The following is a 57,671-nucleotide window of genomic DNA, read 5'->3' as shown; positions in this document are numbered from 1 at the left end:
TCGCAGGATGTTCAAACTCAGCGTTTCCTGATCGACCAGGCCCAAGATCCGAGCCGCATTCCAGGAGAACTGGTGAAATTGCAGGGGATGGTCGATTATTGCCACACCGAAAATTGCCTGCAGCAGTTTATCATCCATTATTTCGGTGATACGGCAGCAGAACCATGCGGCCATTGTGGGAATTGTTTGGATGACCGGGAAAGTCTGGATGTCACAAAAGACGTCCAAATGGTTCTGTCTTGCGTCATCCGCATGGGGCAGAAATTCGGTAAGGCGATGACAGCACAAGTGCTGACAGGGTCGCGCAATAAAAAGGTCTTGGATTTCGGATTCGATAAACTGTCGACATACGGAATTTTAAAGCACCAAAATGCCAAAGAAGTGTCGAATTTAATCGAATTCATGATATCCCAGGAACTTTTGGCGGTCGAGCAAGGCTCATTCCCGACCATCTATGTACCGGATGGGGGGCGGGATGTATTGCTGGGCAAGCGACAGGTTCTGCGAAAAGGAGCAGTTGTGACGAAGCGCATTGCTTCAAATGATCCTTTATTTGAAGAATTGCGCGTGGTTCGGAAAAGTTTGGCTGATGAAGCGGGAGTTCCACCTTTTGTTATTTTTTCCGACAAGGCATTGCAGGATATGGTGGCGAGAAGACCGAAAAATGATGCCGAATTTTTAGAAGTCAACGGAGTGGGCGCCAATAAGCTTGAAAAATATGGTGAAGCATTTTTACAGGCGATCCATTCTTTTGATGCGATAAATAACTGAATAAATATAAGTGCAAAAACTCCGTATAAAACGGGGTTTTTTTATTTATAAATTATCAGACTTGTATAATTATGCACTTAAATATAATGACTTCAGATAATTTCGATCGGATAAAATGGAAGCGTTTTCAACGGAATCATGGGGTTTTAGTCGCAGATATTCTATTTTTTTACTTGGGGGAATTGTATATATATTCAGACTTATGATATACTATCAAAACATTATGACACATGAGTGTAATGAAGGAGGCGGTTTGATGAGCAAGAAAGAGTATCCAATCCCACAAGGGCTGTATCATCCAGATCAAGAGCACGAAGCGTGCGGGATAGGGATGATCGCCAATATTAATGGGGAAAAGTCACATGCAATCGTTCAAAATGCCATAAATATATTGTGTAACCTGGAACATCGCGGCGGTCAATCATCCGATACAAGCACAGGCGACGGCGCTGGAATTTTAACTCAGATTCCCCATCGTTTCTTCTTGAAGCAATGTGAGAAAGAAGGCATTACATTGCCTGAAGAAGGAAAGTATGGAATCGGTATGCTCTTCATGCCACAGGATTATGACCTGCGAATGAAGACAAAAGAAATGATCCATCAGATCGTTCAGGAAGAAGGACAAATTTGTCTTGGATGGCGTCCAGTTCCAGTGAACGATTCATTCGTTGGTAAAGTCGCTTCAAAAACTAAGCCTGTTATCCGACAAGTATTTATCGGTGCTGCGCACGGATTGGAAAACCGGATTGATCTTGAACGCCGGTTATATATTATCCGCAAGCGGATCGAACAAGCCATGGTCGGAAAAGAAGAGTTTAAAGATGTATACTTCAGCAGTCTTTCAGCAGGGACCATCGTCTATAAAGGCATGCTGATCCCGGAACAGCTGGACTCGTTTTATATTGACCTCAACCATCCCGAATTTAAATCGGCCTTGGCTCTCGTCCACTCTCGTTTTAGTACGAATACCTTCCCAAGCTGGCAGCGTTCACACCCTAACCGTTATTCAATCCACAATGGTGAATTTAATACCTTAAGAGGAAATGTCAATTGGATGCGTGCCCGTCAGATGCTTTGTGCATCTCCTGCATTCACTGAACAGGAGCTTCATAAAGTTTTGCCTGTCATCGATGAAACCGGCAGTGATTCGTCCATGTTCGACAACTGCTTTGAATTTTTGCATTTGTCTGGAAGGTCTCTGGCGCATACAGCGATGATGATGGTGCCGGAACCTTGGGTCAATGATCCAACCATCAAACAGGAAAAACGTGATTTCTACGAGTATCACAGCACATTAATGGAACCTTGGGATGGGCCGGCTGCACTCGTCTTCACTGACGGTAAACAGATTGCTGCTTGTCTTGACCGCAACGGCCTTCGCCCGGCACGGTATTATGTGACAAAGAGCGGCATGATCGTCATGGGTTCAGAAGTCGGCGCATTGGATATTTTTGCGGATGACATCATCTATAAAGATCGTCTGCGCCCAGGTAAAATGCTGTTGGTCGATTTAGAGGAAGGCAAAATTATTCCTGATGAAGAAATCAAACTTCAAATTGCAGGAGAATTGCCTTATAAAGATTTCATTGAAAAAAATATGTTCGATTTGGATGATCTGCCAGAACCAGTGAAGCCTTCGAACTCTGACAATGCGCAACCTTTGATCAAACGTCAGCTGGCTTTCGGTTATACAATGGAAGAAGTCCAAAAAATCATCAAGCCGTTGGCAACCGACGGTAAAGATCCTGTCGGTTCAATGGGTTATGATTCCCCATTAGCTGTTTTATCGAAAAAACCACAGCTTCTTTATAATTACTTTAAGCAATTGTTCGCCCAAGTCACTAATCCGCCAATTGATGCGATTCGTGAACACATTATTACTGCAGCACGCACTACGATCGGTGCGGAAGGGAATCTGGTTCAGCCGACTCCTGAAAGTGCCCGCCACATTCGATTGGAAACACCAGTTTTAACGGATGCGGAACTTGAGAAATTGCGTCAGCAGGATATCCCTGATTTCAAATCTGCCACGATTTCGATTCTGTTCGACAAGAATGCTGGAGCGAAAGCCATGGAGCAAAGATTGGACACGATCTTTGAAGAAGCGGATCAAGCGCTTCGAGAAGGCGCCACATTGCTTATTTTGTCTGACCGCGGCGTAAACGAAGAATTTGCAGCAATTCCTGCGCTTCTGGCTGTTTCAGGTTTGCATCATCACCTGATCCGTAAAGGAACCCGTACACAAATGAGTATTTTGCTGGAATCTGCAGAACCACGTGAAGTCCATCATTTTGCGGCACTTCTCGGCTATGGAGCAGAGGGCATCAACCCTTACTTGGCTTTTGATACGATTGAGAACCTAATAGAAATAGAAGATATTCCGAATATGACTTTCGAAGAAGCAGAACAGACATACGTACAAGCCGTTACAGACGGCATCATCAAAGTTCTGTCCAAAATGGGTATCTCTACCATACAGAGCTACCGTGGAGCACAAATATTTGAAGCTGTCGGTATCCATATGGATGTCATCGACAAATACTTTACGCGTACTTCTTCACGCCTTGGCGGAATCGGCCTCGATATCATTGCCAAAGAAGTTCTCCTAAGACATGCAGCAGCTTATCCGGTTGCTCAAGGAGACGATCAGGCATTGGAGTCGGGCGACGAATTCCAATACCGTGAAAATGGAGAAAATCACCAATACAATCCGAAAACGATCCATACGCTGCAACATGCGTGCCGGACCAATAATTACGATGTCTTCAAGAAATATACGAATCTTTTGACTGATGAGAAAGCCAACCTTCAATCATTGCGCGGCTTGATGTCCTTTAAGAAACAAACGCCGGTGCCGATTGAAGAAGTGGAAACCATCGAGGAGATTTGTGCGCGCTTTAAAACAGGCGCCATGTCTTATGGTTCCATCAGTAAAGAAGCACACGAAGCACTCGCTGTCGCAATGAACCGTATCGGCGGCAGAAGCAATTCAGGAGAAGGCGGAGAAGAAGTTTCCCGTTTTATCCCTGATAAAAATGGCGACAATCGCCGCAGCGCCATCAAACAGGTGGCATCCGGACGCTTTGGCGTAACCAGCCATTACCTTGTAAACGCCGACGAAATTCAAATCAAAGTTGCCCAGGGAGCGAAGCCGGGAGAAGGCGGACACTTGCCAGGCAAGAAAGTGTATCCGTGGATTGCAGAAGTACGCGGTTCTACTCCAGGTGTTGAATTGATTTCACCGCCTCCGCATCACGATATCTATTCGATAGAAGATTTAGCTGAATTGATATTCAACTTGAAAAACGCAAATCCAGATGCACGCATAAGCGTAAAATTGGTATCGGCAGTAGGTGTTGGAACGATAGCAGCCGGTGTAGCAAAAGGCCGTGCAGATGTCGTATTGATCAGCGGCTACGATGGCGGAACAGGAGCAGCGCCGAAAACAAGTTTGAAACATACAGGCCTGCCATGGGAAATCGGTTTGGCTGAAACGCACCAGACTCTTCTATTGAATGGTCTGCGCGACCGGATCGTTGTGGAAACAGACGGCAAGATGATGACTGGCCGCGATGTAGTGACAGCGGCTCTCTTAGGCGCAGAAGAATTCGGTTTTTCAACCGCCCCTCTCGTCGTACTTGGCTGTGTGATGATGCGCGTCTGCCATTTGGACACTTGTCCTGTCGGCATTGCGACGCAAAACCCGGAGCTTCGTGAGAAATACGGCGGAGACCCGGAACACGTAGCGAATTTCATGCGCTTTATCGCACGTGAAACACGTGAGCTGATGGCGGAACTTGGCTTCCGTACAATTGATGAAATGATCGGCCGTACTGATGTTATCGAAGCCAATCAGGCAGTGGATCACTGGAAAGCTGGCGGCATCGATTTGAGTGCCTTGTTGTATCAGCCGGATCTTCCTGAAAAAGTAGGACGCTATGCAACCATCAAACAAAATCATGAGTTGGAAAAAACGCTGGATTATCAGGAGCTATTGCCGCGTTGCCGAAAAGCCATTGAAACTGGCGAGCGCGTAGAAGTGGCAACAGCGATCCGCAATATCCATAGAGCGACAGGAACAATTGTCGGCAGTGCCATTTCGAAACGCTATGGCGCAGAAGGCTTGCCTGAAGACACGGTCAACTTGAACTTCCAAGGGTCTGCCGGACAAAGTTTTGGGGCATTCATTCCAAAAGGAATGTCGATGAACCTGATCGGTGATGCCAACGATTTCGTCGGAAAAGGTTTGTCAGGCGGTAAAATTACGGTTTATCCAGCATTGGATTCAACTTTCCTTCCGGAAAACAACATCATCATTGGGAATGTCTCGTTCTACGGTGCATCTGCCGGTGAAGCTTATATCTATGGCGTCGCTGGGGAACGTTTTGCAGTCAGAAACAGCGGAGCAAAAATTGTCGTTGAAGGCGTTGGTGATCATGGCTGTGAGTATATGACAGGTGGACGGGTAGCGATTCTGGGACAAACCGGCAAAAACTTTGCGGCCGGTATGTCTGGTGGAGTAGCGTACGTACTTGATGAAGAAGGTACGTTCAGTGAACGCTGCAATGCAGAAATGGTTCATCTGCAGCCGCTTGCCGATCCAGCAGAAATCGAAGAACTGCGTGAAATGATTCAAAAACATGTTCATTATACAAGCAGCGCCAAAGGAACCCGTCTACTGGCGCATTGGGACATTTATACTTCTAAGTTTGTACGCGTCATTCCAAAAGCCTACCTGCAAATCAATGAACGAATCAACAAATTGCAAAGCAGCGGCATGGCGAAATCCGAAGCGGAAATGGCTGCTTTTGAAGAAAGCAAAATGGCTAACGCCGCGAAATAGGAAAAGCGAAAGTGCCTGTTCAGCTCTGACAGGTGTAAGATGAGCTGGCGAAGTGGCATGTTTTCAGCCGCACAGCCAGATCGGCTTACATCCCGAAGAGCTAGGCGCTGGAGTCTAGACAAAAGAAAAGCGAAGCACCCAAAAGCAGAACTGAAATCACAATCAAATAAAAAATCCAGGTTCTCGTGAAAATAGAGAAACCTGTAGATTTCAACATGAGAAATCGTGAGTAGGAGGGAAACAATGGGGAAACCAACAGGATTTATGGAATATGGCAGACAAACAGTCAAAGAGCGCCAACCGGCTGAACGGACAAAAGATTGGAATGACTATACAATCCCTTTGTCGAATGAAGAAGTGGCAAAACAAGGCGCGCGCTGTATGGATTGTGGAGTGCCGACTTGCCATACCGGAATGGAACTGGACAATGTAACGACCGGTTGCCCTGTAAACCATCTCATCCCAGAATGGAATGATCTTGTTTATCGCGGACAATGGAAAGAGGCGTTGCACCGCGAGCACCTTAAGAATAACTTTCCAGAATTTACAGGGACGGCTTGTCCGGCACCTTGTGAAGGAGCATGTGTATTAGGCATCAATGAACCGCCTGTAGCCATCCGCACAGTGGAACGTTCCATTATTGAGCGTGGGTTTGCGGAGGGTTGGGTTGTACCCGAACCACCTAAAACGCGTACCGGAAAAAAAGTTGCGGTAATTGGTTCCGGTCCGGCCGGACTTGCTGCAGCGGCTCAATTAAATAAAGCAGGACATCTGGTGACGGTATTTGAAAAAAGCGACCGCGTAGGTGGATTGCTGACATACGGGATTCCAGAGATGAAATTGTCATACGATATGGTGACGAGACGCGTAAATTTACTTGAACAAGAAGGCATCACTTTCATTACGAGTGTAGAAGTAGGGAAAAATTATCCTTCTTCGAAATTAAAGGAAGACTTCGATGCGGTTGTCATGTGCACAGGTGCAACCGTTCACCGCAATATTGATGTAGAAGGCCGTGATTTAGAAGGTGTTCATTTTGCGATGGACTTTCTGCATGCCAGCACGAAAAGTCTGTTGGATTCAAACTTCGAAGACGGCAACTTCATTTCGGCTAAAGGCAAGAACGTCATCGTCATTGGAGGCGGAGATACGGGAACAGACTGTTTAGCGACTTCTGTTCGCCATGATTGCGAAAGTCTTGTACAGTTTGATGTCTATGATAAAAAAGGAGCGATTCGCGATGAAAAGGGCAATCCATGGCCCCAGTATCCGAAAGTTCACCGTATTGAATATGGCCATAAAGAAGCGGCTGCAACTTTTGGCGAAGACCCAAGAGCTTATGCAGTCATGACAAAGAAATTCGTCGGCAACGAAGAGGGACAAGTCAAAGAAGTTCATACCGTAAATGTGAAGTTGAAGATAGATGAAAAAGGCAATCGGATCCGCGAAGAAATTCCAGGTACAGAAAAAGTATGGAAAGCGGATTTGGTCTTGATTGCCATCGGTTTCAGCGGACCTGAACAGGACTTGATTCAGCAGCTGGAAGTAGAGACTGAAACGAATTCAACGGTAAAAGCAGAATACGGAAAATACACTACCAATGTAGAAGGCGTGTTTGCGGCAGGAGATGTCCGCCGTGGCCAAAGCCTGATCGTTTGGGCCATTAACGAAGGCCGTGAAGCCGCGCGTGAATGCGATCGGTTCCTTATGGGAACCACTGTATTGCCATAGTAAGTGCACAAAATGAATATTTTGAAAGAAAGTAGCAGTTGAACTCATCAGTGAGTTCAACTGCTACTTTTTTATAGTGAGAAGTTATAAATCATTGCATATGAAGTTCTCGAAAACATTAGTATGGACAAGTGAAGCTTTAATAATGTCTATTTGCTTACAAAGCGCTTCCGAAAGATTTCGACAATGTAAAGACTGTGTCTTTTATCTAAATAGTGCAATAACAGGTTGTGCGAAATGCCTATAAAGTATATACTATAGAAGGCGAGAGATGGTATTTTAAGTCAATTTATAGTGACATGTTATTCACGTTCACTCATAAAAGATTGGAATTTCATGCGCTGCTAATAACAAATGAAATAGGAGGAATAAATATGTTTAAAAAGAGTTTAGTTGCTGTATTATTTTCGTTGATCATGGCAATGGTATTGGGTACAAGTGCATTTGCAGCAGAAGATTTCCAACCTATAAAATACTATAATGCAGAAGAAGTTACACCAGAAATTGCTAAGGCATTAATTGAGGTAGAAGAAACAAATGCGAAAATTTTCAATGAAATTGAAAAGGCAGTTGTGAAATATGAAAAGATGCACGACAAGTACAACGAAGAGCTAATCAAGCACCAAGATTCAGCAAAACAAGCTAAATTAACTGCGAACTATGAAAAGAAGTCCGATGAGTTAATTAGTCAGCTGAAAGTGAAAACTGAAAAAATGACACTCAAAGGAATTGAAAAGGCTGAAAAAGCTGGATTAGTAGTGGAAATGTATTTTGTAGACGTTAAGTTTGCTGATCGTACCGAGGCAATTGATCCAATTCTAGTGGTTGGCTGGTAATGAAGGTGTCAAAAAAATAATAAATAGAGTAATATGAGAGTATAGAGAGTTTTCTATACTCTCATATTTTCAATAGAGGAAGTGTATCTGTGAAAGGCTTGGACATATTAGCAGATGGTTATCTTGAAAAAGTGAATAATGGTGCAACGACGCTGAGTCTTTTGGGACGCGGAAACGGTATTGAATTAATGAAACAGACGATATTGAAAGACAGTATATTTGTGCTATTTCCTAGTCAAGATAAAAATGCTCAAGAATTTTTTTATATTTTGAGTGGTGAAATTGAGGCTAATATAAATGGAGATACAATAAAGCTTGGGCCAGATGACTTTATTTCTGCCAAAAACCTTGAAGGTACAGTACAATTTAAAACTTTGGCTGACCTGACTTTTTTATCTATTTCCACTGTCCCTGTTTTTCATTATTTAAGTAATATAGTAAGTAAGTTAAGAAGTATTGGAGAAGCTGTTGAAAAAAAAGATCGGTACACCTTTAACCACAGTGCACGTGTATCCAATTATGCGGTAAAGACCGCTTCTAAAATGAACTTGAGAAAAGAACAAATGGAAAATTTGTTGCTAGCGTCAATCCTTCACGACATTGGCAAAATCAATATTCCGGAAGAAGTTCTCAAAAAGCCAAGTAAATTAACAAATGAAGAATTTGAGATGGTCAAAAAACATCCTGGGGATGGGGCTGCCATGATCCGTGATACACCTTACGCAGATATTGCAGATATTGTCGAGCAGCATCATGAGCGCGTCAACGGAAGAGGTTACCCGTTCGGGTTAAAAGGTGACCAGATTTTAGTGGAAGCAAAAATTATCGGCGTATGTGACACTTTCGATGCGATGACTGAAGACAGAGCTTATCGGTCAGCCTTTACTGCGGAATATGCGATGGCTGAGATCAACAGTCTGATCGGAATTCAATACGATGAGGAAGTTGTGAAGGCTTTCGAACAGGTTTTAAAAGAAGAAGGAAGACTAAGTTCATAGATGCTGAACCCAGACACCCAAGACAGTTCGAGGTGTCTTTTATTTTGCCCAAAATGTTTAAAAACATGCAATTTAGTCAATACTTTATACACAGTGACTATACAAAAACGAAGAGGAGAGATTCAAATGGCCAGAAATTCATCAGGTGGCATGTTCGGTAAATTAGTATTGATCGGCCTTGGTGCATTAATCGGTGCAGCAATGACGCAGCAGAAAACTGAAACAGGCGGAACTTCTCAAACCAGCAAAGCAGATATGAAGAATAACATCAAAAAAGGGCTCGATCGTTTAAATGAGCAATCCGGCGGTATGGTTGATAAAGTGAAGCCAACGGTCAACAAAGCGGTTGAAAAAGTAAAAACAGCAATAGATGCGCAACAGGATATGATGAACAAAGAGAAAGACGCTTTGGATAAAGCCAATAAGACGCTTCAGGATGATGTGGGCGGAAATGCAGATAAAGACAGCAGTTCAACCGATAAGTCCAAAACAAGTTCTACCGGCAATGTTTCTCCTAATACTGACAAGCCAACGGGCGGAATTTATGGGGGAAGCACCGAATATACAGAGTCCTTGAAAAAAGATGTATCAGACGATTCATCGAAAAAGGATGATTCAACATCTGGTAAAACAAACACTTACGGAAGTTCTTCTTCCGAAGCCAACAAACCATACGGGGGAAGTACCGAATATACAGATTCCCTGAAAAAGGATCTATCGGATGACTCTTCAAAAAAAGATAGCTCATCCTCAAATGATTCAACATTCAAAAAGTAAGTTTGGTATAATAGAACTAGGATAAGCTATGTTCGTTTCTAGAAACGGCATAGCTTTTTTCTTAATTCTTTTTTGTCTGAATATTCTATGCATTGAGGGGGTTGTTCGTTTGTTTAAAACATATTCAACAGGGGCATTTTTTGACGAAATGTTTACACCGCAAGGAAAACCGAAATCACATTACCGAAAATTCTTCGATGTACTTCAGCGGTTTTCGGAAGAAGAGCTGAGAGAAAAGCATGAGACAGCTCAATTATCTTTTCTAAGGCAAGGTATCACGTTCACTGTATATAACAATAATGTCGGCACAGAAAGAACGATGCCTTTTGATTTTGTTCCAATCATCATTCCATCGGAAGAATGGGAAATTGTTGAAAAAGGAATGATCCAGCGAGCGGAAGCGCTCAATCGATTTTTGGAAGATGTATACAATGAAAAACGTATTCTGCAGGATGGCATTGTTCCAAGGCGGTTAGTCGAAGAGAACCCATACTATTACGAAGAACAGGTGAAAGGGATTGATATCCCACTGAAAAATCACATCTTTTTAGCTGGAATTGACCTGATCCGGGATGAGAATGGCAAATATCATGTGCTGGAAGATAATTTGCGCAATCCATCCGGCTTGTCCTACGTATATCAAAATCGATATGTCATGCGCCAGGTTTACCCCGAGTTTTTCGCCAGTCAATCGGTTCATACCCTCGAGCACCAGCTTTCCCATCTGCATCAAGCCATATTGGATCATGCACCGGAATCGAGAAAAGAAAAGCCTTTTGCTGTTTTATTGACACCGGGGATGTACAACTCTGCCTACTACGACCATGTATTTTTAGCGCAGCAGATGGGGATTGACTTGGTGGAAGGCAGGGATCTGATCGTCAAAAAGAATATCGTCTATATGAAGTCGATCAGAGGCTTGAAGCGTGTGGATATCATCTACCGTCGGATTGATGATGATTATTTGGATCCTGAAGCGTTTCTGGCCGACTCAGCATTGGGTGTTCCCGGATTGTTGCTGGCCTATAGGAAAGGCAATGTAGCTATTCTTAATGGCATCGGTAATGGCGTGGCAGACGACAAAGCCATCTATGCCTATGTCCCGGATATGATCCGCTACTACCTGGATGAAGAACCCATAATCGATAATGTCAAAACTTATCTATTGGATAAGCCGGAAGAGCGGGAATGGGTATTGGATCATTTGAATGAATTAGTAGTCAAAAATGTCGGTGCTTCGGGTGGTTACGATATGCTGGTTGGACCACATGCGTCGGAAGAGCTCATTGAAAAATTCCGCGAAAAAATCATTGAAGCCCCTCACCAGTACATTGCACAGCCGACCATCAAATTATCGAGGGCTCCTGCATACCAGGGAGAAGAGTTTTATCCCTGCCATGTCGATTTAAGGGTTTTTGTGGTCCGGGGAGTTGATACGCATGTAATGCCAGGCGGACTTTCGCGGGTTGCCTTAAAAGAGGGCTCACTCGTTGTAAATTCTTCGCAGGGTGGCGGAGGGAAGGATACATGGGTGTTCAAGAAAAGAGAAGAAGAGGGGGACGCCTGATGCTTAGCCGTGTAGCGAATTCTTTGTATTGGATGTCGAGAAATGTTGAAAGGGCGGAGAATAACGCCCGTATACTGGATGTGCAATTATTGCAGATGATTGAAGCCGCTGATGAAGAGCTGATTCGGGACAGTGATTGGAAGCTGATTTATGAAATTTGTGCTTCGACGGAAACAATGGAGCAGATCAAATCGATGCCCAGTTACCAGGAAGATCAGCTGGTCCATTATCTCGCAATGGAAGAAACCAATTTCAATTCCGTTGCGAGCTGTGTAAAAGTCGTTCGCGAAAATGCGAGAATCAGCAGAGACCATATTCCCGATGATTACTGGGAAGCCTGGAACGGTTGTTACTTGGCTTTAAAGGAAATGGATCAGCAACACTGCACAGTCAAAGAAATGCGTGAATTTCTTGAGCAGGTCAAACTGACCTCTCTGACCACTCAGGGCATTGTAGAATCTTCCATGTCGCGGGGGGTAGCTTATCAAATCATTAAAATCGCCAAATGGTTGGAGCGTGCGGAGAAAACAGCGCGTATTTTAAACGTGGTTTGTGAGCGGACAAGAGAGCGGGTGCTCGAAGCGCAATCCGAAGATTATTATTATTGGCTGGCTGCTTTACGGATGACCAACGGCTATAATGCCTATTTGAAAATGAATCCTCCTCAGATGAACCCAAAGAAAGTCCTGACTTTCCTGATTGCCAATACGGATTTCCCGCGGTCGATCCGCTACTGCCTGACTCACGTCCGCAGAGCTATCGATGAGCTGGAAGGCGGAAAAATTTCTCATTATTCCTGGGAGCTTTATGCAAAGTTGGACCAACTGCAGGAAGAGTTTGAAGAGATCAATATTGATGAGCTTGATTCAGACGAAATTATGGATTTTCTGAATGAATTTCAGAACGGCTGCAATGAAGTGGGACAGATTTTTTCGAAAACCTATTATTTAAGCGACTCCGAGACAAAACCGATGAAGTCCAGCCAATCACAGAGCATGGGCACGAAAGGAATAACATCTATGAAATATAAAGTTGAACATACGAACATTTTTGAGTACGAAACCATTGTGGATCAAAGCATGAACTCGATTCGCTTAAAACCGAGAACCGATGAATGCCAGCGCCTCTTATCGTATCGGGCAGAAATTACACCGGCTTCCTTAACTAAAGAGCATATCGATATTTGGGGGAACCACGTGGAAACCTTTTTTATCGCAGAACATCATCAGCATCTGGAAGTGAAGACGACTTCAATTGTCAGCATTCAAAAAAGTCCATTTATCCACCGGATTGATTATTCACCAGAAATGAGTGCCATTTTTCATTCGCAATTATTCGGTGAACATTATCTGGCATTTTTAAGTAATACGGCTTATACGTATTTAACGATTGAACAAATGAGCCAAATTGACCGGGAACTGGGAATAATGAAGAATCCAGTCCAATACGCAATTGATGTGATGGAATACATTCACCAGCATTTCACCTATGATGGGGAATCGACGACTGTCACTACGAAGGCGGAAGAATCCTTTGAGCTTAGAAAAGGTGTTTGTCAGGATATTACGCATGTTATGCTTGGCATCCTGCGCAGCAAGCATATACCTGCCCGTTACGTCAGCGGCTACCTGTATGTGGGTGAAAACTCTGCGCTGGTCGGAGACGCAGCAAGCCATGCTTGGGTGGAAGTGATGGTGCCGGGCATTGGATGGGTCGGCTTGGATCCGACAAATAACGTAGAAGCATTGGAAAACCATATCCGTGTCGGAGTTGGACGGGATTATAATGATGTCAGCCCGGTTCAGGGCGTTTACCGTGGGGGCAGCCAGTCATTGGATGTTAAAGTTTCGGTGAGCTTGATGGATCAATAAAATAGGTGTGGCTTACGAAAGGGCATCTTCAATCTGCAGTAGCCGTTGAAAGGGGATAAATCTTAATAATCGTTTAACGGCAGAATTTTCTAATCCGTGCGATAATAGGAGAACCTGAAATTTTTGAACGGAGATGGAGAGCGAATATGAATACTAAACAATTTAAAGAATACGGCATAAGTGAACCAATCGTAAAGGCCCTTGAGGGGCTTGGCTATACAGAGCCGACAGAAGTACAGAGAAAAGTTCTTCCTGTCGCATTTTCAAAGACTGACATAACAGTAAAGTCCCAAACAGGCAGCGGGAAGACTGCAGCATTCGGTATTCCGATCTGTGAACTGGTTGATTGGGAAGAAAATAAACCCCAAGCTTTGATTTTGACGCCGACCCGTGAATTAGCAGACCAGGTAAAAGAGGATTTGACGAATATCGGGCGCTTCAAACGCATTAAAGCAGCGGCAGTTTATGGCAAACAGCCATTTGCCTACCAGCAGGCTGAACTCAAGCAAAAATGCCACGTTGTGGTGGGTACGCCAGGCCGAGTGCTTGATCATATCGAACGCGGAACACTGAATTTGGAACGGATCGAGTACCTGGTTCTGGATGAAGCGGATGAAATGTTGAATATGGGATTTGTAGAGCAAGTGGAAGCAATCATCAACAAATTGCCGAAGCAGCGCACTACGATGTTGTTTTCAGCAACTTTGCCTGAAAACGTAGAAAAGCTTCAGAAAAAATACATGATCGATCCCCAGCATATAGAAATTGCTTCTGCGGAGAACCTGACAGCCAACATTGATCATTCGCTGTTTGTTGTAGCGGAACAGAAAAAGTTCTCCTTATTGCGTGACGTAACCATCGTCGAAAATCCGGATAGCTGCATTATTTTTTGTCGGACCAAAGACAATGTCGATTTTGTCATGGAGCAATTGGAAAAGCATTATTACACCTGTGATAAATTGCATGGCGGCATGCTGCAGGAAGACCGTACTGCAGTCATGAACGATTTTAAACGCGGTGAATTCCGTTATTTGGTGGCGACCGACGTCGCTGCCCGTGGAATTGACATCGACAGTATTACGCATGTCATTAATTATGACCTGCCAATGGAAAAAGAAAGCTATGTCCATCGTGCAGGCCGTACAGGCCGCGCTGGAAAAACAGGAAGAGCGATTTCATTCGTTACACCAAACGAAGATAAATTCCTGGCTGAAATCGAAGATTATATCGGATTTGAGATTCCGCGCAGAACAGCTCCTTCACCTAGTGAAGTGGATGAAGCGATGCAGGCATTTACAGAAAAACTGGAAAGCCGTCCGAAGCTGAAGAAAAATAAAAATGAACAAGTCAATAAAGATATCCTTAAACTGTACTTTAATGGCGGCAAGAAAAAGAAGCTGCGTGCCTTTGATTTCGTCGGAACACTCACAAGTATTCCAGGTGTAACTGCTGAAGACATCGGGATCATCAAGATCCAGGATACGGTAACTTATATCGATATTTTAAATGGCAAAGGACCAATGGTGCTGAAAGCCATGAAAGATAAGACGATAAAAGGAAAAACATTAAAAGTGCATAAAGCCAATAAATAAACAGGGAGCACGAGCTGAATAGAGCTCGTGCTTTTATATTTCCCAGAAATAAAAGAGGGCTGTATCATTTGGAATAGTATAAAAGTCTTTTTAAGTGCCATTATTTAGGTTCAAATAAGAGTCTGTTCAATACTTATGTCACACAATGAAGCCGTATTGTAATGAAACATGCCCTTTATTGTTACGTGTCTGTAATATTCCCGTGCTATTTTAGTTGTACTTACAAAAAGCAAAGGGGATAGCAGATTGAAAAAACTATTGGCAGTCTTAAGTTTTGCACTGATTTTATTCCTAGGCACTTCGATTGAAAGTTCAGCCGCATCAAATACATACACAGTAAAAAGCGGGGACACATTATATAAGATTTCAAAAACGCAAAAAGTTTCAGTCAGCAATTTGAAAATTTGGAACGGATTAAAATCCGACACCATTTATCCGAAACAAAAACTTCAATTGAAGAAATCTTCAGCAAAACCAGTTTCCAAAAAAACGACGCCTTCCCGTTCAACAAGCGGATCGGTAGCTAAAGAATTTACAGTAAGTGCAACTGCCTACACGGCGTATTGCAAAGGGTGTTCCGGCATTACCAGAACAGGGCTTAACCTAAAGAAAAATCCGGGGCTTAAAGTCATCGCGGTAGATCCAAAAGTAATTCCATTGGGGACAAAAGTCCATGTTGAAGGTTATGGCTATGCAGTCGCAGGCGATACAGGCGGTGCCATTAAAGGCAACAAAATTGATGTCTTTATTCCCACTCAAAGCAATGCACTTAAGTGGGGACGCAAAAACGTAAAAATAAAAATATTGAAATAAGCAAAATCCGGCTCATAAACATGAGCCGGATTTTTTTATGGAATGCTATAAAATCAGTAGATTATTCTTCCGCATATCACTGGTCACCTCCAGATCAAAATAAATGCTTGATGAATAAAGTAAAAATAGGGAAAGAGGGTAAATTCAAATAAATAGTCTTTTTAAAAGCTAGGCGGTATAATGTTTGTATAATAAATGTAGAGTTATTTAGGGTAATTTGAAATGGAGGCATCTGTTATGTCGGAGAAAATGATTGTGATCGGAGCCGGGCCTGGTGGTTTAGCTGCAGCTATGTTATTGGCCAGTAAAGGATACCAGGTGGATGTCTATGAGAAGCAGGCATGGATAGGGGGAAGAAACGCAGAGTTGCGTCTTGGGGACTTCACGTTTGATACAGGCCCAACCTTTTTAAGCATGCTGCATTTAGTGGAAGAACTGTTTGAAGCGACCGGCCGCAATTTAAAAGATTATATGAATGCGGTTGAACTGGATCCTATGTATGAATTGATTTTTGAAGATCAGAACCTGGTGATGACGCGCAATAACCAGGAAATGAAAAAGCAGATCAATGAAAACTTCAAAGGCGACGGCGACGGATACGAACGCTTTATGAAAGAGACCGGAAAGAAACTGGAAGCTTTATCGCCGATTCTGCAAACGAAAATGGACAGTTATTTTGGGATGGTTCATCCAAAGGTCTTGAAAGCTTTGCCGGAACTCGAAGTGAATAAAACATTATATGATGTTTTGTCCCGCTATTTTAAGGATGAGCGCTTGAAAATGGCTTTTGCTTTCCAATCTAAATATTTGGGCATGTCGCCATGGGAATGCCCCGGTGCTTTTTCGATTCTTTCCTATATGGAACACGCTTACGGTATCTACCACCCGATCGGCGGAGTCAACCAACTTTCGCAAGCGATGGCAAAAGTAGTGGAAGAACTGGGCGGCAAAATCCATACCCGTACAGGTGTTAAAAAATTATGGATTGAAAACCGCAAAGTGAAAGGGGTAGACCTTGAAAATGGCCGACGTGAGGCAGCGGACGAGGTGATCATCAACGGTGATTTTGCCCATGCCATGAATAATCTGGTCGAACCGGGAATCCTGAAAAAATACTCGCCGGAGAAACTGGCGAAGAAAAAATATTCTTGTTCCACATTCATGCTGTACTTAGGTCTTGATAAAAAGTACGACCTTTCTCATCACACCATCGTATTTGCGAAGGATTATAAGAAAAATGTTGAAGAGATGACAAAATCGCGCATCCTTTCTGCAGATCCTTCCATTTATGTACAGAATGCCAGTGTGACCGATCCGACATTAGCGCCTGAAGGGAAATCAGCGCTATATATTTTAGCCCCTGTACCCAATAACTTCAGTGACATCGGCTGGGAAAAAGAGCAGGATGCTTTCCGTGAATTGGTGCTAGATATTATTGAAGAAAAGACGCAATTCAAGAATCTGCGTGATCATATCGAAGTTGAGAAAATGCTGACACCGATGGGCTGGCAGGAAGATTATTCGGTATACCAGGGAGCGACATTCAATCTTGGCCATCAATTAACACAGATGATGGTATTCCGTCCGCACAATAAATTTGAAGAGTTGGGGAATTGCTGGTTGGTCGGCGGAGGCACACATCCTGGAAGCGGATTGCCGACTATTTTGGAATCTGCCCGCATTACGGCGAACGGCATCCTTGAGCAGCATGGCAAAAAAGGCATCCCGATCTTGCCTCTTCCGGCATTGGAGGGATTTGTATGAAAATCGCAATGGTCGGCGGTGGTGTCGGCGGTATGATGGGTGCTTTGTATTTAACCAATATGGGCTTTGACGTCACTATTTTTGAAAAAGAAGAAAAGCTTGGCGGCCGGTTAACGTTCGTGGAGCGAGACGGCTTTAAAGTGGACCAGGGCCCTACGATTGTCCTATTGCCTGAAATGTTTCAGGATTTGCTTCAGCAGGCAGGGATTCCGGCTGAAGAAATCGAATTATTATTATGCGATCCACTTTATTCCATCCGTTTTTCAGATGGGACAGTCTACACAAAATATCCCGATATCAATCGTCAACTGGAAGAGATTGAAAACGTCTTTCCAGCTGAAAAAGAAGGGTTTCTACGGTATATTTCAGAAGGGCGCAAGCGTTTTGAAATCGGCAAGTCCTCATTCTTAGAGCATTCATTTGTCAATAAAGCCGATTTTTTTACAGCTGCAAATATAAAAAAACTGCTTAAGCTGAAGCCCCAGCAATCTGTTAAAAAACTCACATCGAATTATTTTCGGGATGAACGGCTGCAATTAGCTTATTCTCTGCAGTCCCTGTATATCGGTGGAGATCCTTTCAGTGCCCCGGCGATGTATTCGCTTGTTCCTTTTAGTGAACACGAACATGGGGTATATTATTTAAAAGGCGGTTATGGCAGCCTGATTCCAACCTTGGAAAAAGCATTGCGATTACGCGATAACTTGACCATCAAAACAAACACTGCAGTACAACGGATTGTCACAGAAAACGGCAATGCTAAAGGGATTGAAACAAAAGAAGGCTTTGAAGCATTCGATGCGATTGTCTACAATGGCGATTTCCCCGGCATTGAAAAAGTATTGCCGGAACAGAAGAAAAAGAGCTATACAGCTTCTTCAGGGTGTGTGCTACTGTATTTCGGGTTAAACAAGGTATATGAAGAAGGAAATGTCCATCAATTTTTCATTGGCGATAGCTATGAAGACCATATGGATGATGTATTTAGGAAGAAAAAGAAGACTGAAAATCCGGCAATCTACACTTTTCATCCGTCGAAGATAGATGATTCACTGGCTCCTGAAGGCAAAGGTGTTATGTATGTACTGGTGCCCGTGCCTTCAGGAACAGACATCGATTGGGCGAGCGATACAGCATGGATCGACAGAATCATTGATCGAATGGAAGAATTGGCTTTTCCGGATTTCCGGAAAGCGGTCGAATGGATGGAAGTCCGGACGCCTGCACAAGCAGAAGCTTTCGGCTTGTTTAAAGGAGGCAGTTTCGGAATCGGTCCAACCTTATTCCAGTCAGGTGTTTTCCGTCCCCAAGTCAAACCATACAAAACAGATCGCTTGTATGCGGTTGGTGCTTCTGTTCATCCTGGAGGAGGCATTCCAATTGTCATGCAAGGTGCAAAGCTGCTGGCAGAGCAAATCCAAGGCGATTTTGCAAAGGAAAGGGGCAGTGCATGATGAATTTGAAAGATGCTTATACCTCCTGTGAAAAAGTCATCGCTACGCATTCGAAAAGCTTTTACAAAGCATTTTCCTTATTGCCTAAGGAAAAACGCAAAGCTGTTTGGGCTGTTTATACATTTTGCCGGACAGTGGACGATATTGTGGATGAAGGACTCAACTCCAAAGAAGAACTTGCACAGTTTAAAGTGGACTTCAACGAATTTTTGAACGGAAACTACGATTTCGAAAATCCGATGTGGGTGGCCTTGGCACATGTATTTGAAAACTATGAAATGGATGTCGAGGCATTTTGGGGATTGATCACGGGACAGGAAATGGATCTGACCATCAACCGCTATCGGACCATGGAAGAACTGTTGAACTACAGCTACCATGTAGCGAGCACCGTCGGCTTGATGTTGTTGCCGATTTTGGCACCGGGAAAAACAGGGATTCTGAAAGAAGGCGCCGTTTCACTCGGCTATGCAATGCAGATCACCAACATTCTTCGCGATATTGGTGAAGACCTGGAAATGGGCCGGATTTATTTGCCGGAAGAAATCATGGGGAAATATGAGTTGTGTGAAGATGAGCTGCGTTCTGGAATAGTCAGCCCTCAATTTATTGCCGTGTGGGAAGAACTGGCGGAAAAAGCCGAATTCCATTATAAGAAAGCATTTGAAACCATACAGGACTATCCGCTTTCTTCAAGAGTCCCGGTCAAAGGAGCCGCACTTGTATACCGTGAAATCCTGACAACCATCCGCTCGAAGCAATACAACGTCTTCCGCGAAAAGCATTACGTACCAGAAGAATCAAAACAAGCGATTTTGGCTTGTTTGTAGTACGAAAAGCGGAAGCGCCCGTATAGCTCTGCCGGGCATAAGACAGATTAGCGAAGTGGCGTTCTTTGCCGCATAGCTAAGTTGGCTTATGACCCAAAGAGCTGGGCGCTGGAGTCTGGACAATAAGAAAAGAGAAGGCAGCTGTCTAGCCGTGCCTCCTACTATAATCGAAAAAGACACCCTCATCATCATGATGAAGGTGTCTTTTTCGATTTCGCAATAATGTTATTGGCTACGTTCAAGCCGCTCAATACAACCATCGGCGACCCGCCGCCTGGATGGGTGCTGCCGCCGACGAAATACAAATTGCGGATATCTTTGCTTGCGTTGGCCGGGCGCAGAAAGGCGTCTTTCGGCCGGTTGGATGAAGGGCCGTATAGGGAGCCGCGAAATGAACCGAACTTTTCACGGATAAAAGCAGGCGTGAAGATTTTTTCTTCGGCCAAGTACTTGCGGATATCAATTCCATAGCTAAAGAGGAAATCGTAGATACGCTCTTTATAAGCCTCTGGCTCAATTTGCAATGTTCCCTCAACGGTTAAGGCAGGTGCATTGACCAGGATGAACAGGTTGTCGCCGTCCGGTGAAACCGAAGGATCCGTATAGGAAGAATTGCTGATATAAACTGTCGGCTCATCACTGTAAACGGAAGCGTCAAACAAATCCTTGAACTCCTGACGGTAATCAGACGAGAAAAAGACGTTGTGGTGCTTGAGAAGGTCCAGTCGTTCGGTTAAACCGACAGTAATGACAAACGCCGAAATGGAGGGCTCAAAAGCAGCGATCTTAGCATCGTTTAAAGATGGACGTTCCGCTTCTTTGACCAAAGCCGGAAATGCTGATAGCAGGTCACCGTTTAAAATGACCAGGTCAGCAGCAATCAGTGTTCCGTCTTCAAGCTCCACGCCGCTTGACTGTCCTCCATCTGTGATGATTTTTGTAACAGCTGTCCCGGTATGTAATGCCGCTCCGGATTTTCTTGCGACAGCCGCAAAGGCTTGGGCAATTCCAGTATTTCCGCCTTTTGTATAAAAGACGCCTTCAACCAATTCCAAATAAGCGATCATGGAAAAAGTAGCTGGTGCCCGGTAAGGAGAAGAGCCGATGTATGTGGCATACCGATCGAATGCCTGCACCAAAAAAGGATTTGTAAAATAGCGCTGGAAAAAATGATGCATGGATTCAGCCGGACGGACCTGAAAAAGCGCGAAGCCGAGAGACGGCGATAGGTAATCGCGCCAGGACTGGAACGTCACCGGGAAAAAAAAGCGTTCCGACAATTTATACAAACGACTGATTTCCTTTATGAAGGCTGGGTATTTACCCGCAGCTGCAGGGTCGATCGTTTGGAGTTGATGGACCATCTCTTCCTGATTGCTGGAAAAATCAAAAGCATGGCCGTCCGGAAAATGATTGCGTGTATGGACTTTCAAAGGAATGAAATCCAGGTACTCCTGTGGATCTTCGCCAGTCTGTGAAATGACTCGATTGAAGACAGCTGGCATCGTAATGGTATTTGGACCGAAATCGAAGCGGTAACTTCCCAGTTCCACAGGCATCAGCTTGCCGCCAAGATGGTCATTCTTCTCAAAGAGCTCCACTTCAAATCCTGCATGGGCAAGCGTTACGGCGGAAGCCAGTCCGCCTAATCCGCCGCCGACTATGACAATTTTTTTCATGAATAATGCCTTCCTTTCCATGAATAAGGTTGTTTTTTAAAGGATTTGCGCATGGATTGAACCAATACCGCAAGCATTGCTGCTGCTTGAAGAGGAATCAGAAAGGACAGATACCAGCGTTGATTGGTCACCATATCGATATACCAGCGCTGGACCATTGTCAGTGCGTAAGGGATGATCCATGAATAGAACCCACTGAACAGGCCGTAAACGGCTATAAATGGCGGGAGCACATAAAAGACAGAATAGAAAAGGATGAGACCCGCTGCAAGTATAGGAGAACGGCCGATTCCAGCGTAGCTGTTTTTCAGGAACCCTTCCCATACTTCAGAGTTGGTGTCATACATCCGGCATTTTACCGACATGGTGATATTCGCCAGTATGACTTTAAAGCCCTGCAATTTCATTTCCCGGGCAATATGGACATCTTCGACCAATGAATCATGGACCGCTGCATGTCCACCAATTTCCTGGTAGCTGGTGCGTTCAAACATCATCCACATGCCATTGGCTGCTGTCGCCGCTTTGAATTTCGTATAATTGGCCAAAGCAATCGGCAAATGAAATAAAATCACGAAATGCAGCATCGGCACGAGAAGTTTGCTGAGAAAAGGCGATACATCAAAAGCGGGAAAACCGGTCAGCAAGTTAGCTTTCTTTTGCTGCATCAATGCCAAGGACTGTTCAATCGCTCTCGGCCTGAATCGGACGTCCGCATCGACAAACAGCAGAACATCCCCTGAAGCGGCTTGCTGCAGCTGATGGCAGGCGTGCACTTTTCCAACCCAGCCATCGGGCAATTCTTTGCCCTGCAGGATGGTGAAACGGGTATCCCCATCAATCGTCCGTTCCAGCTCTTGCTGAGTGCCGTCGGTGGATTGATCATTTAAGATAATGAATTCCGTGCGGCCATATGAAGAATTCTTTAATGATTTTACCAGCACTTCGACATTGCGTTCTTCATTTCGCATAGGAACAAGAACGGACATGAGAGGGGTAGCCAAAAGACTGGGTTGTTTAGGCAAAGCAGGAAGAAACATGCGGTTGATGATGATCCAAGCCAGAAAAAACAAATGGATTCCGATATAAATGGCCATCGTCATTTTCTCCTTTTTCCAAGTGACTCAAAGGCTTCACTGTTTTCACTGATGACTGTATTCTTTAGCGAATCGAGTTGTTCGGTGCAGAGCTGTTGAAGATAAAGCGTTTTTTCTTTACGGGTCATATGCGCAATTTCATCGGTCGATACCGGCGGATGTTGGCGTATCCAAAGTTCGGGTTTTTGCTGGTGGCCGAATGAATAATAAAAATTGAGGGGCACAACCGGTACTTCCGGGCAATGCTCCATCAAGTAGGCGATTCCTGTTTGAAAGGCGAGTGGCCTTGTTTCAAGGTGGAATTCATCTCCTTGCGGAAAAAGAACCACTGATTTACCCTTCTTCAACAAGGATTCAGCATATTGAAGTGAAGTGAGAATTTCTTTCGGTTTCTGCCGATTGATGGAAAATGCGCCGAGATAACGGAAATAAGAATGTTTTTTAAGCCCGTCTTCATGCATCATCATATGGATATCATGGCGCCAGACTGTACGGTTCAAATAGAAAAACACCAGGCCGTCCCACCAGGAACTGTGATTGGCAATAAACAATACAGGCTCTTCCGGAATTTTTTCCACTCCTTGCCCGAGTAAACGGGAAAAAGATGAGCGGATGAGTGGTGTCAAATACAGATTAAAGCCCGTTTCAAACAAAGCTGATTTTTTTGCATCGATCATATAGGCCGCCTCTTCCAGGCCAGCATAACAATCAAAGCAGTTAATACGGCAGTCAATGACACGGCTAGCCACAACCCGCCGATCGCTCCCAGCATAATGAACATGGCGATCATCAATACATATAAAAGTACCATCCGTTTTTCAGGCAGATCCGAAGCCATGACCATGGATTTCTTCTTCATGCTTAAGTCGATCACCAGATGAAGGACAAATGCTACAACAAACCAACCGAAAAAGTTGGTCCAGGGAATTTCGTAGTAAAGGCCGGTGTCTTCCCAAATCCAATATTGTTTTACTTGATAAGCTACTGGATCGATGATCAAATCGATGACTACTGCGCCAAAGCCCCCAACTATGGCGTATAGTAAGCCCCCAGCAGGAAAGATCCAGCGCGCGACAACATGTGTAGTTGCCATAACCATCAACCAAGCAAAACCGATGGCGATTGGAACACCGAAGATATTAGGGGCAAAACGGTCTGTATAATCGTAAGAGCCGAACAGGAATCCGCTGTCTGCACCGGCCCATTCCACTATGAATGTTGAAAAGAAAATAAGTATACCGAGCGATGATCCGACCGCAACGCCAAAACGCTTAGTGAAATACAAAAAGCCAAGTGTGCCGGCCAGCATCAGAAAGAACGCATTTGCCCACTCCAGCCAGGGAGGCAGAAGGTCAAAACCCAGTAAAATAATGCCGCATACATACCAAAAGATAAAAAGTTTAAAGATTCGATTTTCCCACACCGTGAACAGCTCCTCAACAAAATGACTTATACAAATATTATACAGGAGTCTGGATGAAATATGAAAACATGCGGAAAGCTATAGCCAAAAGCAAGCAAGGATTGAAGGGACGAAACACACATCAGGTTTTATCGTTTCAAAAATAGGGAATAAATTGCTGTATCTATTTATCTATTATTCAATTTTTTTGAGGAAATAAAGCATTTATCCAGTTAAAATAGCGTATTTTTTTGAGGTAAAAGAAAATTTAACTAAAAATCTTAATCTTTTTTATTTATTTTAAAGCCTTGAGGCACAGGCATTCAACGACAAAAATTGATTTATCTGAGAATGCGGTCAGTCTTGAATTTTCTGTAAACTCTTGCAGGGTTTCCTGCACACTAGTATACTTTAGAAGAGTAAACGAGTGTGTTCTTCAAGTGGAGGCGTTAATAATGCAGGATTTACTGCGAAGTGTATCTGATTCGTATCCGGAATTTAGTGCAGGCCAAAAAAAGGTCGGTGATTTGTTTTTTAAAGAACCCATTTTTTTAGCGTTCTCTTCTGCTCTTGAAGTTGGCAAGCGAGTGAATGTCAGTGAATCGACAGTCATCCGGTGGACACAAAAACTTGGATATAGGGGATATGCGGATTTTCAACAGGTTGTGCAGCGCAAGCTGGCTGAAGAGCGCCTGGAGAAAGCCGAACAAAATGTTCCAGAACCTATTGCCACTCAGACTTTTTTGGAAAACTTGTTGGATGCAGAAGTTTTAAGTATTGTGAAGCTGAAAAAATCGATCAACGAGGAAGAACTTCTTCAAGTTGTCGACAAAATCAGTCAAGCAAATCGTGTGTATGTTGCTGGTGATTTTTTCGATTATGGCATAGCTCACTGGTTCGCCAACTGGTTGAACCTTGCACTTGACCATACAGAAATGATGCATCCCTCAACTGGAGAATACTATACCCAACTCTCCAAAATGGGAAAAGGGGATCTGGTAATCGCTTTTGTTTTCCCTCGCTATACCAGAATAGTCATCGATACATTGAAAAACGCCAAAGAACATGGGGCAGATGTCATCGTTCTGACTGATACAGAAAATTCTCCAGCACTTGCCTATGCAGATTATGCTCTTACGGTGTCAGTGAATTCAACATTGAGCATTGATTCCTACACCTCTGTCCATGCGCTTTTGACTTCGATTATGCGTTTTGTTTATGTTAAAGAACAGACGAAAGTAAATGGCAATTGGGCAAAGGCAGAAGTTGTCTACAAAGAGCGGAATCTTTTTATTTAGCGAACACTCTTTACTGGGAAATTCCGAAGCGCCTTGGCGATTTGGTCAATTATAAACGAAAAGGGGAGAATAAAATGAAAAAGAAATTATCATTTTTAAGTGTAGTATTTTCTGCAGGAATGTTATTGGCAGCTTGTGGAGGAGACGACACAACCAGTCCGGAAGAAGGAGCAAGTACAGAAGGCGGGAACAGTGATTTGAACTTAGTGGAAGAAGGGAAGTTCACTACTGCTTCAAGTGGGCTTTATAAGCCTTTCAACTATGAAGAAGGCGGCAATTTGACAGGTTTCGATATTGAAATCGGAAATGCGCTTGCTGAAGAGATGGGCTTGGAGCCGAATCCGGTGACTACTCCATTCGAAACAATCATTCAGGGCTTGACGACAAACCGTTACGATGCAATTTTGGGATCGATGGCTATTACTGAAGAACGCGCTGAGCAAGTGGCATTTTCGGATCCATACTATTATTCTGGTGGCGTAATCTTCGTCCGTGAAGGAAATACAGAAATTACTTCAGAAGCCGATCTTGAAGGAGCAACAATCGGCGTTGTCGGACAAAGTACGTATGACACAGCTGCACAAAACTACACAGATGACATTCAATACTACAATAGTGATGTTGTTGCATTGCAAGACTTGGAAGTTGAAGGGCGTCTAGATGCTGTTATCACTGCCGATGTAGTAGGATTTGAAGCACAGAACGCAGGCTTGGAAATCGAAATGATCGGTGATCCATTGTGGATTGAACAAGCTGCTGTTGCAGTGCGTCCGGAAGATGAAGCCTTGCTTGAAGCGATCAATGAAGCATTGGCAACTATTGTTGAAAATGGAACATACGATGAAATTTCCCAGAAGTGGTTTGGGCGTAACCTCCTCGATGTAGATCTTGAAGGAATTGAAATTCTCAACTAAACAAGCTGAGATGGGGAGGAGTGGCGTTTATGCCAGAGATATTTGTAACGGTTTATGATGTATTCATGCGAACATACCCTGGATTTTTAGAGGCCACTGTCGTTACACTTCAATTGACAGCAATCGGTGTCATTTTAGGGACAGTCATCGGACTTATTTTTGCGCTGATGAAAATTTCAGGATCGAAAATTTTACAGACGATTGCTAATATCTATATCACAATCATCCGCGGTACGCCGTTGATTGTGCAAATTATGTTTCTATATTTCGGCATCGTCGAAATTTATACAATGTCCAATTTCTGGGCAGGGGCAATTGCGCTCGGTGTCCATAACGGTGCTTATATCGCGGAAATTTTCCGTGGTTCAATACAGGGCATTGACCCAGGGCAACGTGAAGCCAGTATGTCACTCGGGATGGATCGGCGCCAAACAATGAGCCGAATCGTTTTCCCGCAGGCTTTGCGCCGCTCGATTCCGCCGCTTGGCAATCAATTCATCATCACATTGAAAGATTCGTCACTCGTTTATATTATCGGGGTGGCGGAAATCTTCTCACTTGGAAACAGGGAAGCTGCGCAGTCCTACCAACCGTTTGAATCGTTCCTGGTTGTTGCGCTCTATTACCTGGTGCTGGTGATGATCTTCACATTCCTATTGCGTTTGTATGAAAACAAACTCGATGTCGACAGAGCCTAAGGAGGGACTAACATGATCATTGGAGAAAACATTCATAAGTCCTTTGGTGACCTCGAGGTGCTGAAAGGCGTAGATCTTCATGTCAAACCACAGGAAGTTGTTGTACTTGTTGGAGTCAGTGGCTCCGGGAAAAGCACGCTCCTCAGATGCTTCAACTTCCTTGAAATGATTAATGAAGGAAAGATTACGATTGATGGCCATACAGTCAACCCGAAAAAGGATAATTTAACGAAAATCCGTGCTGAAGTAGGCATGGTCTTCCAGCATTTTAACTTGTTTCCTCATAAGACGGTATTAGAGAATGTCATAGAAGCACCGATCACCGTCAAAAAGATGAAAAAAGAAGCTGCCAAAAAACTGGGGATGGAATTGCTGGAAAAAGTAGGCTTGAAAGATAAAGCAGATGTCTATCCAAGCAAGCTTTCCGGCGGACAAAAGCAGCGTGTCGCCATTGCGCGCTCCCTTGCGATGCAGCCGAAAGTCATGCTGTTTGATGAGCCGACTTCAGCGCTCGATCCGGAATTGGTTGGAGAAGTGCTGCAGGTCATGAAGCAGTTGGCTGAAGAAGGGATGACCATGGTCGTGGTTACCCATGAAATGAAATTCGCCAAAGAAGTAGCGGACCGCATCATCATGATTGATGAAGGGAAGATCATCGAATCGGCAGATCCAAAGACTTTCTTTGAAAATCCGCAAAACGAACGGACAAAACAGTTTATTCAACTGGTTGAATAAACGATCCCTCAATAGGTTGAAAATACCAGATAGAAAAGAAGGAGTCGGTTCGAATGAACTGATTCCTTCTTTCTTTTGTTGATTGACGTTTGCTGATCGACAAAACGGTTAAGGTAAAGTATATGAGAGTATTTGAGGAGGCTGAATGGATGAGAATCGAAGAGATCATGACGACTGATGTCGAAACGTGTATGCCTGAATCAACGCTCCAAGAAGTTGCCTCAAAAATGCGGGAAATAAATGTAGGGTCCATCCCGATTTGTGAGGAAGATCGCTTGGTCGGCATCGTTACAGACAGGGATATTGTCATCCGTGCCATAGCTGAGCAAATTCCGAGCGATGCCGCCATAGCTGAAATTCTATCTGCTGAAGTCATTACCGGAACGGTAGACTTAACAATTGAAGAAGCGGCTGAACTGATGGCTGCCCATAAAATCCGTCGGCTGCCCATTGTCGAAAATGATCGCGTAGTTGGCATTGTTTCTTTAGGCGATTTAGCGATAAGAGACGTTTCATCGAATCATTATGCAGAAACCACCATAATTGAAATTTCTGAGTTAGATTAGCAGTAGAATGAAAAAAAGTCCTTTTCTTTTTTTGAACTGCACCTCCATTGTTAGTGGTATCTACCAATGGAGGTGCAGTTCATTTTATAGAAGGGGCTTTTCATGCGTCTATTCTGCTTTTTCAATAGTGGAAGCAGAAACCATCGGCATATTCTCTTCGGCATTGCCTTCATAAATCCCGTCCGCTGTAATGGTATCGCCTACTTCAACGGGTGTTTCCGCCATATTTCGAATATAGATCCGATTTTCCTCGGTCACCATAATAAATGAAGGAAAGGCGATGTCATCTGCCAATTCTTCCACTGTTCCTTGAACAGAAACTCCGGTACCTTCTTCAATAGTTCCCGAAGCCAATTCTTCGAAGCTCACAAATTCCGCATTTTCTGCTTCTTCAGGATCGGTGGGATCCAGTTCTCCTTCTGGAGCGGTTACTTCGGTCTGGCTTTCTTCTGTAACCTCAGGCGCTGTTTCCCCGCAGGCAGATAGCAGTAAAACCAAGCTCAATGGAATAAAGAATCTATACATAACATCACGCTCCTCTATTAATTAAACATTGTTAGTTGAATAATACCCTTTTCAAAAGCTTGCTAACATTAAATAGAATTTGAAAAAAAACCGTCCAGGTAGTATAGTGAAAATCAAATTCATTCTGAAAAGGAGATTTATATGGCCAGAGCTACCAGAAAAATCGAGATTCTTCATGCAGCATCAAAAATTGTCAGTGAGAGGGGCATTTTTAATTTAACCTTAGAAGCAACCGCGATTGAAGCAGGAGTCAGCAAAGGCGGGCTACTTTACCACTTTCCTTCCAAGGAAGCTTTGGTCAAGGGGATGGTAGATCATTTAGCTGAAAATTATCGGGATAAAATTGCCGCCTCGGTTGCTGAATCAGCAAATGATAAAGGGAAATGGATTAAGTCCTATGCAGATGTAACCTTCAATAATCCCTATCCAAATAAAGAAATGCATGCAGGTCTATTAGCAGCCAAAGCGGTAAATTCTGATTTGTTGGATCCGATCAGGACCCTTTACAATGAATGGCAAACTAAAATTGAGCAGGACGGTATTGACCCGGTGAAAGCGACTATAATCCGTTTAGCGACAGATGGAATCTGGTTGTCCGAACTTTTTGATCTTCACCATTTGGGCGAAGAAAGGAAAGAAGAAGTTTATTTGAAATTAAAGAATTGGATAGATGAGTAAAGAGGAATCACGTCATTTAAAAAATGATGTGGTTTTTTTTTAGGCTTTTTCACAGTGCAGTAAAACCTAGAGAGATATAGGATAAATCAGTAAATTATCCAGTCTGCATCAAATTTATATGAGAAATGACCTTGAAACATTACCGTCCGGATGGTACAGTTTAAAACGTGCGAAAAAACAATCAATTATTATATGCATTTGAGAAAAAACATGAATGAGTACATATGCCTAAATTTAATAGGAGAGATAAAATGACACAAAAAGTTTTATTAACAGCAGCAATAACCGGAGCGGGAGACACCACAGCGAAAAATCAACATGTTCCTGTGACGCCAAAAGAAATCGCAGCCTCGGCAATAGAATCAGCAAAAGCTGGCGCAACGGTGGCCCATGTTCATGCACGTGATCCTAAAACGGGCGGCATTAGCCACAGCCTTGAGCATTACCGTGAAATCATTGAGCGCATTCGTGAATCCGAAACGGATGTAATCATCAACATCACCTCTGGAGGAGGTGGAGATTTTATTCCAAATCTCTCAAATCCTTCTACAGGCGGCGAAGGCACAGATATGCAGACGCCTAAAGAACGGCATGAACCGGTTGGCAGCTTACTCCCCGAAATGTGCACATTGGATTGTGGCAGTGTGAACTTTGGCGACATGGTTTACATGAGCCCGACAGATTGGCTGCGTGAACAAGCCAGGCTGATACAAGCAAGCGGCGTAAAACCAGAACTGGAATGCTTCGATACTGGACATCTTCGATTTGCCAAGCAATTGATCGATGAAGGTTTGATCGATGGCGATCCAATGTTCCAATTTTGCCTAGGCATTCCATGGGGGGCGGAGGCAGATGAAGAAACGATGTTGTATATGAAAAACCGTCTTCCTGAAAATGCACAGTGGTCAGCTTTTGGAATCGGCCGCATGCAAATGCCTATCCTTGAAATGGCTGCACAAAATGGTGGAAACGTCCGTGTCGGACTTGAAGATAACCTTTATTTAGGAAAAGGGATTTTTGCGCGCAATGAACAGCTTGTCGACCAAGCGGTGTCAAAATTGCATGCAGCAAATATTGAAGTGATGACTCCCGCAGAAGCACGTATCCACTTTAAACTGAATAATCCTTACGGAGGTAATAGTAATGGAAAATAAAACGGATCAAATTCAAAAAGTTGCTGTTATTGGAACTGGCGTCATCGGAAATGGGTGGATTGCCCGTTTTCTGGCACAAGGATTAGATGTAATCGCATTCGATCCTGCAGAAGGGGCAGAGCAACGGACGCAAAAAGCGATTGATCAAGCATGGCCGTCTTTAGTGAAAATAGGATTGGCGGTTGGAGCAGACCAGAACCGTCTGACATTTGTGCCGACCATCGAAGAGGCAGTCAGCGACGCGGATCTAATTCAAGAAAATGTCCCGGAACGGGAAGAGTTAAAAAAATCTGTACTGGTCAGCATCGATGCATATGCAAAACCAAAAGCTATCATTGGGTCGAGTACATCAGGCATTATGCCAAGTACGTTGCAAGAAGGACTCAAGCATCCTGAACGATTGATTGTAGCTCACCCTTTTAATCCTGTGTATATTTTGCCGCTGGTTGAACTGGTTGCCGGCAAGCAAACCGATGCAGCTGTCATGCAACGTGCCAAGAGCTTTTATGCCAGTGTAGAAATGAAACCGTTGGTCATCCAAAAAGAAATCGAAGGCCATTTGGCTGACCGATTGATGGAGGCTTTATGGCGCGAAGCATTGCATCTGGTGAATGATGGGGTTGCGACAACTGAAGAAGTGGATGCGGCTATTATTTACGGGGCTGGACTTCGCTGGGCGCAGATGGGACCGTTTCTGACCTTCCATCTTGCCGGTGGAGAAAAAGGAATGCGCCACATGCTTGAACAATTTGGGCCGACATTGAAGTTGCCGTGGACCAAATTGGAAGCACCTGAACTTACGGATGAATTGAAAGAAAAAGTAATTACCGGCTGTGAGACGCATGCAGGAGATACAACAATCGCTGAAATGGAAGAAAAACGCAACGCCTTTTTGGTCGAACTACTGGATTTGGTGGAATCGTATTGGCCCGAAACTACGGCAACAGAAAAAAAGCTTGTCAAAAAATAAAAAGTTGAAAGGAGATTGGCAAAATGGCTCAATCATCTTTTATACATGAAGTACAGGTTGGCAACGAATGGGTTGATTACAACGGCCATATGAATGATGCGGCTTACGCAAAAGTATTCAGTCAGGCAGCAGATAGTTTTATCGATTCTCTAGGCCTTACTGAAACTGCCAGATCTCGTTACAACTACACAATTTTCACACTCGAAACTCACCTATGCTACTTGAAAGAAGTACATGAACATGAAAGGCTGGCCATTGAATTCAGGTTACTGGATAGCGATGCCAAAAGACTGCATAACTTCCTTTCAATGACGAATTCCGCTGGGGAGCTGGTTGCAACCAGTGAACAAATGTGGATGGGCATGGATACAATCAAAAACAAGCCAGCATCTTTTCCGCAAGAAGTGGCTGAAACAATAGAAGCGCTTAGCATAGTGCATAAAAAGCTGCCGATGCCAAAACAAGCAGGCAGAAGAATCGGCTTTTAACGATCATCTGCGCAGTAAATTGAGGAGTATGTCTATGAAAAAGATAGAAGTGAATAACTTAACCAAAATTTTTGGGTCTCATCCACAACAGGGATTGAAGAGGCTTATAGATGGCGAACAAAAAGAAAATATCTTGGCGGAGACTGGAATGACAGTAGGGGTCAACCAAGCCTCCTTTTCGGTAGAAGCTGGGGAGTTTTTCGTTATTATGGGGCTTTCTGGAAGCGGGAAGTCAACTTTGATCCGCCTGGTGAACCGGTTGATTGAGCCGACTTCGGGTGAAGTGCTGATCGATGGCCAGAACATTGTCGAGATGGGAAAAAATGAATTGATTGAAACGAGACGGAAAAAGTTGGGGATGGTATTTCAGCAGTTTGGATTATTTCCGCACCGGACTGTTTTGCAGAATGTTGCCTACGGGCTCGAAATTCAAGGGGTCAAAAAAGAGGAGCGCAACAAACGTGCCCAGCAATCCATCGAGGACGTTGGCTTGCACGGGTACGAAAACAGTTACCCTAAGGAGTTAAGCGGAGGAATGCAGCAGCGTGTAGGTCTTGCACGCGCGTTGGCCAATGATTCGGACATTCTTCTGATGGATGAAGCATTTAGTGCACTTGATCCATTGATTCGCAAAGAAATGCAGGATGAACTGTTGAACCTGCAAAACAAATTAGGGAAAACGATCTTGTTCATCACACATGACTTGGATGAAGCACTGAAACTTGGAGACCGCATCGCCATAATGAAAAACGGTGAAATCGTTCAAGTGGGCACAGCCGATGAAATCTTGGAAAATCCAGCGAATGAATACGTTTCAAACTTCGTCAAAGATGTAGACCGCTCAAAAGTACTGATGGCTTCACATGTCATGAAGAAACCCGCTGTACATATGGCAGATAAAAGCGGAGCTTTAGCAGCTGTTCGGAAAATGGAAGAAGTAGGCGCTTCAAGCATATTTGTAGTCGACAAAGACAATAACTTCAAAGGCTTGCTGACGATTGATAATGCTATTAGTGCATATAAATCAAGCTTGCCAATCGAAAATGTGTTGATTGAAGATATTCATGAAATTTCTCCAGAAACCCCTTTAAATGACCTTTTTAGTGTAGCTGTAGAAGCGAAATATCCACTTGCAGTAGTAGAAAATGGGAAGTTGCTTGGAATCGTCTCACGTGTTTCCATACTTTCCGGCTTAGTTTTAGGGAAAAAAGAGGTGACTACGCCATGAATTATTTTACACTTCCTTTAGAAGAATGGACGAACCGTTTTGTAGACGATTGGCTCCTGCCCGTCACTGGTGAATTTTTTGACAGTATAAGTGAAGGCCTCCGAACTTTTGTAGACGGGGTGACAGACTTAATGATTGCCACTCCTCCAGTATTGCTGGTGCTGATTTTAATCATCATTGCCTGGAAGTTTTCGGGGAAAGGGCTGGCGCTGTTTGCGCTATTAGGGAGCCTTTATCTGGGATCTGTCGATTTGTGGGAAGCTGCGATGCAGACCGTGGCAATTGTTATCGTGTCTACGCTGATTTCTATAATTATCGGGATTCCGCTTGGCATCTTGGCGGCTACCAATAAAACGATGGCCACTCTTGTCCGGCCAATCTTGGACTTTATGCAGACACTGCCAAGTTTTGTTTATTTGATACCGGCTATTCTTTTATTTGGCCTTGGAAACGTTCCGGCCGTCATTGCTACTTTCGTATTTGCAACACCGCCGGCTGTTCGTATGACGACACTTGGGATCCAACAAGTGCCTGCGGATGTGGTCGAAGCATCAAAAGCTTTTGGGTCAACCAAATGGCAGCTGTTGTATAAAGTGCAGTTGCCTTTAGCGTTGCCCTCCATTATGGCAGGGATTAATCAGACGATGATGCTTGCACTGTCGATGGCGGTCATTGCATCGATGATTGGAGCGCCAGGTTTGGGCTCTGTAGTATTAGAAGGGATTTCTACGGTAAATGTTGGCCTTGGCCTAACAGGCGGTTTAGGAATCGTTGTACTGGCTATTATCATGGACCGAATTACCCAAGGGCTGGTTCGGAACAATAAAAAATAAAACAAAAGGGGAAATGAAAAATGAAAAAGTTTTTATTCTTTTCAATAATTGCATTGATGGTTGCTGTTTTGGCGGCTTGTGGTTCTGATACTGAAGAAACAGAGGAAGGCACTGCTGGTGCTGAACAGCAAACGATCACATTTGGCGTGACACCATGGACAAGTACTGTACCCCCTACAAAAATTGCAGGGTTAATTTTGCAGGACATGGGTTATGAAGTAGTCGAGACCAAAGCAGATGCTGGAAGTGTTTATACTGGCTTGTCTCGTGGAGATCTTGACGTATTTATGGATGCTTGGGTACCGATGCACCAAAATTACTTGGATAAATACGAAGGCGACATTGAAAGCACTTCTGTAAGCTATCCGGAAGCAGAAACTGGCTGGACAGTACCGACATATATGGAAGACATCAATTCTCTTGAAGATTTGGAAGGACGCGAAGATGAATTCAATAATGAATTTTATGGCATTGAAGCAGGAGCAGGCGCTACAATAGAAAGCGACGAAATCATTGAGGCTTACGGATTTGATATGGCGCAAGTAAGTTCTTCAGAAGGCGGAATGCTTGCTCAAGCCCAGAAAATGATTGACCAGGAAGAACCGGTTATTTTTTATGGCTGGAGACCTCATACGATGTTCAATAAGTTTGATTTGAAAGTATTGACTAATGAACAAGGGTTCTTTGAAACTTCTTCTGTTGAGGTGATTACAAACACTGAATTGAAAGAAAATGCGCCAAAAGCTTATGAATTTTTTAGCAACTGGAGTATTTCAATTGATGATGTAGAAGAAATGATTGTGAAGATTGAAGAAGGTGGAGATCCTGAAGAAGTTGCTCAGGAATGGATCGATAATAATCAGGATAAAGTTGATGAAATGACAGGCGAATAATCAATATCGAGTACATTGCCCATTGTTTACACAATGGGCAATGTACTTTTTCTTTTCTTTTGAAGTCCCCGGGTGTATGGTTTGGGAAAGGGATGAGGTGATCTGATGGAATTGATTGAAACGCCAAATGCATTGGGAGAAAAAAACAAGCATGTCCAAAAAGCTTTAAGTTTCGGCAATACTAAAGTCGTTAATATACAATTGCAGGCAGGCGAAAAGATTGCAGAACACGACTCGGCGGCAGATGTCATCATTATCGTACGGAGCGGGAAAGTTTCATTTGATGTACAAGGGCAAACGGTGGAAGTATCACCTGAAAACATTTTGCATATGGATCCAAAAGAAAAACACAGCCTGACCGCAATCGAGCCAAGTGATCTATTGGTTCTTCAAATTACCCCATGAAAAAAAGCTCACGCTGAGAAAGCGTGAGCTTTTTTTCATGGGGTTGAGATTCGGGTTAGTTTCTGCTTTTAGGTTAGCATCTTCTTTTAGGCGCTTCCGCTTTTCTGTGTGTCCAGCTTCAGCGATCAGCCCCTCGGGGTCATAAGTCACGTCGACTATGCGGCAAAAAAACGCCGCTTCGCCAACGCGCCTTATGCCTGTCGGGTCTTAACGATCGCTTCCGCTTTTCTTGGGGTCCAGCTTCAGCGATCAGCCCCTCGGGGTCATAAGTCACGTCGACTATGCGGCAAAAAATCGCCGCTTCGCCACCGCGCCTTATGCCTGTCGGGTCTTAACGATCGCTTCCGCTTTTCTTGTTGTCCAGCCTCCAGCTGTCAGCCAGCCCCTCGAGTCGCTTCAACCTTTCCAGCAATGGCAAAGAATGCCATTACCGGCAAGTCTTCCAGCGCTTGTCGGGGCTAGACGGCAGCCTCCACTTTTCTAGTTGTCCAGCTCCAACGGCCAGCTCCTCGGGTCATAAGCCACTCTGGCTTCCAGTTGCAAGTGCCTAGCTCTTCGGGTCATAACTCAACCCAGCTGTGCGGCAAAGAACGCCACCCTGCTGGTCCGCCTTATGCCGGTCAGAGCTGAACAGGCACTTTCACTTTTTGTGCTGTGCGGCTGTAAACATGCCACTTCGCCAGATCGTCTTATGCCTGTCGGAGCTGAGCGGCCGTTTCCGCTTTTCTAGTCACCACTCAAATTCCTCTGGATATTCTGCTTTTATATTGATTTCGTGAATCGGTTTTTTATGGGGAGTAGCGGCGGCAAGGACCTGGTTGCGGAAGGCTGCGTAATCCTGGTCCTGCACCGCGATCTTCATGGCGATTGCCGACAGGCTTTGCTCACGTTGCTCTTTGGTCATGGCGATGTACTTCAAGTTTAAAAAGTCTACATACTGGATTGCGTAATCATTCACTGTAACCGGCTGATTGAAGGCTTTTACGATCAGTTCGTATTCTTCTTGCGGGACATGTCCCTGCAGGCAGTCGAGCACTAAAGACTGAAAACGGGAAATGACCGGCAAGTGGACATCCCAAAGAGGGAATTGTTTGTCTTCCTGATAAAATTTGATGAAATCCTTCAAGGCGATGGCAGTGTATATCAATTCCGGCCACAGCACTTCGACAGAAAAGTAGATATTCTTATCGGGTGCGATAAATCCATGCTGTTTCATCGTATGTTCGTGCAGGCCATTGAATACGAAATCCACGTTGCGATCTCCTTGGGCAGCATGGCGAATTTCGAAGGAAAGGCCCAGGATTCGCATCCGCGATCCTTCATAGCCATAATACTGATCTTCCTGTCCGATGACTCTGTATATCGCCTGGTTCAGTTCGTCCAAGTCGAAATAATCGCCGCTGATTTTAACACCTGTATGGTTCGGCGTGCTTTTCATAGTCAGCATATCTGTATCCTCCTCAACGTTTTGGTGTGTAATCGAGTTTGGCGAACAGTTCACTGCGTTCGGCTTCCGTCAAATCGCGCCATTCACCGACAGCTAAGTCACCAAGCAGGATGTTCATAATCCGGACCCTCTGTAAAGCCCGGACTTCATAGCCTAACGCTGTACACATTCGTCGGATTTGGCGGTTCAATCCCTGACGTATGGTCAGTTTGAAGGTGTAGGTGGACAATTTATCAGCTTTGGCGGGAAGTGTTTTCGTATCGAGTATTTCAACGCCTTCCTCCATCTTCGCTATAAAGGATTCCGTGATTGGCATATCAACTTTGACGATGTATTCCTTCTCATGCTCATTTTCAGCGCGCAGAATTTCATTGACGATATCCCCGTCATTGGTCAATAGGATGAGCCCTTCCGAATCTTTATCGAGGCGCCCTACGTGAAAGATGCGTTCTGGATGGTTGACGAAATCGACGATGTTTCCTTCGATATGCCGTTCGGTCGTGCTGGTGATGCCGACCGGTTTGTTCAATGCCAAGTAGACATATTGTTGCTTCGGCTGTTCGATGATCTTGCCATCGACGCGTACTTCGTCTCCCGCTTCGACTTTACTGCCGAGTTCGGCCGGGGTGCCATTGATGGTGACGCGTCCTGCGTCGATGAACTTATCGGCTCCGCGCCGTGAAGTGATTCCTGTTTCGCTTAAAAATTTATTGATTCGCATAATGAATTCCTTTCAGTTCTGTATTTCCTAGTCTCGCTCTCATTATACATGAACTCTGGAGGCGAATAAAAAAATTCGGAGTTTCACAGTTGCAATTTTTAGATTAGTTTGACAATATAGAAGGGAAGCTGTTATTGATGCGCCGAGGGGTATTTGGAATAATGTAAGCGTGTACATAGCAGAAAAACGAGTAAAGGGGAGAAATGGGAATGGTCTATGCAATGCCAAACACAGAAGGTTCAAAAGTTACGTTTAAAGATAAGTATGAGAACTTTATAAACGGAGAGTGGAAAGCACCGGTCAAAGGGCAATACTTTGAGAATGTTTCACCGGTAACAGGCAAGAAGTTTACCGAAATCGCCCGCTCAACGGCTGAAGATGTTGAACTGGCCCTTGATGCAGCACATGCAGCAAAAGATGCTTGGGGAAAAACTTCAGTAACTGAACGTGCCAATGCGCTGTTGAAAATTGCAGATCGTATGGAGCAGAACCTGGAGATGCTGGCTGTTGCTGAAACATGGGACAACGGGAAGGCAGTCCGGGAGACATTGAATGCCGATCTGCCATTGGCGATTGACCATTTCCGCTATTTCGCTGGAGCAATCCGTGCGCAGGAAGGGTCGCTGAGCCAAATCGATAACGATACAGTAGCTTACCATTTCCACGAGCCACTTGGAGTGGTCGGACAGATCATTCCTTGGAATTTTCCGATTTTGATGGCTGTCTGGAAACTGGCTCCGGCTCTTGCTGCCGGTAACTGTGTCGTCTTGAAGCCTGCTGAGCAGACGCCTGCAAGTATCCTGGTGCTGGCTGAACTGATCGGCGATATCCTGCCTCCTGGTGTACTGAACATCGTCAACGGATTCGGTCTTGAAACAGGCAAGCCGCTTGCTTCCAGCCCGCGTATCAGCAAAGTGGCGTTTACAGGCGAAACGACTACAGGACGTATGATCATGCAATACGCTTCACAAAACCTGATTCCCGTAACACTGGAATTGGGCGGAAAATCACCGAATATCTTCTTTAAAGATGTTATGGACCAAGACGATGCGTTCCTTGATAAAGCAGTTGAAGGGTTTGTCATGTTCGCCTTGAACCAAGGGGAAGTTTGCACATGCCCATCGCGTGTGCTGATTCATGAAGACATCTACGACGAGTTCATGGAACGTGCAATAAAGCGCGTGGAAGCAATCAAGACAGGCAACCCGCTGGACCCAGAGACGATGATGGGAGCGCAGGCTTCCACTGAACAAATGGAAAAGATCCAATCCTATTTGGATATCGGCAAACAGGAAGGCGCTAAAGTTCTTGCTGGCGGCGACCGCAATCATTTGGACGGTGAGCTGTCTGAAGGCTTCTATATCCAGCCGACAGTCTTCGAAGGCCACAACAAGATGCGGATTTTCCAGGAAGAGATTTTTGGGCCTGTTGTATCGGTGACAACTTTCAAAACGAAAGAAGAAGCGCTCGAAATTGCGAATGACACCCTCTATGGACTAGGTGCAGGAATTTGGACGCGTGACACCAACACGGCTTACCGCTTCGGACGTGGCATCCAGGCAGGGCGTGTTTGGACGAACTGTTACCACCAGTACCCGGCTCACGCTGCATTCGGCGGATACAAAATGTCCGGCTTTGGCCGTGAAAACCATTTGATGATGCTCAACCATTACCAGCAGACGAAAAACATGCTGGTCAGCTACAGCGAAGACAAACAAGGATTCTTTTGATCCTGGGGCATAGCCCCTTGGAATTTTAAGATCCACCAGAAAGTAGGGATAGCAATGGTCGAACGCGTAATTGCGACAGATGCTGCTATTGAATTGATCGAATTGCTGAAAGAAAAGCATGGGCCGGTCATGTTCCATCAATCAGGGGGATGCTGTGATGGCAGTTCACCGATGTGTTATCCGGAAGGGGACTTGTTCATCGGAGATCAGGATATTCTGATGGGGGTTATCGGTGACAGTAAGTTCTATATGCATAAAAACCAATTCGATTACTGGAGCCACACGCAGTTGATTATTGACGTCGTGCCAGGGCGAGGCGGAATGTTTTCTTTGGAAGGAGTGGAAGGCAAGCGGTTTTTGACAAGATCGAGGGCCTTCACCGCTGAAGAAACGAAAGAATTGCAGGAGCAGATTTAAACGGAACCAGATGCCTAGGCATCTGGTTTTTTTATTGTCCATTCATGCTGTAAATATGCTGAAAACCTTTATAAAACAAGGGGTGATGATAGAATTCATGCTGTAAAAATGGTATAATTTCAGCATGAAAGGTGGTCATCCAGTTGACGAAATTAGTGAACCGAGTTTCCCACGAACAAGCCAATCACGCGATTTCCTGCGCATCCCATTCTCTGATTACAGAAGGATTCGATGTAACCAATGAGGATGAGAACTTCGTTCGGTCGGTATTGACTGGTGAACGGACGGAAGCCCAATTCCATCAGGCCATCAAAAAGAAGTTCGATGTCTAAGTACCAGCATGCCTCGATGTATTGCTACCCCGGAACCGATGTATTGATCAATTTGTTTGATGTACAGGATGAAGAAAAACTAAAGAAGTTAGAGAAAGTATACTCTCTGCTCCGACTTTCTGAACTCCAAATAAACGAACCGGCAGACCCTTTGGACGTTAAAGCTTTTTTAGCCATTCATCGATATCTGCTTCAGGATGTCTACCCGTTTGCTGGGGAGTTGCGGAAAGAGATGATTTCCAAAGGTTCGTCTGCTTTTGCCCATCCCAAACACATCGAGGAGCAGCTGCTGAAAATTTTCAATGAATTGAAAGCAGAAAACTACTTGAAGAATTTGCCGCGAGATCAGTTGATTTCACGGCTTGCTTATTTTTTGTCTGAATTGAATGCTCTTCATCCTTTTCGGGAAGGCAATGGGCGCAGTATCCGTGAATTCGCGCGTCAGTTACTGCTGAATGCCGGCTACCGGCTGGATTGGGAAAAAGTGCTGGAGCCTGCAGAGATTATCAATGCATTTGTCGATTCGTTCAATAAGGACACTAATCGTCTGGAAAAGCTGTTGGATGAAATAATCACTCCCTGAAAAATGCCAGCTGCTCGGAGAGCGCTGGCATTTTCTGCGCTTTATGATGCAGGATGCTTGCGCAGCCATTCGATTCCGAATTCAACAAGGGGTTTCATTTCTACAAGCCGGGTCTGGGCTTGCCCTAAAAGACCTTCAGAAATGTCGCCGGGAAAAGCTTTGGCGATTTCGGGGAAACGGTCCGAATCCATTTCCACACAATCATAAGTCTGCCAAACCCGTTTTCCATCCTTTAAGATCGCAGCTCCCTGTGGGGAAGTGGCACGGTTTTCCTGGACAAATTCAGCATAGTGAAGTGCCGTACACGAATCAAAGCCGACACCGATCAGCAGGATCTTCACCTTGGCCTGCATCATTTTTGCGAGCGGCGATTGTTTGCCGAAGGAATCATCAATCGGCTGTTCACTCATCCAGTGGGCTGCCTGACTCCCCCAGGCCATAAAGGAGTGAGAGGGATGAGGACTCCGAATGGTCGCGGGATGGCGATGGAAGCATTCTGCAATTTTGCCCATGCCACGCATCCCGCTTAAGTGGGGATCGAAAGCAGGGAGCTGTTCACGGATTGGCTGATGCCAATTTTCCGGAACCGGTGGCTCCATCCAATACACGGGGTCTGAGTTGTCCGCAGACTGGGCGGGCATGATTAAGGTGCCTGCTTCCATGATGGTTTCTATTAAAGCTTCTACGACCGCTTGAGCGCCTCCAGCGATCCACCCCATGGACTTCAGCGAGGAGTGGACCATCACTGCGTCTCCGGCTTCAATACCAAGTTGTTGAAGCTGCTGCTTTAAGGTTTCTTTCGACTGGAATTGAGGCGTGTTTAAAATATTCAATAACTCTGACATAAAGTATCCCTCCGATTTCACTATATTATAAAGGAAAGCCTGCAATTTTGGGAAACCATTGTCAGCAAGGCAATAGAGGAAGGAATGATCAAAATGGAAGCAAAGCCGATGAAAGAATCCAGAACAATCCAGACAAAATTGGTGCTCCCGCCGGACACCAATCATATGGATTCCATCTTTGGAGGAAAAGTATTAGCCTATATCGATGAAATTGCAGGAATTACAGCAATGAAGCATGCGCGTCGCCAAGTAGTGGTGACAGCATCAATCGATTCAGTGGATTTCCTGTCTTCAGCAAGGGTCGGAGATGTATTGGAACTTGAAGCGAATGTCACTTCAACTGGCCGGACGTCGATGGAAGTCTATGTTCGAGTCAAATCCAAGAACCTGCAAACAGGTGAAGAAAAGCTGACGACGGAATCGTTTTTGACGATGGTGGCGATGGGAGACGACGGCAAGCCGACCCCAGTACCGCCTGTTCTGCCGGAATCACCTGGCGAAAAACTGTTTTTCGAATCAGCACCTGCCAGACGTGAACATCGGAAAATGCGTGTGAAAACACCAAGATAACAGTAAAAGGTGCCTGGAGGAATCCAGGCACCTTTTGTATCGGCAATTATTAACTGAACGATTCATGTTCTGATTTAACATTTGTCAGCGTATTGCCGGGTTCACTGCTGATGACTGACATGCTGCCATCCGTTTCAAGGACAACTGCTTTCACTTTCTCAGTAGAGCCGAATCCAGTGTTGCGGATCGCCTGCAGGATTTCAATTTCTTTAATGCGTTCCTTTTTCATGGCGTTTCTCAAAAATTGTCCGTCTAAAAATAACAGCCGGGGTTCAGACTTGATGACGTTATTGAACCATTGGGAATGAACAGCAAGAAGAGTGAACAAATACTGCATAAAAATTAATAATGTAAATGCAGTCAGCCCTTCAAGAAGACTGACATCTTTGCTTAATAAAATTGTGGCCAATGTCGAACCCAAAGCCACAGTTACAACCAAATCAAACGCGTTTAATTTAGTGAGTGTGCGTTTGCCTGAAACCCGAAGAAAAATCACTAATCCTACATAGGCCAAAAAGCCGACTGTAACAATCCGGATGAAGCTGTCTAAAGTAATTTCAAACATCTTATTCCTCCTTTCCTTCAAAAAAATAATAAAATTATCCACATGTTGATAAGTTTTATTTATGCAAGAATATCAACAAAATTCAAACATCTTATCCACATAACACACACAAACGGAGCATTAATTGTGTATAAGAATGAATATGTGGAAATTTTTAAGAGTAAATTCAAATTTTCAAGAAATATTCCTGTACTATTCATGTTTCCCTCTATAGTTATCAACAAACGCCTCATACAGAGATTGACTGTTTATTTGGGTTTATTTTTCCGCAAAGGGAATAGTAGGGATAATCAGGTTTGGGTTAGGGGCGATTGGAAATGGGATCTTTCTTGAACTTGCTCCGTTATTTGGGTTTGGTGGTTTTTGCTGTAGGCATCATTTAATCTTTGCTGACATTGGCCAATTGGCTATTCGGGGTGACCGATGTTTCATGGCTCCACTTTTATTTTATCCGACTGTATTTGTTTCTAGTGGTTTCAGGAATTCTGTTGTATATCCTCATCACCTTCCGCAGAAAAAGACGACGAAAAAAAGGAGTAGCCGCGGCTACTCCTTTTTGGTGGTTCACCAGCTATTGGGGGATAAAAAACCCACAGGCTGAGTGAATCCTATTTTTTTGCCAGTAATTCTTCGAAATAAGCACTGAATTCTTTTGAACGCTTCAAAATTGTACTTGAAGAGACGCCGAATTTTTCGCTTAGGTCTTTTGCAGAAAGCATTGGGCCTTTAACGAGCTCGTGATCCTGCAGGAATCTCCAATACCCGGCTACAAGAGCTTCGGGTTTTTGGACGGTTGGCTGCTGGCTGACAAGATAGCTGTTCAGGATGCTTGTGATGTTGCTGACTGTCTCTTCGTCGAAATCAGCCTGCTCGATATGCTTATCGAGTTCAGCCATAACAGAATCGTGTTCTGGAGAAAGCTGGATGCTTTCTTCTACGCTGCCAGTCGAATATTTAACGATTTGTTCAACAACCGCTAAGTAATTGTCGCGAAGGTAGCTTTCATCCTGTGAAGCATTTTCAGACGTGATTTGTGCTTTCAACTGCTCGAAGAACGGCTTGAACTCACCGACAACGGTCAAATAACCGTTTAGGAACAATACGCCATTATCGCCGACGCGGGAGTCCGGAAGAAGGATTGCAAGCAAGCCTTGTCCGTTTTCCATGTCAGTTGGCGGTTGATCAGCCATTTCAAGCGTCTCGCCTGTAAAGATATCTGTAAACTGAGCCGTTTCTGTATCGCCTTTGACATATTGTCCAAGGAATACTTTTACGTCGTTCCAGTTTTCCAGCACTTCTTTAGTTGAAGGGCGCTGGGAAAGGTCAATTTGTTTTGCCAAGAATTCTTCCCATAGCTCTGGTTTTTTCATGAACAGGAAATTCTCGATAACAAATGCCTGTGCATCGTTTTCAGCCATTGATTGCATTAAACGTGGCTGCCATGCTTGTTGAAGTTCACGGAATTCGGCAAGTTGCTCCTGATTCGGATTTTCCGAGAAGAACTGCTGGCGTACTTTGAACAGTTCCTCATTCACCAAATCATTAATGGAGACAGTTTGCTGTTTTCCGTGACATTTTTTGTATTTTTTGCCGCTGCCGCATGGGCATGGATCATTTCTTCCTACCATTCATAATCACCTACATTTTTTATTGAGTGTAACATAAAATTGCGCCGCCCTCAAAAGTCTGACGATTCAGACGTCGATAGACCCTGGAAAATAAGCTCCAAACTTGATGATGGCGTATGAAAAAATTAAAGCTTCTTTTAGCTTTTAAAGAGCCATTCCTGATTTTTGGCGGGATCTGTTGGATGTCAATTACCAAAAGTATGCATAAAGCTGAAGGCGTATTATAATAAAAAGTAAAAGCATGGGCAGGAGGGGACAATGTGTATGGAGATCCGGTAAAAGAATCTGTTTCCTGGATGCGTGTAATCTTTTTGACAGTGCTTATTGTCCTCATGTCGAGGCATTTCCTGTTTGAGCCGGTAGCCGTTCATGGTGAATCAATGATGCCTACGTTTGAAGACGATGACAAAGTAATGCTGGTTAAGGTTTATACCATAGAAAATTTTGATATGATCGTTTTCACTGCGCCTACTGGAGTGAATTTCATCAAGCGTGTAATCGGTATTCCGGGTGATCGCATTTCCATGAAAGACGATCGATTATATGTGAACGGCCAGGCTGTAGCTGAGCCTTATTTGGATAAGAACCGTAAATTGGCCGAACAGCAGGGCTTCTCTCGGTTAACCGAGGATTTCCAGGAATTCACTGTGCCTGCCGAATCCTATTATGTATTGGGAGATAACCGTTTAAACAGCATGGATTCAAGGGTTTTAGGATTTATTTCTAAAGACTCCATCATTGGAGAAGTGAAAATCCGATTATCTCCTCTCGATCATATCGGGATTGTGGAATGATGGAGAATGCTCGATTGCTCCAAAATCGAAAAAAGACAGCTGTCTAAGTGTGTAGACAAAAGAATATTTATGTCATTCCAAGATTGAATACTCATTTCATCGTATTCATACCGGATCCTGTATTTTAGACGGACACTTTTCACGAACGAAGCAACAAAGCGATAAAGGAGAACATCTTTGCCCTTCACCGACTTTCATTCTTCTAAGCGTCATTAAACAACTAACCAGGATATGGAACAAACCAGCGGAGACTCCCGCGGGATAGCGATGTGCCGAAATCCACTCGGGCGTTTAGCCCGAGTTAGTTCGGCGCAAGCCCGTAGGAACGCGGAGCTGGTTTGTGGAATATCCATAGTAGATTTTTTTCTGTTATAAATTATTTGTTCAACTTGCATCAAAAAAGACAGCTGCCCGAAAAAAGGGAAGCTGTCTTTTTGAGTTAAAATAGGTTCAATTTTTCAATGCGGTTTATCGCTTCGGTGATACGGGTTTCATCAACCAATAATCCAACGCGGACAAATCCTTCTCCGCCAGCACCGAACCCGCTGCCTGCAGCAACTGAAATATCCGCTTTTTCAAGTAGGAAATCAGCGAACTCGACACTGGTAAAGCCTTCTGGAACCGGCAGCCAGGCGAAAAAAGAGCCTTGAGGCGCTTCGATTTCCCAGCCGATGCGCGAACATTCCTTGACCAGGACATCGCGGCGTTTTTCATAGAGAGCCACTAAGTCATCCACACATTGCTGATCAGCACTTAAAGCTTCGGCGGCAGCCAACTGGACGGCGGGAAACAGACCGGCGAATAGATGGTCCTGGATCAGGTTCAGGGCTTCGATCATTTTCGAATGTCCGACAGCAAATCCAATGCGCCAGCCGGCCATATTGTACGTTTTAGATAAAGTATACATCTCGATGCCGACTTCTTTGGCCCCTTCGGATTGCAGGAAGCTCACCGGTTTCTTTCCTTCGAAACCAACTGCGCCATAAGCGAAATCATGGACGACGGCAATGCCGTTGTCTTTTGCAAAAGCGACAGTCTCATCAAAGAAGTCTTTATTGGCCACTGCGCCTGTCGGATTGTTCGGGTAGTTCAAATACATCAGCTTAGCTTGCGAGCGAACAGATTCAGGCACTTCACTGTAATCCGGTAAATAGCCATTTTCTGGATTGAGCCGCATCAGTTTATAGTCGATATCGGCGAGTGGAGCCCCGGACAGGTAATCCGGATAGCCAGGGTCCGGCAGCAGCAGGAGATCCTGTGGATTCAACAAGGCCAGTGGCAATTCGACAAGCCCGATTTTTGTTCCAGCCAGAATGGCTACTTCAAGGTCAGGGTCGATGTCCACGCCGTATTCGCGTTTGTAGAAATCCACTGCAGCCTGGCGCAGCTCGGAAATGCCGCGAAAAGGGGAATACTTATGTGTTTTTGGATCAGCCGCTGCGGTTTGCAGTGCCTTGATGATATGGTCGGGCGTCGGCTGGTCAGGATTGCCCTGGCCAAGGTTTATGACGTCGCGTCCTTCGGCGATGGCTTTACTCGTTTTAGCAACCAATGAAGCAAAAAATTGTGTAGGCAGGTTTTGCAGGCGATTTGAAAATTCCATATAATTCTCCTTGTTTTCGAAATAATTGCACATCTACCCCAAATCTTATAGAGTTGTAGGTAACTTGTCTAGTGGAGGAGAAACATATGAAAATTGCATGCGTTCAGATGGATATCGCTTTTGGAGAACCGGAACTGAATTATCAACGGGTCATGGACTATTTAAAGGAAGCGGCCGAAGGTGGAGCGGAAACGATTGTCCTGCCCGAAATGTGGAATACGGGATACGCATTGACAGAGCTTGATACACTTGCAGACAGCACGAACCGGACCGTGGAGTTGCTGAAGAGTTTTGCGAAAGAACACAAGGTCAATATTGTCGGTGGATCTGTTTCGACGAAAAAGAACGGTGGTTTCTATAACACGATGTATGTCGTCGACAAAAATGGAGAGCTTATTTCGGAATATGATAAAGCGCATCGCTTTTGCTTGATGGATGAGCATATCCATCTTGAAGAAGGAGATTCACTGGGTACATTCGAGTTGGAAAATACCGTTTACGGCGGAGTCATTTGCTACGATATCCGTTTCCCTGAATGGATTCGCGCGCAGGCACTGAATGGTGCAAAATTAGTTTTTGTATCAGCTGAATGGCCGGAGGCACGAATTGATCATTGGCGCATCCTGCTGCAGGCGCGAGCGATCGAGAACCAATGCTTTATTGTGGCAGTAAACCGCATCGGCAGCGATCCAAACAACGAGTTTGGGGGAAGCACGATGGCAATTGCTCCATGGGGAGAAGTCCGTCTCGACATGAAAAAAGATGAAGGCGTCGCTTATATCGATATCGATTTGGATGAAGTGGAAGAAGTCCGGAAGCGAATACCGGTTTTTGAAGACCGCCGCGATAAATTGTACGAAAAATTCAAAAAGTAGATTGACACTCGTAATTAATGCCTGTAACATAAAATTTAATCAAATAACGTAAACTTATCAAGAGAGACTGAGGGATAGGCCCTATGACGTCCGGCAACCCCCGATTGGGAAGGTGCCAAATCCAACGGAACATGCAAATGTTCTGGAAGATAAGTCGAGAAACTAAAATTTTCGATGTCTCTTTCTTGATGAAAGAGGCATCTTTTTATTGCCGGGAGGACGCTATGATACAGATTGAGAAATTGACGAAGACCTACACAACTAAGCATGGCACAATCACCGGAGTGGACAATGTATCATTGGATATCGGAAAAGGCGAGATTTTCGGGATCGTCGGCTATTCAGGTGCCGGAAAAAGCTCGCTGATCCGATGCATCAACCTGCTGGAACGGCCGACCTCTGGCAGTGTGACGGTAGATGGCAACGATTTAACCCAACTGAACGGAGATCAGCTGAGAAAAGCCCGGTTGAAAATCGGCATGATTTTCCAGCATTTTTATCTGATCAGCCAAAAGACGGTTTACGACAATATCGCTTTTGCGCTTCGCGCAGCAGGAACTCCTGCAAAAAACATTAAAACGCGGGTGGAAGAGCTGCTCGAAATGGTCGGTTTATCCGACAAGCGGGATGTTTATCCGGCACAATTGAGCGGCGGGCAAAAACAGCGCGTCGGCATCGCACGGGCACTTGCCAACAATCCGGCCGTTCTGCTGTGCGATGAAGCTACCTCCGCCCTTGACCCGAATACGACTTTATCTATTTTGCGTTTGTTGAAAGACATCAACCGTAAATTGGATATCACGATTGTCCTCATCACGCATGAAATGAATGTCGTCAAGGAAATCTGTGACCGCATGGCCGTCATGCAAGGGGGACGCGTCATCGAAGAAGGCCAGGTATATGATATTTTTGCAGATCCACAAAAGGAATTGACCAAGGAATTCATATCCAGTGTCGTATCGTTCAATGTACCAGAGCATATTTTGAGCGAATTTACAGGCACACTGGTGAAAGTGCTGTTCAAAGGCGGCGTGGCAGGAGAAGGCGTGATTTCCGATATGCTGCAGAATTACCCGGTAAAAGGGAACTTTTTACACGGAGCGATCGAGTACATTCAGGAACAGCCTCTCGGTATTTTTATCATGGAGTTGAAAGGAACTTCTACTGCGGTTATGGACGCATTGAAGTATATGGAAAGCAGATCAGCAATTGTGGAGGTGATTCCGAATGGGCATTGAATGGGGACGGATTATTGAATTGTGGCCGGAAATACAGACGGCCTTCTTTCAAACATTGACGATGATCGGAATTTCTTTAGCTGTCGCGTTGATTGTTGGGCTGCCACTTGGAATCTTATTATTCATTACAGACCGCGGTCTGTTTCTTGAAAATCGGCCGGTCAATGCGGTAATCGGCTTTATTGTTAACATCGTGCGTTCCATTCCATTCATCATTCTATTGGTGGCACTCATCCCGTTGACGAAATTGATCACAGGAACGACAATCGGTCCGATTGCGGCCAGTGTATCTTTATCGGTTGCTGCCATTCCCTTTTTCGCACGGATTGTGGAAAACTCACTCCGTGAAATTGATAAAGGCGTCATCGAAGCAGCGATTGCAGTGGGTGCAACCCCATGGATGATCATTAAAGACGTTCTTTTGCCTGAAGCGAAAGCGAGCATCATCCAAGGTGTGACATTGACCATCATCAGCTTGGTCGCCTACTCGGCGATGGCTGGTGTGGTAGGTGGCGGAGGCATCGGAGATTTGGCCATCCGCTTCGGCTATTACCGGTACGACAACACCATCATGATCGTCACAGTCGTCATTTTGATTGTGCTGGTCCAATTGATTCAGCAAGCAGGAGATTATACAGCGAAAGCAATCGATAAACGATAAGGGGAGAATGACATGAAAAAATTAGGATTTATTTTAGCAGCGAGTGCATTGGCTCTGGCAGCATGCGGCGGCGGGGAAGAAAGCGACTCTGCAGGAACGACAGAAGAAGCTTCAAAGGACATTAAATTAGGAGCTACTGCAGGTCCATACAGCGATATGCTGAGCAAGGCGATTGTGCCTGGTTTAGAGGAAAAAGGCTATACAGTGGAACTGGTCGAATTCAGCGATTACATTCAGCCGAACGTGGCACTTGATGGCGGAGATATCGATGCCAATCTGTTCCAGCATACAATTTACCTGGAAAACTTCGAACAGGAGAACGGCATGGACCTGTCTGCATTGATTACGGTGCCGACAGCGCCTATGGGCATCTATTCAAACCAATACGATTCCTTGGAAGCTGTGGAAGATGGAGCGACCATCGCGATTCCGAATGATCCGGTAAACGGGGCACGCGCACTTTTGATGCTTCAGGATGAAGGCTTGGTTGAACTGGATCCGGAAGCGGAAGTCTTGCAGGCTTCGGAAAGAGATGTCGTTACGAATACGAAAAATCTGGAGTTCCAGCCAATTGAAGCGGGCCAGTTGCCTCGTGCAGTGGACGGCTCTGATTTGGCAGCTGTCCCCGGAAACTTTGCAATCGCTGCGGAGATGGACCTGCTTGACGCGTTGGCCCTTGAGAACATGCCTGACCAATACCGCAATGTTGTGGCGGTCAATGCTGAAAATGAAGACAGTGAATTGGCTGCTGACTTAGTGGAAATTGTGGAATCTGATGAATTTGAAGCTGTAATTGATGAAGAGTTTGAAGGCTTCGGCAAGCCGGAATGGATGGCTGAATAATATTTCCTAGACAGAAAGCCGCTCCCGAGAAAATCTGGAGCGGCTTTTGTCTATTTAAGTCGAGCTTAAGAATTTTCTTTTTTTACTCAATAAGAGTGAAGAACCGAAGAAAGTGCTCCAGGCGGATGCTTTCCGCGGACGAAGCTAGCGCAGCGATGCAGGAGCACCGGGTTTTTAGGAGCTGGTTTGTGGAATATCCATAACAGCATTGTTTCTGTTATAACTTATTAGTTTCACTTATATATTTAAAAAAGTTTTCACTATCAAATAGTGCTTTCAGGAAACTGTCTTGACCATGTGGTGGAAAGGTTCGCCGATGATAGTCCATGGTTCGGAAATGGAATAGCCGAGACGTTTATAGAGACGAATGGCAGCTTCTTTGCCGATGTCGACGTTCAAAGAAAGTTTGCCGCCTCCTTGAGAGTGAACCAGTTCCTCTGCAAATTCGAATAGCTTGGAACCGATGCCATGTCCCTGGAAGGCGGGATCGACTGAGACGGTATCGATATACCATTCGTCCAGGTGGGCTTCGGGTTCGATTGTCCGCTCGTGGCCTTCACTTTTCAGCTGTTCAATCAAATAACGATCCAGGGCTTCAGCTTGTTTGCCGTGATAAAGCACCAGCGCGCCCGCAATGGCTCCATTCACAATAGCTGTATACGTATAGCGGTGACTGTGGCGAGTATGTTCACCGCGAATCATGTCTTCGACTTTTTTCAGTACAGCTTGCGGCTCTTTCTGCGCTGTCATATGGTCAGCGATTTCGCCGATTGCATTGATAATGAGAGGGGCGATTTTCCCTGCATCTTCTGGTTGCGCTTGTCGAATGCTGATATTCATCGTGATCTACTCCTTTTGCTTGCATTAAGTCTGCATTGACTGAAATAATAGTATATCAATGAAAGAGCCCTTTAACACGAAGGAGGCAATACTATGGGGAATACCAAGCATGTCCTGACATACGGAGATGCATTTGTGGATTATATAGCCGCAACTACCAGCAATGATTCATTCAACCGCCACCTCGGAGGCGCTACAGTGAACGTAGCTGCAGGCGTCAGCCGATTGGGTCTGCCCTCAGGATTCATCACCATCACAGGAGATGACGATACCTCGGCTTTTGTGCGGAATGAGTTGTTGAAGGAAGGGGTGGATTTGACACACGCCATACAGGTACCGGAAAAGCGGGTAAGCGGTGTGTATATTCATCTGACTCCTGAATTCGATCGCGTATTCGCGGACTATGTCAATGAAACGCCAGACCTGCAAGTAAGGAGCCATGAACTGCGGAAAGAAGCTTTTGAAAAGGCAAGTATTTTTCATTTCTGCTCCGGTACCCTTTTCCATCCGGAAGCGAGATCCACAACCCGAAGAGCTCTTGAACTGTCAAAAGAGCATGACGTTCTGTGTTCATACGATGTCAATATTCGACCGTTGCGCTGGGAAAGCGAAGAGCATTGCCGGGAAACCGTACTCGATTTTCTCCCATTGGCAGACATCGTCAAGTTGACAACTGCCGAACTTGCTTTTTTGATGGAAACGGAATCGCTTGAAGAAGGAGTTTCGCGATTGGCCCGTACTGCTATCCCACTGGTATTGGTAACGGATGGTGAAAATGGGACCCATGCGGTTTTTCAAAATCAAATTCATCATATACCGGTTCTCCCCGTGCAGCCAGTGGACACGACAGGCGCGGGTGATGCCTTTATGGCTGGCGTCATTCGCCACGTCCATCTGCGGGGCTTGCCTGAAACAAAGCAGGAAGTCGTTGCCTGTGCCGATTTCGGCAATAAGCTGGGAGCGCTTTGTGCGACAAAAGCAGGAGCTTTGACCGCGATGCCGCATCTAGCGGAAATGGCGACAACCAGTAATCCAGAAGGAGAGATCTTATGACATTGCATAGTTTTCATCTGAAAGCGGATTGGCCAGGCCTCCGCAACGATGTAGGTGACATTGAAGTCGGCGGGCTGAAAACCAGGATTTCGATCCCGCCGGAAATGGATGGGCCGGGAATCGGCACGAATCCTGATGAAATGCTGCTGGGTGCTGCAGCTACCTGCTATATCATTACGCTCGCTGCTATGATGGAGCGCAGCAAATTGGAAAAGCAATCCTTGACCATGGAATCGGAAGGCATTGTGGAAGTGGAGAAAGGCGTAATCACTTATAAGCGCATCATCCATAAACCACAAGTGGTCCTGAAAGCTGATGCTTCCGAAAAAGATTTGGCATTGGCACAGAAGCTGGCGGAAAAAGCCGAAAGCTCCTGCATGATTACACGTGCCATCAAAGGCAATGTAGCAATCGAATTGCAGGCGGATATCAGAACGGAAAACTGAATTTCTTTAAAAACCTTCATCCAATCACTAGAGGATGAAGGTTTTTTGGTTAAGTTGTTTCTAAAACGGACTTTTTCTTTGCGCGAAATGTGATAGACTACAAATATTAAAAATTCAGTATTTTTAGGAGTATCAACTATGCGGAACTTATCGCTTCAAGCGAAAATTATTATATTGAGTATGTCATTGATTTTATTCGTCACCATTATTTTTGGTGGAATTGTTATCTATAACGAAATTGGTGATACCAAAGAAAATGTTGGGACGCGCGCATTGGAAACCGCCATCGGCATCTCCGTCATGCCAAGTGTCGTTGAAGCGATGGGTGATGAAAATCCTGAAGAAACCATCCAGCCCTTAGCTGAGTACATGAGAAAGCAAGTCGGTGCAGAATTTATCGTAGTCGGCAATCGTGCTGGAATTCGATATTCCCACCCGAATCCTTCTCAAATCGGTCAGTTGATGGTAGGCGGCGACAATGACCGGGCGTTGGTAAATGCCGAATTCTATACGTCTGAAGCCCGGGGCTCGCTGGGACCAAGCTTAAGGGGAAAAGCCCCGATTTTCGATGGCACCGGCAATGTGGTGGGATTGGTGTCGGTTGGCTATTTGATGGAAGATATCCAACAGATCATTATTGGAAAAACTCTGGAACTGCTGCAGTTTGTATTGTTGGCTTTGGCGATCGGGATTATCGGCAGCATCCTGCTGGCAAAGAACATCAGAAAAGACACGATGGGACTGGAACCGCGTGAAATAGCGGCAATGTACCGGGATCGTGAAGCTTTGCTTTCTTCAATTGTAGAAGGCGTGATTGCCATTGATAATCAAGGGAAAATCACAGAAATCAATCAATCTGCAGAAAGGATGCTCGGGCTTACACAAGCTTCGATCAATTCCGATATTGCCGAAGCTATCCCTCAGTCAAAGATGAAGGACGCTCTGCAATCCGGAAAGACGATCCGCAACGAGGAAATGCTGATTGGAGATAAGCTTCTTATCATCAACCGGACACAAATAACACATGAAGGGCAAATCGTTGGTGTGGTCTCAACTTTCCGGGAAAAAACGGATATTCAGGAGGTATTGGAGACTTTGTCGGAGATTCAGCAGTATTCAGAAGGGCTGCGGGCCCAGACGCATGAATATTCCAATAAGCTGTATGCCATCTCAGGATTGCTGCAGCTCGGACAAAAAGAGGAAGCCATCAATTTGATTCAGCAGGAAACACAAATCCACAAGAATCAAACGAAGCATATGCTGGATCATATCCAAGACAAAAAAGTACAGGCCATCCTGCTTGGCAAGATAGGAAAGGCATCTGAAAATAAAGTCAAGCTGATCATTGATGAAAACAGTTCGTTGGAGGCACTCCCGGAACATTTTGATATTGCCAAGCTTATTCATATTCTGGGGAATCTGATTGATAATGCAATTGAAGAAGTTGCGCAGCAGGCTATCAGAGAGGTGTCTTTTTTTGTCACTGACCTTGGCCATGATTTGGTGATTGAAGTGGAAGATACAGGACGCGGTATACAGACTGAACATATGGAAGAATTATTCAAACTGGGTTTTTCAACAAAGCTTGGGAAAAAGGACAGGGGTTATGGGCTGGCCATCGTTAAGCAGGCCGTCGAGGAATTGAAAGGGTCAATAGAAGTAGATTCGGAGTTAACGCGTGGCACTGTCTTCACCGTCTTTTTACCAAAATAGGAAAGTGGGAGAAATGAATGATACACGTCTATATTGCCGAAGATGATTTTCGGGTGGCAAATATCCATGAACAATTTCTGAAGCAAATCCCCGAAGTGAATCTACTTGGGAAAGCAGGCAATTGCGAAGAAACCTTAAAGGCTGTAAAAGAACATGCAATTGATTTGGTCATTTTAGACAATTATATGCCGGATGGCCTCGGCATCGATTTGATTGATGATATCCGCTCCGTAAGCCCCCAAACCGATATCATCCTGGTGTCCGCTGAAAATGATAAGGGGTATGTTGAAACGGCTATTCGCAAAGGTGTAAAAGGCATCATCATCAAACCAGCTACCTTGGAAAGGTTCGTTTCCACAATCATTAAATACATGGAAAACAAAAAGACGCTCCAAAACACCAGCAATATCGACCAGGGTTTTCTGGATGAGTTTTTTGGTGTCGAACTTGCTCCGAAACCGGCGATAGGTGCCAAGGGAATCGATCCCTTGACCTTAGAGAAGGTGAGGGACGTGTTGACAGAGCAATCCTCCGGCATCACTGCTGAAAAAATGGGGGAGCAGATGGGTGCGTCACGAACCACGGCCCGCCGGTATTTGGAACATCTTGTAGCCATTGATGAATGCTTTGCTGAACTGGCCTATGGAATTGTCGGAAGGCCCGAACGGCATTATTATACGAAAAAAGACTGATAGTACTCATCAGTCTTTTTTTTTGTGAACTTTATGAACATAAAAAATTCTAAACTCTTTATAAACCTTATTTTGCAAACGGTTACATTCTGAAAATTCGCAGTTATACTCAGTTTAATTGAAAAACAAGAGGAGGAAGTCAAATGAAAAAAACGATACTTACAACCATTTTAGCCGGCAGTGCTTTGGTATTTGCAGGGTGTAACTCAGAAGAATCCACTAACGGGGACACTGGAGAGGGTGGAGCATTCGAACCCACACAAAATATCGAAATGGTGGCACCCGCTGGAGCTGGCGGCGGCTGGGATACAACAGCACGTGAAGTGGCACGGGTCTTTGGGGAAACAGGGATCATTGAAGAAAACATGACAGTAGTGAATAAAGAAGGTGGCGGAGGCGCGATTGCGTGGTCTTACATTCATGGACAAGACGACAGCCCGTACAATTTGTTCGTGGCATCTCCTCCGTTGATGTTCGTTCCTTTAAATGGACAGTCCGAAGTTGGCCATGAAGATTTCACACCTTTAGCCAATATGATTGCAGATTACGGTGCCTTTGCAGTAAGTGCAGACAGCGAATGGGACGACCTGAATGCCATGTTCGACCAGATGAAAGAAGATCCTGAAAGTGTGACGGTCGTTGGAACATCAGCACCGGGAAGCATGGATCACATGCAGTTCGTCCGCATCGCTAAAGCGGCTGGAGTCGATCCGACTCAGATCAAATACGTATCCGATCAGGATGGCGGTGCATTAACTTCAGTGCTGAACGGCTCAGTGGACGTATTTTCTACAGGTGTGGGTGAAGTGGTAGAACAAGTGCGTGCCGGAAACATCAAAATCCTCGGTATAACAGCTGAAGAGCGTTTGGAAGGTGAAATTCTTTCAGATTTCCCTACAGCTATTGAACAAGGGATCGATGAAAGCTTCATCAACTGGCGCGGATTCTTTGGACCGCCGAACATGGACCCGGCGGCCGTAGAATTTTATGAAGCGAAATTCCAGGAATTGAGTGAATCTGAAGAGTTTGCTGAAGTACGTGAGAAATATGGATGGAACGAAATGTACTTGAATTCGGAAGAATATGAAGAATTTCTGAATACAGAATATCAAGAGATCGAAACATTGCTAGAAGAAATTGGTTTAGGAAACTAAAAGAAGCAGAAGCCGAATAGCGACTATTCGGTTTCTCTCTTTTCAGTCTGAAGGAGGCGTTCTACATGCTGTCGACAATTAATCAACGAATTGGTCTTATACTATTCATCATCGCGGCCGTTTACTTGTTCTTAAGTTTTCAATTGCCTAATTATCCGTATGCTCCTGTAGATGCAGACGTTATACCCAAAGGCCTCGGCGTGTTGATGCTCATTCTGTCCGCGGCGCTGTTTTTTTCTAAAGCCATTGAAACGGAAGCGGAAAAAGAGAAACGCAATATCCCTAAAAAAGAGTTATTGGTGTTGTTGGCTGTTTTCGCAATGATTTTTCTTTATATTTTATTATTCGAAGCGCTTGGATTCATCATCATGACGGCTGTATTCATTTTTTTCAGCTCTTGGTTTTTAGGATATACCAAATGGAAAACGAATATCATCGTTTCAATTTTATTTCCTCTGGGCATGTATGCGATTTTTGTTTTTGCATTAGGAATCTCGCTGCCTAAAGGCATTTTACCAATATAGGGGGTGTGGATTTTATGAATGCTTTTGATGGAATGATAACAGGTTTCCAGGTTGCTTTAAGCTGGGAAGGCATCTTGTTTGTTTTAATCGGTGTCATTGTAGGAACACTGATCGGGATGATGCCTGGGTTGGGGCCGATCAGCGCCATCGCGATTATGATCCCCATCACGTATGGGATGGATCCGGCACCGGCATTGGTGATGATGGCTGGTGTCTATTATGGAGCGGTATTCGGTGGATCGACTTCTTCGATCCTATTGAATGCTCCGGGAATCTCTGGGACCGTTGCGACTGCTTTTGACGGCTATCCAATGGCCCAGCAAGGCAAAGCCGGAAAAGCGCTGGCTATTGCAGCGATCGCTTCATTCTTTGGGGGAACCGTATCGGTCATCATGCTGATGCTATTGGCACCTGCCCTGTCAAGCGTAGCCATTTCCTTTGGACCGCCTGCCTATTTCGCTTTGATGCTGATGGGACTGACGGCTATCTCAAGTTTATCTGAAGGTTCTACTATAAAAGCCATGATTTCTGCTGTAGCAGGCGTAATGGTCGTCACGATAGGAATTGATCCGCAAACTGGTACGCAGCGATTCACTTTCGGAAATGTAAACTTGTTTGATGGGTTTGACTTTTTGATTATTGCACTTGGCCTGTTTGCCATCGCAGAGGTCTGTATGCTGGTCCTCAACCGGAAAAACCGCAGTTTGAGCGATGACCAGAAACTTGGAAGTCTGAAGGTAAGCCGTGCAGACTTGAAAGAGATGAGCGGTCCGATGACGCGCCAATCATTTGTTGGGTTCATCCTGGGCGTTCTGCCTGGGGCAGGCGCAACAATCGCCTCATTCATCAGTTATATTTTCGAAAAACGCATTTCGAAAAACCCGGAGGAATTCGGGAAAGGGTCCATCAAAGGGTTAGCTGCTCCGGAAAGTTCCAATAATGCAGCAACAAGTGGCGCGTTTGTGCCGTTGCTGAGTCTTGGTATTC

At 44.7% G+C, this 57,671-nt stretch carries 55 protein-coding genes and 1 riboswitch (2 of these 56 running past the window's edge); of the genes, 43 read left to right on the top strand and 12 right to left on the bottom strand.

Annotated features, from left to right (window positions below; genetic code table 11):
* The 13 genes from recQ to K8U60_RS13790 form a co-directional block, all read left to right on the top strand.
* Positions 1-771, top strand: partial view of a DNA helicase RecQ gene (gene recQ, locus K8U60_RS13850; protein ID WP_223640898.1) — the final stretch only. It extends 1,002 nt beyond the left edge of the window; the window shows 771 of its 1,773 coding nt (coding positions 1,003-1,773); the start codon falls outside the window, past its left edge; the stop codon is at positions 769-771.
* 256 nt (positions 772-1,027) lie between these two features.
* A complete protein-coding gene (gltB, locus tag K8U60_RS13845) occupies positions 1,028-5,614 on the top strand; it encodes a glutamate synthase large subunit (protein ID WP_223640862.1) in 4,587 nt (1,528 codons plus the stop codon).
* Positions 5,615-5,857: 243 nt separating this feature from the next.
* Complete coding sequence (locus K8U60_RS13840; RefSeq protein WP_223640858.1) at positions 5,858-7,345, top strand: glutamate synthase subunit beta; 1,488 nt, start codon at positions 5,858-5,860, stop codon at positions 7,343-7,345.
* Positions 7,346-7,719: 374 nt separating this feature from the next.
* The gene (locus K8U60_RS13835; protein WP_223640855.1) at positions 7,720-8,181 is read left to right on the top strand and encodes a hypothetical protein; all 462 of its coding nucleotides are present in this window, start codon (positions 7,720-7,722) and stop codon (positions 8,179-8,181) included.
* A gap of 89 nt (positions 8,182-8,270) precedes the next feature.
* On the top strand, positions 8,271-9,179 hold the full coding sequence (locus K8U60_RS13830) for an HD domain-containing phosphohydrolase (protein WP_223640852.1): 909 nt from the start codon (positions 8,271-8,273) through the stop codon (positions 9,177-9,179).
* On the top strand, positions 9,180-9,956 hold the full coding sequence (locus K8U60_RS13825) for a hypothetical protein (protein ID WP_223640849.1): 777 nt from the start codon (positions 9,180-9,182) through the stop codon (positions 9,954-9,956).
* 109 nt (positions 9,957-10,065) lie between these two features.
* On the top strand, positions 10,066-11,523 hold the full coding sequence (locus K8U60_RS13820) for a circularly permuted type 2 ATP-grasp protein (protein ID WP_223640834.1): 1,458 nt from the start codon (positions 10,066-10,068) through the stop codon (positions 11,521-11,523).
* Positions 11,523-13,394, top strand: coding sequence for an alpha-E domain-containing protein (locus tag K8U60_RS13815; RefSeq protein ID WP_223640831.1), 1,872 nt, complete (start codon positions 11,523-11,525; stop codon positions 13,392-13,394). The genes K8U60_RS13820 and K8U60_RS13815 overlap by 1 nt, the downstream gene beginning before the upstream one ends.
* A 146-nt stretch (positions 13,395-13,540) precedes the next feature.
* Complete coding sequence (locus K8U60_RS13810) at positions 13,541-14,986, top strand: DEAD/DEAH box helicase (protein WP_223640828.1); 1,446 nt, start codon at positions 13,541-13,543, stop codon at positions 14,984-14,986.
* A 246-nt stretch (positions 14,987-15,232) separates the two neighbouring features.
* A complete protein-coding gene (locus tag K8U60_RS13805; RefSeq protein WP_223640824.1) occupies positions 15,233-15,799 on the top strand; it encodes a 3D domain-containing protein in 567 nt (188 codons plus the stop codon).
* A gap of 237 nt (positions 15,800-16,036) precedes the next feature.
* Positions 16,037-17,563, top strand: a complete 1,527-nt coding sequence (locus K8U60_RS13800; protein WP_223640822.1) for a phytoene desaturase family protein — start codon at positions 16,037-16,039, stop codon at positions 17,561-17,563.
* Positions 17,560-19,017: a phytoene desaturase family protein gene (locus K8U60_RS13795; RefSeq protein WP_223640819.1), complete on the top strand. Its 1,458-nt coding sequence runs from the start codon at positions 17,560-17,562 to the stop codon at positions 19,015-19,017. Before K8U60_RS13800 ends, K8U60_RS13795 begins: the two co-directional genes overlap by 4 nt.
* On the top strand, positions 19,014-19,847 hold the full coding sequence (locus K8U60_RS13790; protein ID WP_223640816.1) for a phytoene/squalene synthase family protein: 834 nt from the start codon (positions 19,014-19,016) through the stop codon (positions 19,845-19,847). Before K8U60_RS13795 ends, K8U60_RS13790 begins: the two co-directional genes overlap by 4 nt.
* Positions 19,848-20,035: 188 nt before the next feature.
* Here the strand turns inward: K8U60_RS13790 and K8U60_RS13785 are convergent, their stop codons facing one another.
* Genes K8U60_RS13785 through K8U60_RS13770 form a run of 4 tightly spaced genes read right to left on the bottom strand, consistent with a single transcriptional unit; the run spans position 20,036 to position 24,046 of the window.
* Positions 20,036-21,526: a phytoene desaturase family protein gene (locus K8U60_RS13785; protein ID WP_223640813.1), complete on the bottom strand. Its 1,491-nt coding sequence runs from the start codon at positions 21,524-21,526 to the stop codon at positions 20,036-20,038.
* Positions 21,523-22,623 (bottom strand): glycosyltransferase family 2 protein, encoded by a 1,101-nt coding sequence (locus tag K8U60_RS13780; RefSeq protein WP_223640808.1) that lies wholly within the window; start codon positions 22,621-22,623, stop codon positions 21,523-21,525. Before K8U60_RS13780 ends, K8U60_RS13785 begins: the two co-directional genes overlap by 4 nt.
* Positions 22,624-22,625: 2 nt before the next feature.
* On the bottom strand, positions 22,626-23,300 hold the full coding sequence (locus K8U60_RS13775; RefSeq protein WP_223640791.1) for a lysophospholipid acyltransferase family protein: 675 nt from the start codon (positions 23,298-23,300) through the stop codon (positions 22,626-22,628).
* A complete protein-coding gene (locus K8U60_RS13770) occupies positions 23,297-24,046 on the bottom strand; it encodes a carotenoid biosynthesis protein (protein WP_223640788.1) in 750 nt (249 codons plus the stop codon). The genes K8U60_RS13775 and K8U60_RS13770 overlap by 4 nt, the downstream gene beginning before the upstream one ends.
* 434 nt (positions 24,047-24,480) lie before the next feature.
* Here K8U60_RS13770 and K8U60_RS13765 point away from each other — a divergent pair, with 434 nt between their 5' ends.
* The 5 genes from K8U60_RS13765 to K8U60_RS13745 all read left to right on the top strand — a co-directional run bounded on the left by K8U60_RS13765 (position 24,481) and on the right by K8U60_RS13745 (position 28,236).
* Entirely contained in the window at positions 24,481-25,323 is an 843-nt protein-coding gene (locus tag K8U60_RS13765; protein ID WP_223640785.1) for a MurR/RpiR family transcriptional regulator, read from the top strand.
* Between the two features lie 74 nt (positions 25,324-25,397).
* Positions 25,398-26,237, top strand: a complete 840-nt coding sequence (locus K8U60_RS13760; protein WP_223640783.1) for a transporter substrate-binding domain-containing protein — start codon at positions 25,398-25,400, stop codon at positions 26,235-26,237.
* Between the two features lie 29 nt (positions 26,238-26,266).
* Positions 26,267-26,935 carry an amino acid ABC transporter permease gene (locus tag K8U60_RS13755; RefSeq protein ID WP_223640781.1) on the top strand — a complete coding sequence of 223 codons (669 nt, stop codon included), beginning with the start codon at positions 26,267-26,269 and terminating at the stop codon, positions 26,933-26,935.
* A gap of 12 nt (positions 26,936-26,947) precedes the next feature.
* A complete protein-coding gene (locus tag K8U60_RS13750; protein ID WP_223640777.1) occupies positions 26,948-27,670 on the top strand; it encodes an amino acid ABC transporter ATP-binding protein in 723 nt (240 codons plus the stop codon).
* A gap of 149 nt (positions 27,671-27,819) precedes the next feature.
* On the top strand, positions 27,820-28,236 hold the full coding sequence (locus K8U60_RS13745; protein ID WP_223640774.1) for a CBS domain-containing protein: 417 nt from the start codon (positions 27,820-27,822) through the stop codon (positions 28,234-28,236).
* Between the two features lie 108 nt (positions 28,237-28,344).
* Here K8U60_RS13745 and K8U60_RS13740 read toward each other — a convergent pair whose 3' ends face one another.
* Positions 28,345-28,761 carry a hypothetical protein gene (locus K8U60_RS13740; RefSeq protein WP_223640771.1) on the bottom strand — a complete coding sequence of 139 codons (417 nt, stop codon included), beginning with the start codon at positions 28,759-28,761 and terminating at the stop codon, positions 28,345-28,347.
* Positions 28,762-28,902: 141 nt separating this feature from the next.
* On the opposite strand from K8U60_RS13740, the gene K8U60_RS13735 reads away from it, so the two are divergent.
* From K8U60_RS13735 to K8U60_RS13700, 8 genes are all read left to right on the top strand, one after another.
* Positions 28,903-29,439, top strand: coding sequence for a TetR/AcrR family transcriptional regulator (locus K8U60_RS13735; RefSeq protein ID WP_223640768.1), 537 nt, complete (start codon positions 28,903-28,905; stop codon positions 29,437-29,439).
* A 251-nt stretch (positions 29,440-29,690) separates the two neighbouring features.
* Positions 29,691-30,593, top strand: coding sequence for a beta-keto acid cleavage family enzyme (locus K8U60_RS13730; RefSeq protein WP_223640750.1), 903 nt, complete (start codon positions 29,691-29,693; stop codon positions 30,591-30,593).
* The gene (locus K8U60_RS13725; RefSeq protein WP_223640747.1) at positions 30,583-31,563 is read left to right on the top strand and encodes an L-carnitine dehydrogenase; all 981 of its coding nucleotides are present in this window, start codon (positions 30,583-30,585) and stop codon (positions 31,561-31,563) included. Before K8U60_RS13730 ends, K8U60_RS13725 begins: the two co-directional genes overlap by 11 nt.
* A 23-nt stretch (positions 31,564-31,586) precedes the next feature.
* Complete coding sequence (locus K8U60_RS13720; RefSeq protein ID WP_223640744.1) at positions 31,587-32,051, top strand: thioesterase family protein; 465 nt, start codon at positions 31,587-31,589, stop codon at positions 32,049-32,051.
* Positions 32,052-32,085: 34 nt separating this feature from the next.
* Positions 32,086-33,279: a quaternary amine ABC transporter ATP-binding protein gene (locus tag K8U60_RS13715; protein WP_223640741.1), complete on the top strand. Its 1,194-nt coding sequence runs from the start codon at positions 32,086-32,088 to the stop codon at positions 33,277-33,279.
* Positions 33,276-34,112 carry an ABC transporter permease gene (locus tag K8U60_RS13710; protein ID WP_223640738.1) on the top strand — a complete coding sequence of 279 codons (837 nt, stop codon included), beginning with the start codon at positions 33,276-33,278 and terminating at the stop codon, positions 34,110-34,112. The genes K8U60_RS13715 and K8U60_RS13710 overlap by 4 nt, the downstream gene beginning before the upstream one ends.
* Positions 34,113-34,132: 20 nt before the next feature.
* Complete coding sequence (locus K8U60_RS13705; protein ID WP_223640735.1) at positions 34,133-35,005, top strand: glycine betaine ABC transporter substrate-binding protein; 873 nt, start codon at positions 34,133-34,135, stop codon at positions 35,003-35,005.
* 105 nt (positions 35,006-35,110) lie between these two features.
* A complete protein-coding gene (locus K8U60_RS13700) occupies positions 35,111-35,410 on the top strand; it encodes an AraC family ligand binding domain-containing protein (protein WP_223640732.1) in 300 nt (99 codons plus the stop codon).
* A gap of 730 nt (positions 35,411-36,140) precedes the next feature.
* On the opposite strand, the gene K8U60_RS13695 is transcribed toward K8U60_RS13700, so the two are convergent.
* A complete protein-coding gene (locus tag K8U60_RS13695) occupies positions 36,141-36,857 on the bottom strand; it encodes a DUF6904 family protein (RefSeq protein ID WP_223640729.1) in 717 nt (238 codons plus the stop codon).
* 13 nt (positions 36,858-36,870) lie between these two features.
* On the bottom strand, positions 36,871-37,578 hold the full coding sequence (locus tag K8U60_RS13690) for a pseudouridine synthase (RefSeq protein ID WP_223640727.1): 708 nt from the start codon (positions 37,576-37,578) through the stop codon (positions 36,871-36,873).
* 209 nt (positions 37,579-37,787) lie between these two features.
* On the opposite strand from K8U60_RS13690, the gene adh reads away from it, so the two are divergent.
* The 4 genes from adh to K8U60_RS13670 all read left to right on the top strand — a co-directional run bounded on the left by adh (position 37,788) and on the right by K8U60_RS13670 (position 40,640).
* Positions 37,788-39,308 (top strand): aldehyde dehydrogenase, encoded by a 1,521-nt coding sequence (gene adh, locus K8U60_RS13685; RefSeq protein WP_223640724.1) that lies wholly within the window; start codon positions 37,788-37,790, stop codon positions 39,306-39,308.
* A gap of 54 nt (positions 39,309-39,362) precedes the next feature.
* Positions 39,363-39,725 (top strand): DUF779 domain-containing protein, encoded by a 363-nt coding sequence (locus tag K8U60_RS13680; RefSeq protein WP_223640721.1) that lies wholly within the window; start codon positions 39,363-39,365, stop codon positions 39,723-39,725.
* Positions 39,726-39,868: 143 nt separating this feature from the next.
* Positions 39,869-40,057, top strand: coding sequence for a hypothetical protein (locus tag K8U60_RS13675; RefSeq protein ID WP_223640690.1), 189 nt, complete (start codon positions 39,869-39,871; stop codon positions 40,055-40,057).
* The gene (locus K8U60_RS13670) at positions 40,050-40,640 is read left to right on the top strand and encodes a Fic/DOC family protein (RefSeq protein WP_223640687.1); all 591 of its coding nucleotides are present in this window, start codon (positions 40,050-40,052) and stop codon (positions 40,638-40,640) included. Before K8U60_RS13675 ends, K8U60_RS13670 begins: the two co-directional genes overlap by 8 nt.
* A gap of 41 nt (positions 40,641-40,681) precedes the next feature.
* On the opposite strand, the gene K8U60_RS13665 is transcribed toward K8U60_RS13670, so the two are convergent.
* A complete protein-coding gene (locus K8U60_RS13665; protein WP_223640666.1) occupies positions 40,682-41,485 on the bottom strand; it encodes an AAC(3) family N-acetyltransferase in 804 nt (267 codons plus the stop codon).
* Between the two features lie 93 nt (positions 41,486-41,578).
* Here K8U60_RS13665 and K8U60_RS13660 point away from each other — a divergent pair, with 93 nt between their 5' ends.
* Positions 41,579-42,055 (top strand): acyl-CoA thioesterase, encoded by a 477-nt coding sequence (locus K8U60_RS13660; RefSeq protein WP_146555763.1) that lies wholly within the window; start codon positions 41,579-41,581, stop codon positions 42,053-42,055.
* A 49-nt stretch (positions 42,056-42,104) separates the two neighbouring features.
* On the opposite strand, the gene K8U60_RS13655 is transcribed toward K8U60_RS13660, so the two are convergent.
* Both K8U60_RS13655 and K8U60_RS13650 read right to left on the bottom strand, forming a co-directional pair.
* A complete protein-coding gene (locus K8U60_RS13655) occupies positions 42,105-42,620 on the bottom strand; it encodes a DUF421 domain-containing protein (protein ID WP_223640663.1) in 516 nt (171 codons plus the stop codon).
* A 608-nt stretch (positions 42,621-43,228) separates the two neighbouring features.
* Positions 43,229-44,248, bottom strand: a complete 1,020-nt coding sequence (locus K8U60_RS13650) for an SEC-C metal-binding domain-containing protein (RefSeq protein WP_223640660.1) — start codon at positions 44,246-44,248, stop codon at positions 43,229-43,231.
* A gap of 260 nt (positions 44,249-44,508) precedes the next feature.
* Here K8U60_RS13650 and lepB point away from each other — a divergent pair, with 260 nt between their 5' ends.
* A complete protein-coding gene (lepB, locus tag K8U60_RS13645) occupies positions 44,509-45,042 on the top strand; it encodes a signal peptidase I (protein WP_223640657.1) in 534 nt (177 codons plus the stop codon).
* A 439-nt stretch (positions 45,043-45,481) separates the two neighbouring features.
* On the opposite strand, the gene K8U60_RS13640 is transcribed toward lepB, so the two are convergent.
* Positions 45,482-46,645 carry a pyridoxal phosphate-dependent aminotransferase gene (locus K8U60_RS13640; protein ID WP_223640653.1) on the bottom strand — a complete coding sequence of 388 codons (1,164 nt, stop codon included), beginning with the start codon at positions 46,643-46,645 and terminating at the stop codon, positions 45,482-45,484.
* A gap of 86 nt (positions 46,646-46,731) precedes the next feature.
* Between K8U60_RS13640 and K8U60_RS13635 the strand changes: the two genes are divergently transcribed.
* From K8U60_RS13635 to K8U60_RS13620, 4 genes are all read left to right on the top strand, one after another.
* Positions 46,732-47,520, top strand: coding sequence for a carbon-nitrogen family hydrolase (locus K8U60_RS13635; protein ID WP_223640650.1), 789 nt, complete (start codon positions 46,732-46,734; stop codon positions 47,518-47,520).
* Between the two features lie 51 nt (positions 47,521-47,571).
* Positions 47,572-47,676: riboswitch (SAM riboswitch) on the top strand.
* 68 nt (positions 47,677-47,744) lie between these two features.
* The gene (locus K8U60_RS13630) at positions 47,745-48,758 is read left to right on the top strand and encodes a methionine ABC transporter ATP-binding protein (protein ID WP_223640647.1); all 1,014 of its coding nucleotides are present in this window, start codon (positions 47,745-47,747) and stop codon (positions 48,756-48,758) included.
* Positions 48,748-49,419, top strand: coding sequence for a methionine ABC transporter permease (locus K8U60_RS13625; RefSeq protein ID WP_223640644.1), 672 nt, complete (start codon positions 48,748-48,750; stop codon positions 49,417-49,419). Before K8U60_RS13630 ends, K8U60_RS13625 begins: the two co-directional genes overlap by 11 nt.
* A 12-nt stretch (positions 49,420-49,431) precedes the next feature.
* A complete protein-coding gene (locus K8U60_RS13620) occupies positions 49,432-50,262 on the top strand; it encodes a MetQ/NlpA family ABC transporter substrate-binding protein (protein ID WP_223640640.1) in 831 nt (276 codons plus the stop codon).
* Positions 50,263-50,538: 276 nt separating this feature from the next.
* Here K8U60_RS13620 and K8U60_RS13615 read toward each other — a convergent pair whose 3' ends face one another.
* Positions 50,539-51,102, bottom strand: a complete 564-nt coding sequence (locus tag K8U60_RS13615; protein ID WP_223640637.1) for a GNAT family N-acetyltransferase — start codon at positions 51,100-51,102, stop codon at positions 50,539-50,541.
* Positions 51,103-51,195: 93 nt separating this feature from the next.
* Between K8U60_RS13615 and K8U60_RS13610 the strand changes: the two genes are divergently transcribed.
* The 7 genes from K8U60_RS13610 to K8U60_RS13580 all read left to right on the top strand — a co-directional run.
* On the top strand, positions 51,196-52,155 hold the full coding sequence (locus K8U60_RS13610; protein ID WP_223640632.1) for a carbohydrate kinase family protein: 960 nt from the start codon (positions 51,196-51,198) through the stop codon (positions 52,153-52,155).
* Entirely contained in the window at positions 52,152-52,601 is a 450-nt protein-coding gene (locus tag K8U60_RS13605) for an OsmC family protein (RefSeq protein WP_223640630.1), read from the top strand. Before K8U60_RS13610 ends, K8U60_RS13605 begins: the two co-directional genes overlap by 4 nt.
* 138 nt (positions 52,602-52,739) lie before the next feature.
* Positions 52,740-54,314: an ATP-binding protein gene (locus K8U60_RS13600; RefSeq protein ID WP_223640627.1), complete on the top strand. Its 1,575-nt coding sequence runs from the start codon at positions 52,740-52,742 to the stop codon at positions 54,312-54,314.
* Between the two features lie 17 nt (positions 54,315-54,331).
* Entirely contained in the window at positions 54,332-55,006 is a 675-nt protein-coding gene (locus tag K8U60_RS13595; RefSeq protein WP_223640623.1) for a response regulator, read from the top strand.
* A gap of 143 nt (positions 55,007-55,149) precedes the next feature.
* The gene (locus K8U60_RS13590; protein WP_223640620.1) at positions 55,150-56,160 is read left to right on the top strand and encodes a tripartite tricarboxylate transporter substrate binding protein; all 1,011 of its coding nucleotides are present in this window, start codon (positions 55,150-55,152) and stop codon (positions 56,158-56,160) included.
* 65 nt (positions 56,161-56,225) lie between these two features.
* The gene (locus K8U60_RS13585) at positions 56,226-56,684 is read left to right on the top strand and encodes a tripartite tricarboxylate transporter TctB family protein (protein ID WP_223640618.1); all 459 of its coding nucleotides are present in this window, start codon (positions 56,226-56,228) and stop codon (positions 56,682-56,684) included.
* Positions 56,685-56,698: 14 nt separating this feature from the next.
* A protein-coding gene (locus tag K8U60_RS13580; RefSeq protein ID WP_223640615.1) for a tripartite tricarboxylate transporter permease crosses the window boundary here: on the top strand, positions 56,699-57,671 show its 5' portion. The gene runs 527 nt beyond the window's last position; only the first 973 of its 1,500 coding nucleotides appear in the window; the start codon lies at positions 56,699-56,701; the stop codon falls past the right edge of the window.

This window comes from Planococcus circulans, assembly GCF_020023385.1.
Lineage (GTDB): Bacteria > Bacillota > Bacilli > Bacillales_A > Planococcaceae > Planococcus.
Note: the sequence above shows the minus strand (reverse complement) of the source record. Positions and strands in the feature narration are given on the sequence as shown.

What these genes read in the sequence shown, in the direction of transcription:
- K8U60_RS13605 (WP_223640630.1), top strand. Translation starts at nt 52,152, where the DNA reads ATGACATTGCATAGTTTTCATCTGAAAGCGGATTGGCCAGGCCTCCGC.
- K8U60_RS13780 (WP_223640808.1), bottom strand. Translation starts at nt 22,623, where the DNA reads ATGGCCATTTATATCGGAATCCATTTGTTTTTTCTGGCTTGGATCATC.
- K8U60_RS13740 (WP_223640771.1), bottom strand. Translation starts at nt 28,761, where the DNA reads ATGTATAGATTCTTTATTCCATTGAGCTTGGTTTTACTGCTATCTGCC.
- K8U60_RS13655 (WP_223640663.1), bottom strand. Translation starts at nt 42,620, where the DNA reads ATGTTTGAAATTACTTTAGACAGCTTCATCCGGATTGTTACAGTCGGC.
- K8U60_RS13665 (WP_223640666.1), bottom strand. Translation starts at nt 41,485, where the DNA reads ATGTCAGAGTTATTGAATATTTTAAACACGCCTCAATTCCAGTCGAAA.
- K8U60_RS13680 (WP_223640721.1), top strand. Translation starts at nt 39,363, where the DNA reads ATGGTCGAACGCGTAATTGCGACAGATGCTGCTATTGAATTGATCGAA.
- K8U60_RS13640 (WP_223640653.1), bottom strand. Translation starts at nt 46,645, where the DNA reads ATGGAATTTTCAAATCGCCTGCAAAACCTGCCTACACAATTTTTTGCT.
- K8U60_RS13630 (WP_223640647.1), top strand. Translation starts at nt 47,745, where the DNA reads ATGATACAGATTGAGAAATTGACGAAGACCTACACAACTAAGCATGGC.
- K8U60_RS13690 (WP_223640727.1), bottom strand. Translation starts at nt 37,578, where the DNA reads ATGCGAATCAATAAATTTTTAAGCGAAACAGGAATCACTTCACGGCGC.
- K8U60_RS13785 (WP_223640813.1), bottom strand. Translation starts at nt 21,526, where the DNA reads ATGAAAAAAATTGTCATAGTCGGCGGCGGATTAGGCGGACTGGCTTCC.
- K8U60_RS13670 (WP_223640687.1), top strand. Translation starts at nt 40,050, where the DNA reads ATGTCTAAGTACCAGCATGCCTCGATGTATTGCTACCCCGGAACCGAT.
- K8U60_RS13790 (WP_223640816.1), top strand. Translation starts at nt 19,014, where the DNA reads ATGATGAATTTGAAAGATGCTTATACCTCCTGTGAAAAAGTCATCGCT.
- K8U60_RS13635 (WP_223640650.1), top strand. Translation starts at nt 46,732, where the DNA reads ATGAAAATTGCATGCGTTCAGATGGATATCGCTTTTGGAGAACCGGAA.
- adh (WP_223640724.1), top strand. Translation starts at nt 37,788, where the DNA reads ATGGTCTATGCAATGCCAAACACAGAAGGTTCAAAAGTTACGTTTAAA.
- K8U60_RS13825 (WP_223640849.1), top strand. Translation starts at nt 9,180, where the DNA reads ATGCTGAACCCAGACACCCAAGACAGTTCGAGGTGTCTTTTATTTTGC.
- K8U60_RS13595 (WP_223640623.1), top strand. Translation starts at nt 54,332, where the DNA reads ATGATACACGTCTATATTGCCGAAGATGATTTTCGGGTGGCAAATATC.
- K8U60_RS13585 (WP_223640618.1), top strand. Translation starts at nt 56,226, where the DNA reads ATGCTGTCGACAATTAATCAACGAATTGGTCTTATACTATTCATCATC.
- K8U60_RS13620 (WP_223640640.1), top strand. Translation starts at nt 49,432, where the DNA reads ATGAAAAAATTAGGATTTATTTTAGCAGCGAGTGCATTGGCTCTGGCA.
- K8U60_RS13810 (WP_223640828.1), top strand. Translation starts at nt 13,541, where the DNA reads ATGAATACTAAACAATTTAAAGAATACGGCATAAGTGAACCAATCGTA.
- K8U60_RS13815 (WP_223640831.1), top strand. Translation starts at nt 11,523, where the DNA reads ATGCTTAGCCGTGTAGCGAATTCTTTGTATTGGATGTCGAGAAATGTT.
- K8U60_RS13795 (WP_223640819.1), top strand. Translation starts at nt 17,560, where the DNA reads ATGAAAATCGCAATGGTCGGCGGTGGTGTCGGCGGTATGATGGGTGCT.
- K8U60_RS13625 (WP_223640644.1), top strand. Translation starts at nt 48,748, where the DNA reads ATGGGCATTGAATGGGGACGGATTATTGAATTGTGGCCGGAAATACAG.
- K8U60_RS13700 (WP_223640732.1), top strand. Translation starts at nt 35,111, where the DNA reads ATGGAATTGATTGAAACGCCAAATGCATTGGGAGAAAAAAACAAGCAT.
- K8U60_RS13615 (WP_223640637.1), bottom strand. Translation starts at nt 51,102, where the DNA reads ATGAATATCAGCATTCGACAAGCGCAACCAGAAGATGCAGGGAAAATC.
- K8U60_RS13760 (WP_223640783.1), top strand. Translation starts at nt 25,398, where the DNA reads ATGAAAAAGAAATTATCATTTTTAAGTGTAGTATTTTCTGCAGGAATG.
- K8U60_RS13750 (WP_223640777.1), top strand. Translation starts at nt 26,948, where the DNA reads ATGATCATTGGAGAAAACATTCATAAGTCCTTTGGTGACCTCGAGGTG.
- K8U60_RS13720 (WP_223640744.1), top strand. Translation starts at nt 31,587, where the DNA reads ATGGCTCAATCATCTTTTATACATGAAGTACAGGTTGGCAACGAATGG.
- gltB (WP_223640862.1), top strand. Translation starts at nt 1,028, where the DNA reads ATGAGCAAGAAAGAGTATCCAATCCCACAAGGGCTGTATCATCCAGAT.
- K8U60_RS13840 (WP_223640858.1), top strand. Translation starts at nt 5,858, where the DNA reads ATGGGGAAACCAACAGGATTTATGGAATATGGCAGACAAACAGTCAAA.
- K8U60_RS13735 (WP_223640768.1), top strand. Translation starts at nt 28,903, where the DNA reads ATGGCCAGAGCTACCAGAAAAATCGAGATTCTTCATGCAGCATCAAAA.
- K8U60_RS13705 (WP_223640735.1), top strand. Translation starts at nt 34,133, where the DNA reads ATGAAAAAGTTTTTATTCTTTTCAATAATTGCATTGATGGTTGCTGTT.
- K8U60_RS13755 (WP_223640781.1), top strand. Translation starts at nt 26,267, where the DNA reads ATGCCAGAGATATTTGTAACGGTTTATGATGTATTCATGCGAACATAC.
- K8U60_RS13715 (WP_223640741.1), top strand. Translation starts at nt 32,086, where the DNA reads ATGAAAAAGATAGAAGTGAATAACTTAACCAAAATTTTTGGGTCTCAT.
- K8U60_RS13600 (WP_223640627.1), top strand. Translation starts at nt 52,740, where the DNA reads ATGCGGAACTTATCGCTTCAAGCGAAAATTATTATATTGAGTATGTCA.
- K8U60_RS13650 (WP_223640660.1), bottom strand. Translation starts at nt 44,248, where the DNA reads ATGGTAGGAAGAAATGATCCATGCCCATGCGGCAGCGGCAAAAAATAC.
- K8U60_RS13745 (WP_223640774.1), top strand. Translation starts at nt 27,820, where the DNA reads ATGAGAATCGAAGAGATCATGACGACTGATGTCGAAACGTGTATGCCT.
- K8U60_RS13800 (WP_223640822.1), top strand. Translation starts at nt 16,037, where the DNA reads ATGTCGGAGAAAATGATTGTGATCGGAGCCGGGCCTGGTGGTTTAGCT.
- K8U60_RS13695 (WP_223640729.1), bottom strand. Translation starts at nt 36,857, where the DNA reads ATGCTGACTATGAAAAGCACGCCGAACCATACAGGTGTTAAAATCAGC.
- K8U60_RS13725 (WP_223640747.1), top strand. Translation starts at nt 30,583, where the DNA reads ATGGAAAATAAAACGGATCAAATTCAAAAAGTTGCTGTTATTGGAACT.
- K8U60_RS13765 (WP_223640785.1), top strand. Translation starts at nt 24,481, where the DNA reads ATGCAGGATTTACTGCGAAGTGTATCTGATTCGTATCCGGAATTTAGT.
- K8U60_RS13710 (WP_223640738.1), top strand. Translation starts at nt 33,276, where the DNA reads ATGAATTATTTTACACTTCCTTTAGAAGAATGGACGAACCGTTTTGTA.
- K8U60_RS13835 (WP_223640855.1), top strand. Translation starts at nt 7,720, where the DNA reads ATGTTTAAAAAGAGTTTAGTTGCTGTATTATTTTCGTTGATCATGGCA.
- K8U60_RS13660 (WP_146555763.1), top strand. Translation starts at nt 41,579, where the DNA reads ATGGAAGCAAAGCCGATGAAAGAATCCAGAACAATCCAGACAAAATTG.
- K8U60_RS13610 (WP_223640632.1), top strand. Translation starts at nt 51,196, where the DNA reads ATGGGGAATACCAAGCATGTCCTGACATACGGAGATGCATTTGTGGAT.
- K8U60_RS13775 (WP_223640791.1), bottom strand. Translation starts at nt 23,300, where the DNA reads ATGATCGATGCAAAAAAATCAGCTTTGTTTGAAACGGGCTTTAATCTG.
- K8U60_RS13590 (WP_223640620.1), top strand. Translation starts at nt 55,150, where the DNA reads ATGAAAAAAACGATACTTACAACCATTTTAGCCGGCAGTGCTTTGGTA.
- K8U60_RS13730 (WP_223640750.1), top strand. Translation starts at nt 29,691, where the DNA reads ATGACACAAAAAGTTTTATTAACAGCAGCAATAACCGGAGCGGGAGAC.